Source organism: Vibrio sp., assembly GCF_047973365.1.
Lineage (GTDB): Bacteria > Pseudomonadota > Gammaproteobacteria > Enterobacterales > Vibrionaceae > Vibrio.
Genome location: NZ_JBKEBW010000004.1, coordinates 115343 through 159977 on the forward strand (window position 1 = coordinate 115343; position 44635 = coordinate 159977).

Below are 44635 nucleotides of genomic sequence, written 5' to 3' on the forward strand. Positions count from 1 at the left end.
CAACATAGATTGGATTTGAATTGCGGTAATATTTTGACCAATTTCATCGTGCAACTCACGGGCAATAGATTTACGGATACTCTCTTCTACGGAAACTAATTGCCTAGCAAGTAGTTGTTTTTCTGATAATTCTTTTTCTAAACGGGAATTGGTTTTTTGTAGCAACTGTGCCAGTTGGTGTTGGCGACTAATGGCTATACCAAGCCCTAAACCGATTAATGCTTGGCTAGACATAAATATCATCAGCTCTTGATCGGTATTAAATGAACCGTTGAACTGTCTCGCTGTTGCCAAAAGTATGCAGTTCAAACTTGTGGCTAATACCCCACCTTGCCAGCCATAGCGATAAGCGAGAAAGATAGTTGGTAGCATTATGATTAGTAGTGCAAATGGCTTCATATGCTCAAGTAATGTCAGTTCAGCTAATAAGCCAGATCCGAAGAAGAAGAGACTCCACAACAACATCTTAGGTTGGAGTTTAACATTGTGATGAATAAGCTGAGGTCGAAGTGGAAGCCATACTTGATGCTGTAAATAATCAGCAAGTAAATAGAAAAATGGCGTTAACACTATTCCACCAGTGAGCGACGATATAGTCATAGCAATTGTAGTTGTACTGCTAATTTGCAAAGGTTTGGCTATTAAAGCAAACATTAGACCAATAAAAACACTGTGAGTAATTACCATAGCAACAATTAACAACAATTTTTGCCAATACAGAGATAACGTTTGCCAACGATAGCGTCCGCATAAAGCTACAAACCAAGCAACAAAAGGCATTAACATTAATAAGTAGATAGTTTGCGTGGTCGGTAATATTTCCGTGATAGCTACTGCCAGTAACATATCACTAACAAGAAATACCCATGAGTGGACTGGTTTAATAAAGAGATATGCCGCCAGTCTAAGACCTGTTGGAAATAACAAATAAGCCTGTAAGGGAGTTTCACTCAAATACTGACTGATATTCCACAGACTAAACTGACTAACGGTATAGAGAATAAAAAGAAAAGTAAGATGAAAAGGGGTTCTTAACATCATTAGCTTTCCGCTAATAAATGGTGCTGTAAAGCAAAACGGATAAGGTCGACATTATTGGTCAAGCTGAGTTTATTAAGAATATTGGCCCGATGCACATGAACGGTTTTATGGCTCAGAAACAGTGATTGGGCAACGTCTTTTACTTCCTTACCTTGTATAAGTAGATCAAACACTTCTAGTTCACGCTTGGTTAGAGCAGCTAACACGTTATTAGTGCTGATGTTACTGAGGTTAACTAAGGCATCAGCACATAAATAGCGTTTGCCTGCAGCAACGGTGCGAATGGCGGTTGCAAGTTCAGTAGGACCACAGCGTTTAGATAGATAGCCCTGAGCGCCAGCATCTATGGCTTTTTGTACAAAAGATGCGGAATCATAAATGCTGAGGATAATTGCTTTGAATTCAGGATTATGTTGGCGTAATCGTTCGAGTAAACTCAGACCGTTTTCGTCGGGCATTGAAATATCAATCACCGCAACATCGACAGATGATTCACTCAATTGACGAAACGCTTGCTTAGCATTGTCAAACTCGCTGGTGACAGTAATGTCATCTTCCAAATTAAGAAGTTGAGCAAAACCAGATCGTACTATGGTATGGTCATCAATTAAGGCAATTTCAATCATAACGTTGTCTACCGTTGTTTAATGGGGCAGATCTATGTAACTGTAAATAGTCACGGAAGTGTAATGCTTTTGTACCATGAATGCAGAGACATACGGCACTATTACAGTTTTTAACGTAACGATAAGTTTGTTTATTGTAATCATTCGGTCTAATTAAATATTCTGCATGTCTATGTATTCGATTTGATAAAACCTAATTCAATGGTTATCAAGCATCTTTAGCTTAAAAATGATGTTTGGATACAGGTATGATGCTCGGCATTAAGTTAGGAGCAATACAATTTCCCCATGTCCTACTGAAGCAGCTATGCTATACTCCGCCTCCAAATTTTATGTAAGGACTAAACCATGAGTCTGAAGAACGACATTCAACAACTGAACAATCGCATCGATACTTGCCGTCACAAGTTGGATGCAGCCAAGACTCGCGGCGATAGTGCGATGATCACTAAATTTACCGATGACATCGATAGACTGACTAAGCAGCTAAAAAGCTTGAAACACAAAGTTGAATACGATCTCAATAAAGAGCGTAAAGAGTTATCGGATATGGCTTTCTCTCGTGAAATCACCAAAGAAGAGCAAGCAGATTTAGGTAAGCTTAAAAAACGCGTGAAAGGGTTAGTGGTTGTTCACCCAATGACGAAAATTGGCAAAGCCATGCGTATTGAAGTGATGACAGGTTTCGCACCAAAACCTTTCTAATCGTGAAAAGTGTGTGAGTAGAATAAAGTTCATACTAAGTAATAAAATCATACTGCAATGGCAGCGATCGCCTTAGTTCGCTGCCATATCTAAAACGTTTTAGTAAAATTTTCGCTTTTTCAACACGACTATTGTTTAAAAATGACTTTGGCGTTATTCCAAGGTGCTTTTTAAAAATACGGATTAATGTTTCTTTTGATCTTCCAAACTCTCTTGAAACATCCTCAAGAGATGGTGCACAAGTTATGTCTTGCAAAAGGCAAGGCGATTTCTTAGCTTGCAGACCAACTCACTTTCGTCTTCATATTCACTTTTTGGGGAGCAGTAACGGCATGCTAAATTGAATAAAAAGCTCTCAACATCTACGGCTACTTCATGAGACTCTTTATTTAACAGTAAAAGAATTAAATCTGAGAAATTGGCATTACACTGGGAAGCCAAAATGTTTTCCGTCTGGCAGTTCTACATCAATGCGAAGCTTACCACCGGTCGCTTCGATGTATTTCTTTAGAGAGCTAAGACGTAAATCTTTGCCAGATTTTTCTAAATTGGCAACTGATGGCTGACTAATGCCCATAGCTTTAGCGATTTCTACTTGAGATAGATGGGTGATCTCTCGAAGCTCAGCAAGTCGAATATCAAGAAGCATATCCGCTGCTTTTTCTTTAGCGGCAGCAAGTGCTTCTGGTGACATTTTTGCGTCAAGTACGCTTAATGGGTTACTTTTCATTTTTAAGTTCCTCTAAATGCTCATCAAGTTCTGCATCAGTAATCGGAATCATCTTTTTGTAGAATCTCTTATCGCCAGTTTTGTCACCGCCACATAAGATAATTCCTGTTCTTTCTGGGTCAAAAGCAAAGAAAGCTCGTATAGGTTTCCCATTGCTTTGCACTCGCAACTCTTTCATGTTGCTGTGTTTTGAATCTTCCACAGTGTCAGCGTATGGTCTGCTCAACTGAGGCCCTCTTTCTAGAAGAACCTGGATGCATGCACGGACATTAATTTGATCGCTTTCATCTAGTGATAGAAACCACTCGTCAAAAAGCGGTCTAGTTACTACATTCCACATGTTTATCTTTGCTTTCTTAGTATAGACTATATTCTATATAGATTTTTGTCTATATACAATCACGTCAACTTTAATAACCACTCAACCCTACAGATAACAAGCGCAAATTGTATGATTAAGCAATGCCTCGTCAGTCTGAGTTGGGTACACCTCCACGGCAAGATCGTTTTAATTTGGAACTTTTTACAATTGACCGATATGTAATATGTACGGAGTGTGGTCTTAAAACACTAGAAAATCATGGGGATGAATTTCTTTAGTTGATTGCTAATATGATTACTTTTATCAAAACCCTCACGCTTGAAGCTGCTGTTGTTGTCGCTGTCATGTATGGTGTCCGTCGCCTTTTTGAATCGACTCCTTTAACACAGTAACTATCTGCAAAGGCAGCGTTTGATACCAACAAACTTAAGAGAAACAAACCAATTGTTTTACGCATCATTATTGTTGTCCTCCTATTAGTATGAGACTTATTCCACTCCCACAAAAAGATAAAAGAAAGAATACAAAAAGAGCCAGCATTGCTGGCTCTTTGCGTTTTACTCGAATCAATAACCCATCAGTTGTAACAGATTTTCCGCGGTGTGAACCGCTTCTTTACGGTTAGCGATGTTGAGCTTCTGATACAAATTGCGGATGTGCGTTTTGATGGTGGTTCCTGCGACATCCAGTTCCTGTGCAATTTGTTCATTGCTGAAACCGGAATAGATTAAACCTAACACTTGCCATTCACGTTGGGTTAGCGGGCTAGTACGTACTAACTCCGGAATGTTCGGGTGATTGATGAGTTTTTCGACAAACTCTTCATCAAAATGCACTGAACGGCTGCGTTGTGTGGTTGAAATTTCTTTCATTAACTGTTGCGCACGGTGGCGTTCCAAATCGCCCAGTTCACCACGTTGAATCAGTTTTTCTAATACGTGACCCACTTTGGCTCCATCGATCAGGAAGTTGCCAACCATTCCGGTTTGGTTAGTGAGTGCTAACGCTTGTTTCAGCTTCTCTCGAGCCTCTTCCTCTTTGCCAAGCGTTGTCGCCAGAATCGATTCTACAATCAGGTTGCGGTTGATATCGGTGATCAACTGGTATTTCTTCGCTTCTTGTTGCATGAAGTTTAACGTCTGTTGTGCTTCATCCATCATGCTCATATTGATCTGTGCTCGGGCAATATTGCGCCATTGCAGTTGCGAAAAGTGGTTACACGCTCTTTCTGGGCGAGTTGAGGTATTTAACCAGCCTTGAATTGAATCCAAATCACCACGAGCTTGCCAGTAAAGCAACAAAGAGAGTGATGCATTGGCGGTCCAGTCGACGTGGTAGCTAGACTGTTTCATCAGATGCTGTATTTGCTCGATGAAGCGGCTTGCTTTGTCTAGTTCGCCTCGGCCAACAGCGATACGTGCCAGCATTGAATAGCTGTGCAGATGCTTACTTGGTGAGTGGTTGCCGAGAACGTGCAAACCTTTATAGGCACACTCTTCTGCTTCATCCAAACGGTTCCAGCACCAAAGAATTTGTGCGCGAATACGAAGCAAGAATTCGTGCAGAGGAAGCTGGTGAAGCTGGTGTTCTTCAATCAACTTGAATGCGTTGTCCTGAACCTCATAAGCGGCCTGAACATAGCCCTGAGCTATCAGGATCTCGCTTTGCTGCAATAATGCCCAAAGCGCTTGATGATAAACCTGATACTGGCGAGCCAGTTTTTCAGTTTGTTGCATCATTGGCAGAGCGCGGCTCAGTTGCCCTAATACGTGGTTAACTTCACCCACAACGGATGTTGCTACAATTCGGCTGCGATAGATGGTGTTATCGAGCTGGCTTAATGCTAATTCAGCGAGTTCCAATGCTTTTTCCGGTTCGTTTTGGTTGATAGCGACCTGAGCGCGTAGTGCATTGAACTCACCTTGTTCTTTGCTCGACAGTTCCACATTAAGTTTTGCCATCTCTTCATCAGCTTTGGAGAGCAGCGCACCCACATCGTTGTATCTGTGTTGACTTTGAGCAAGCCATGCTTGCAGCATGCAAAGTTTGGGGTCGCTATAAAGCTGAGTTGGCGAAAGCGTATTGATGGAAGACTCTAACATCTCCAGTTCGCCCTGGTTGAACATTCTCCAACCGTGTTTACTTAAAATGGTGGCCAGAAAATCGGTGTCCTGAGCGATTTTCGCGTGACGCATTGCTTGGTGAGGGTTAGACATCTCTAACCAAGCGTGCGCCGCCTCTCTATGGAGATCGTGTTCTTGTTGTGGAATACGCGCCAGACGCTGGTGGGCAAGGAACTCGCCAAACAAATTGTGGAAGCGATACCAGTTGTGCTCACCTTCCAGTGGGTAGATGAATAAACCAAAGCGGTTAAGGGATTCAATCATGCTCAGTGCATCATCTCGCTTAGTCAGTGCGGTGACTAATGAGTCATTAAAGTGTTCCAATACGGAACATTGCATCAGAAATTGACGAGTTTCGTTATCCAGAAGGTCAAACACCTCTTCAACCAAGTAATCCCATAGGTGTGCGTGATTGAATTGGGAAACAGACTCTGCGCTTTGCTCCAGTGTCCGTTTTTGATATTGCGCCTGAAGCGCAATCAACTGCAACGCTGAAGGCCAGCCTTCCACGTAATCACGTAAGCTGTTTGCCGTGGTATCGTCAACGCCGTCGGTGACGCGTTGATTAAAGAAACGGGTGGTTTCTTCTGTATCGAAAGCCAGCAGTTCGTTATCAATTTCTATCATCAAATCACGTACGCGCAGGTTTGCCGTACCAAGAGGTGGTGCTGAGCGACTAGTGACCACTAAAGTCATGTTGTCTGGCATATGTTTGATAAAAAAGCGCATCGCTTCATGGATTTCATCATCAGAGAGCAGATGGTAGTCATCCAGAACTACATAGCACTCTCGGTGGTAGTGCGCCATTTCGGTAAACACTTCACTAAATAGTGAATGAATTGAGGAAAACTGACGTTTTTCCGCCAGCTTTTGTGCATTTGGGCAGCTTTGATCAGTCGCTTTATTAATCGCTTGTAGGAAATAGTTCAAGAAACGGAAAGGATCGTTGTCGCTGTCATCAATGCTGTACCAACCCACATTCGGTTTGTCTGCTAACCATTGTGCAGCCATAGTGGTTTTCCCGTAGCCTGCGGGCGAACGAAAAAGCACGAGCTTATAACAAGTCGCGTTGTGCAGAATGTCCAGTACTCTTGGACGAACAATCGCATTATGCAAACGGCCGGGACGCGTCAGTTTAGAAGGTATCCACATGCTTGATTTCCCTTCGATCAAATATTGGGGGGGTGGAAACAGAGATCTCTGTCACTTTTATGCTGATGATGTTACTTGATGTTTTTCACTACGTTTATTGATCCTTTTCGCGAATTTCGCATGATTCACATTTCGATGCTGACTACGCCCTAAATGCGTGATCTTTATCAATCTATTTACTTGTTACTCCATTCAAATGAAGTGTTTGGTATACGGGATTTAATGAAAATTGCGTAAAAAAGTAAACTTTAGTGTGATGAAGTATACATTATGAGCAAAAGGATCCCCGCTTAAATCTCTTAGCGACATAAACCCCGTCTAAGGTTATTAAGATAGTTGTTGTGATCTTAATCACTCAGAGCCTCGCATATTCGACAATGAATGAGAGATTGATCACGACGAGTTAAGTGTTACACCCTCTACGCCCTTACATCTCCTCCTAAACTCATCTCAACTGGGAGGATGTTTACATTTCATTGTCAGGGCAGGATATGGCACAGATGGATTAGAACTGATAAGTGAGATTTCTCGATGAAACCTACGCAACAGAAAACGTTTGATAAAGCTGCGTTCCAGGCGAACGTTAAGCGTAACCTTACCGCGACATACGCGACTACGGTTGAACATGCTTCTAGCCGCTCTTGGTATTTGGCTATGGGTCATGCACTAGCAGAATTAACCACGTTCGACATGCTTGAAACCGAGCAAGACGAACGAATCGTCAATGCAAAAAGCTTAAACTACTTATCCCTAGAGTTCTTGATTGGCCGCTTGACAGGCAACAACCTCATCAGCATGGGGCTTTATGAACAGATTTCTGAAGCGATGGCGGAGTTAGGTCAGAATTTATCGGATCTACTTGAAGAAGAACGTGACCCATCATTGGGTAACGGCGGTTTGGGGCGTCTTGCGGCGTGTTTCATGGATTCATGTGCGGCTCAAGAATACCCAACCGTGGGTTACGGTCTGCATTATGAATACGGCTTGTTCAAACAGTCATTTGAGCAAGGTCATCAGAAAGAAGCGCCAGACGCTTGGCGTGGTATCGAAGGTTACCCTTGGGAAATTGCACGCCCTGAACTGAAACAAGAAATTGGTTTCTACGGTCACGTTGAAGTCATTTATGAAAACGGTAAAGAAGTGCGTAAATGGGTTCCGGGTATGTTGGTACAAGCCATGCCTTGGGATCTGCCCATTGTTGGTTACCAAAGTGATACGGTTTACCCGTTACGCCTTTGGGAATGTCGTGCGATTGCGCCTTTCTCATTAGAAAGCTTTAACAACGGTAACTACTTTGAAGCTCAGCACGCATTGATTGATGCGGGCAATATTACTAAAGTTCTTTACCCGAACGATAACCACGAGAAAGGTAAAACACTGCGTTTGATGCAGCAGTACTTCCACAGTGCGGCATCGGTACGTGACATTCTTCGTCGTCATGAAGGTGCTGGTTTTGCACTGGAAGATTTGCCGAAGAAAGAGACAATCCAACTTAACGATACTCACCCAACCATCGCGATTCCTGAATTGATGCGTATTTTTGTCGATGAGCGTGGTCTATCTTGGGAAGCGGCTTGGGACATCTGTTCTAAGACATTCGCATACACCAACCACACCTTGTTGCCAGAAGCATTGGAAACATGGAGCGAGTCTTTGATTCAGCGTCTGCTTCCTCGTCATATGGAAATCATTTACGAAATCAACCATCGCTTTATGCAGGAAGTTCGCGCTAAATGGCCGGGTGATGTGGCTAAACAACAAAAGCTGTCCATTATTGAAGAAGGCTTTCATCGCATGGTGCGCATGGCAAACCTTTGTGTAGTGGGTTCTTACGCTGTAAACGGTGTTGCGGCTCTACATTCAGAGCTAGTAAAACGTGACCTGTTCCCTGAGTTCAACGAGCTGTATCCAAGTCGTCTACAGAACGTGACTAACGGTATTACGCCACGTCGTTGGTTGAAATTCTGTAACCCAGCGCTGTCAGCGTTGATTTCGGAAAAAATCGGTGATGATTGGCCGGCCGATCTCGACAAACTCGAAGCGATTTCTCAATACGCGGATGATGCGAAGTTCCAGAAGCAGTTCATGACTGTGAAGAAAGAGAACAAAGCGCGTTTGGCTAACTGGGTGAAAGAGAACATGGGGATCGATCTCGATACTAATGCGATCTTTGACGTTCAAATTAAACGTCTGCATGAGTACAAACGTCAGCACCTAAACATGCTGCACATTCTTTCTCTGTACCACCGTATCATCAACGATCCATCTTTTGATGTGCATCCTCGTGTGGTGTTCTTTGCCGCGAAAGCAGCACCGGGTTACCACCTAGCGAAAGAGATCATCTACGCAATCAACAAGATTGCAGAGAAAGTGAATAATGATCCACGTATTGGTAACAAACTGAAAGTGGTCTTCATTCCTGACTACCGTGTCAGCATGGCGGAGATCATCATCCCTGCGGCTGACGTGTCTGAGCAAATCTCTACCGCAGGTAAAGAAGCATCAGGTACTGGTAACATGAAGATGGCGCTAAACGGTGCGTTAACGATCGGTACGATGGACGGTGCAAACGTTGAGATTCGTGAAGAAGTGGGTGATGACAACATCTACATATTCGGTCTGGATGTGGATGGCGTAGAGTCACTGAAAGCAAGAGGTTACAACCCTTATGACTACTACAATGCTGACTCGTTACTGAAAGCGTCGATGGAACTGCTGATGTCCGATGAATTTACTCCAGGTGAACCAGCAAGATTGCGAGCGACTTACGACAGCTTATTAAATGGTGGTGACCCATATCTTGTACTGGCTGACTTCGCATCCTATGTGAAGGCGCATGAAGAGATGGATAAGCAGTACTGTGATCAGGCGGGTTGGGCGAAGAAGGCAATATTGAACACCGCGTTGGTGGGCAAATTCAGCTCCGACCGTAGTATTCGCGATTACGTGAATAACATTTGGCAGCTTGAAGCCGTTAAACGTTAAAGATGAAACCAAACAGCCAAGGCAAAAGCCTTGGCTGAATGGCTTTCACTATGAGTGAATAAAGTTAACAGCAAACTTGAGCAGTCAGCGAAAACTAACGGTTAACTTTACTTGTTCAGAGCGATTTGTTCAGAGCTATCTGTTCAGAGTGAATGGAAGCTAAATCGGCAAAGATTAAAATTACACCCTACACATTTGAAGGATTATGTAGTCCCTTCGGAGAGAGCGATGAAACAACAAAACGCATTACAACAAGTCGCTGAAATGGCGAAAATAGCCGACAGCTATGTGAGTGCTTGGGGCGATGAAGCAAAAGTTGCAGAAGATACGATCCGTCGTCTTTTGACTTCTTTAGGCTATGACACCACCAATGATCAAACCTTGTTAAAATCGGCGGAGAAAAAACACAAAGCTAATGTGTTGGATCCTGTACTGGTGATTCGTCAGGGAGAGCCTGTTGAGGTCTCTTTAAATCTTGGTGCCAGCGCGCGTGAAAGTGAATTTGACTGGCGTCTAGAGACCGAACAGGGCGACCTTCTGGAAGGCTACCTGCAATCTCAAATCGTGCGTGATGAGCGCACACAAGGTGGCCCGTTAGTCTTTTCTCTGCCTGACGATTTGGCGCTGGGGTACCATAAGTTATTTGTTTCTCGTAAGCGTCGTAAGTCACCGTATGAGATGACAGTTATTGTCACACCTACCGCATGTTACAAGCAACCAGTGCTAGAAAAAGGCAAAAAGCTTTGGGGACCAAGTATCCAACTTTACACTTTGCGCACGCCGCACAATTGGGGTATCGGTGACTTTGGCGATCTGAAACAGTTGGTGGCAGACATCGCCTCTCGTGGAGGTGATTTTGTTGGTTTGAACCCTATTCACTCTCTGTTCCCGGCAAATCCAGAAGCTGCGAGCCCGTACAGCCCATCTTCCCGTCGTTGGTTGAACATTCTTTATATTGATGTGAGTTCAGTTCCTGAATTCGCATTAAGTGGTGAAGCACAACAACAAGTGGGCGGTGCAGAGTTCCAACAGCGTCTACAAAAAGCGCGTGAATCTCATTGGGTGAACTACAGTGAAGTTGCTCAAATGAAAATGAACGTACTGCCTTTATTGTTCAGCGAATTTAAAGTTCGCCATCTTGACAAAAACACCGACCGTGCTCGCGCATTCTTGGACTTTGTGGAAGAGGGCGGGAATAGCTTGTTGCACCAAGCGACCTTTGATGCGCTACACGCCCAGCTTCATGCTGAAGACAGCAATGTTTGGGGATGGCTAGTATTTCCTGAAAAGTATCGTCGTTTTGAAAACCAAGCGGTACAAAGCTTTATTGAAGAAAACCAAGATGCAGTGCATCTCTACATGTATTTGCAGTGGGTTGCTGACACGCAAATCAACGAAGCTCAGGCGTTGGCTGAAGAAAAAGGCATGGCCGTTGGTTTATACCGCGACTTAGCGGTTGGTGTCGCCGATTCAGGTTCTGAAACTTGGGCTGATGAAGGCAATCTAGTTATGGATGCTAGCATAGGCGCTCCACCAGATATTCTTGGTCCTCTGGGACAAAACTGGGGATTACCGCCGCTGAACCCGCAAACGCTACAAGCAACGGGCTATGATGCTTACATCAAATTGCTACGTGCCAACATGAAACATTGCGGTTCTCTGCGTATTGACCACGTACTGGGTTTGCTGCGTTTGTGGTGGATTCCAAAAGGTGAAAACGCGACCAAAGGTGCCTACATTTACTACCCGGTAAAAGACATGCTAGCGATTCTTGCACTGGAATCTCACCGTCACCAATGCAGTGTTATCGGTGAAGATTTAGGTACTGTGCCGGATGAAATCGTTGATCTATTACGTGATGCCGGTGTTCACTCATACAAGGTGTTCTTCTTCGAAACCTCCAAAGAAGATGGCGGTTTTATTTCGCCAGCACACTATGCACCTCAGTCAATGGCAGCACTGTGTACTCATGATATGCCTACACTACGCGGTTTCTGGCATTGTAGCGACCTGAAAATGGGCAGCGAAATTGGTTTGTATCCAGATAAAGAGCAGTTGGCAGGTTTATTTGATGACCGTTTGAAATGCAAACAGGGAATTTTGGACTCGGTTGCCTGGCACGGCTATCTGCCAGAGGGTGTTGGTCGTGATGCCAGTCTGGTTCCTATGGACTCATATCTTAGCGAAGCGCTGCAACTTCACGTTGCTGCGGGTGCCTCTTCGTTATTGAGTATTCAGCTTGAAGACTGGTTAGAAATGGATAATCCGGTCAACATTCCGGGAACAGTGGACGAATATCCAAACTGGCGTCGTAAATTGTCGATGAATTTGGATGAAATTTTTGCTCGTGGAGATGTGAACCGAATTTCTGCTCGTTTAACGGAAACTCGTGCTAAAACGAGCCAGTAATTAAATTCCTCCGTGAATTCAGATCTCAGAGGGGTATTTAGTGATTTCTTATAGTTACACTAAGAATTTTAAGTTGGGTCACTCTCTGGTACTTCTGAGTTCGGTAAGATGAATTCACGCTAGTATGCCCGCCGATGTAGCGGGCATTTTTATTTCTCTGCTGCGTTAGGAGAAGAGTATTGAAAAATGCAAAGAAGCCTTCGAAATTACATGTCGCCTATAACCTGCTTTCTCATGCCGGTTTTGCCGATCCATTCTCATTTTTAGGTCCATTTATTTCATCTAAGTTTGAGGCATTACGAGTTTGGATGCCGGGTGTTGATAGTGTGGAATTGCTGGTCGATGGAAAACCAAGAGTTGCGCTTGAAAGAGAGCAAGATTCTGGCTTTATTTTAAAATCAGACCAAGACCTCCGTTTTACCCACTATCAACTGGCAGTGAACTGGGCTGGCAGCGAGCAAATCGTTGATGACCCGTATCAATACCACGATATCTACGCTGAATATGATGATTTGCACACCCCAAAAGAGATGTATTGTCATATGGGTTCTCAGTTCGTCACGCTACAGCGTGGTGGCAAACAAATCTCTGGTATTCGATTCCTTGTTTATGCTCCGCACGCTTCGGCTTGCAGTCTGGTGGGGTCGTTCAACCAGTGGGATGGTCGTCGTCATCCGATGCAACGTTTGGATTATGGGATTTGGGGACTATTTATCCCTGGTCTGGAAGAGGGCGTTCAATATAAGTTTGAACTGAAGGGGCCGCACGGTGAAGGTTTACCTCACAAAGCCGATCCTTGGGGATGCTACGCTGAACAACATCCTTCTTTCGCCTCTGTCACTTATGATCACAATCGTTACCAGTGGCATGACGATGAGTGGCAAAATCGCCCTGTCACTCAAAAGCGTAAACAAGCGCTGTCGTTTTATGAGTTACATGCTGGTTCTTGGAAGCGTGGCGAGAATGGTCGTTTTCTTAACTATGGTGAATTAGCCGATCAGCTTGTGCCATATCTGGTGGATATGGACTACACCCATGTTGAGCTTATGCCGGTTTCCGAACACCCGTTTTATGGTTCTTGGGGCTATCAACCTGTGGGTTTGTTTGCCCCAACCAGCCGTTATGGCTCGCCAGATGATTTCAAATATTTTGTCGACATGTGCCACCAAGCTGGACTTGGTGTGGTGCTTGACTGGGTTCCGGCACATTTCCCGTCCGATGACCACGGTTTAGCTAATTTTGATGGTACGCCGCTGTTCCATGATCCAGATCCACGTCGTGGCTGGCATCAGGACTGGAACTCATACATCTACGATGTAGGTCGTGAGCATGTGCGCCGTTTCTTGGTATCCAATGCTCTGTATTGGTTCGACATGTTCCATATTGACGGTATTCGCGTTGATGCGGTGGCTTCTATGCTCTACTTGGATTACTCGCGTAGCCATGATCAGTGGATCCCGAACGTTGACGGCGGACGTGAAAACTACGATGCCATCGCGACCTTCAAGTGGATGAACGAAGAAGTTTATAAGTACTTCCCGAATGCGATGACGATTGCGGAAGAATCAACGGCATTCCCGGGCGTCTCTGCACCGACCTTTATGGGCGGCTTAGGATTTGGCTTCAAGTGGAACATGGGGTGGATGCACGATAGTCTTTCCTACATCAAGCAAGATCCCGTACACCGTAAATATCACCACAACACCTTAACCTTCCCGCTGATTTACGCATTCAGTGAAAACTATGTATTGTCTTTGTCGCACGATGAAGTGGTCTACGGTAAGCAGTCTTTGATCTACAAAATGCCGGGTGATGAGTGGCAACAGACGGCGAATATGCGTGCTTATTTTGGCTATATGTATGCGCAGCCGGGTAAGAAGCTCAACTTTATGGGGGCTGAATTTGGACAGACAGCGGAATGGAATCACGATGATCAACTGCAGTGGTTCTTAACCGATTTTGACCGTCACCGTGGTATTCAAAGTCTTATTCGTGACCTTAACCATTTGTATCAAGAGGAAGCGGCACTGCATGAGCGTGACTGTGAACCGTCTGGTTTTGAGTGGCGTCTGCAGGACTCGGCCGATGCCAGTGTGATTGCGCATGAGCGTATCAGTGATAAAGGTGAGCGGATCTTAGCCATCACTAACTTCACTCCAGTGCCACACCAACAGTTCCGTTTAGGTGTGCCAAATAAAGGCCGCTATGAGCTGATATTGAACACCGACAGCGGTTACTATGCGGGGAGTGATTTTAGCGTTATTTCTGTTGCTGAGGCCGAAAACGTGAGCAGTGAAGGTCTAGAACAATCTATTCAGGTGCGTTTGCCTCCGCTTTCTACTCTGTTTTATAAATTAAAGAGTTAAAATTGATAAATTGCGTGAATAGTTTTATGTGCTTAAATTGTAAATAAAATGGTTAATAACCCCAATTTTTAATATTTATTGGGGTTATTGTCTGTTTAAGGTGATCTGATAGCAGAAAAACCTAATAACGTATGCAAAATATTCTGGATTAAGATCACATATCAGTATGAAATATTTGAGTATTGGCTCGAAAGTGATTAAATAAGCATCGAATTTTTCATTTTTGTCAATCAGAGGATCCCGTTATGCCAGAAGCGTTTTGTAACTGTTGCCGTAAAACAACACAGCATAAAGTAGTTATGAGACGTTGTACTGCGGAATCGGAATCGAGTTGGCAAGCGGTTCACGCTTTTTTTGCCAAGATCTTAAATGGTGAACATTACTACCCAATGGAACAACAGATGTTTTGTCGTGAATGTAACCATAAGCTAGTGGTGTCGAGTAATGAGTTCCCGAGAGCGAATACCATTAAGGTCTAAGCTTCTCTTACGGATTAAAAATAAAATTAAGATTTTTCTCCCAAATAAAGGGCATCGGTTGATGCCCTTTATCAATTTTGATTGTGACTATGCTCACAACACATAATGATGAGATTCGTCCTGCCGCTATTAACCAGTATTGTATGGCGCAATGACTTCTGAAAAGTATTGAAATATGAATCAAGAAATGAATTTGTCATTGAAGAACACACAACCAGCTTTGGCACTAACCCAGAACTTCTTTCCACGTTATAACCTTGTCTGGTAGGAGATAATATGAATCGAGTATCCGCTGTAGAAGCTCAGTGGCAAAAATTACAAGTGACTGAGCTAGAAGTACTGCATGCGCAATACAGCCGTCTTCGCCTTCAATACGCTAATGATCCGTCACCCAGTTTGGATCAGAGACTGCAACGTCTCTCGGCTTTGAAAGAAGCGTTGCTCAATGAGAAAAAGGCATTAGTGGAAGCACTCAGTGAAGACTTCGGTTTCCGTCCGCACTTTGACAGCACCTTCTGTGATGTACTGCCTGTTATCAACCAGATTAAGTACACTCAAAAGCATCTTAAAAAGTGGATGAAGCCATCGCGCCGTCATGCGGGTTTATTGGTTTTGCCATCGAAAGTGCAAGTGCACTATCAACCCTTAGGTGTAGTCGGAATCGTGGTTCCTTGGAACTTCCCAGCAATGCTGAGCTTGTCTCCCCTTGTTACTGCTATTGCGGCAGGTAACCAAGCGATGATTAAATTCAGTGAATACACGCCTGCAACCAACAAGGTGCTGACGAGAATCATCAGTTCTTTAGGTGATATTGCGGTGTGTGTGGAAGGGGATTTAACTATAGCAACAGCATTCAGCTCTTTGCCTTTCGATCATCTGCTTTTCACTGGCTCAACTCCGGTGGGCAAAATCGTCGCCCAATCGGCGGCAAAAAATTTAACCCCTGTCACTTTGGAACTGGGTGGAAAATCGCCGACAATTATCGCGCCGGATGCAGACTTAGTGCGTAGCATAGACAATATCATGCAAGGCAAAGCGATTAACTCCGGGCAGATTTGCATTGCTCCAGACTATGTGATGCTACCGGAAGACAAGGTTGAGCCGTTTATTGAGCTGTATTTGAAGCGTTTTGCTAAACGTTTTATCAACAAACACGGTGTATTGGATTGTGCGGGTATCATCAATCAAGCGCAGTTAGAACGGCTGCAAAGCTATCTTGACGATGCCAAACAGAAAGGCGCGCAGATTTACACTGTAAAACAGTCAGTTGAACTGAAGGCCACACAGATGGCGCTAAGTCTAGTCACCAATGTCACTGATGACATGTGGCTAATGCAAAATGAAATCTTCGGTCCAATTTTGCCTGTGATTGGTTATAAAACCATTGAAGAGGCAATTGAGAGAGTGAACTCCCACGCTCGTCCGTTAGCGCTTTATCTCATGACGGATGACAACGATATCGCTGACTATGTTCTCAAGCATACGCATAGTGGCGGCGTGTGCATTAACGATACCTTGATGCATGTTGCCGCCGATTCTGCGCCATTTGGTGGTATTGGTGATTCAGGTATCGGGCATTATCACGGCATTGAAGGTTTCAAGACCTTTACCCATGCTAAAACGGTAGTGCGTTCATGGAGTAAGTTACCACGCAGTTCATGGATATTGAGCCATCGTAAATCGATTCTGTATTTGCTCAATCGTTTCTTGGTTCGCTAGTTAGAGGAACCTCACCCATTTTTAAAGGCGCTTAATGCGCCTTTTGTCTTTTTGTCGAGAAACTGACTTTAAGTAAGTGGGCGGCAGTAATTCTTGGCGCAGTGGGAATTACCATTATTACGACCTTTGGTGAGGCGGAATCGGCACAGGCGTTTATATTTGGCGGTCTTGCTTGTCTGGTTGCAACTAGTTGTTATGCGGTATCTGGTTTTCTAACTCGTCAATGGATCAACAATCAAGGCGGTTTGGATTCTAAAATCGTCGCGTTTGGTATCCAGATAGGAGCGACCACATTTCTGTTGCCATTGCTTCTTTTTACCAGCATTAATGATACCTCGATTAACTGGGCACAGGGCGAAGTATGGGCCTGCATTATCGCTCTTTGCGTGATATGTACGGCTTGTGCTTCCATAGTGTTTTTCCGCTTAATCAATGATATCGGGCTCGCTCCGAGCAATGACAGTAACGTTTTTAATTCCGCCATTCGCCATCTTATGGGGATTCGTGGTTCTTGATGAAGAAATTAGCCAAGGGTTTATTTTAGGCTCACTGATAGTGGCAATAGCAGTATGGCTGATTGTTTGTCCGGCAAAACCGGATGTTGTAAAAGCGTGAAGGGCTGAAAATAGTGAATAAAACCTGCCAGTGATTTTTATTGGGAGCTGTTAGGACACAATCTGTCACAATTGGTTACATCGGGAAAAGCGCTTATTGAAATGGGTGAACGCCGAGGTCTAATTGCCTTACCACGTCCAATTTCTTTTATCAGATGGTCGTTTTGAATGACCTCGATAATCATTCATTATTGATGCAACCTATTATAATTACACTAACTATTAAATAAATAGATTCAACTTCGAATTGCGTTTGGTTAAAGTTGCTACTACGAATCCTTGAATAGTAAATGCCATGCTCTCGACCGCTCAACGCAGAAACGAAATTCTGCAATACATTCAAATCCACCAGAAAGGTGAGGTGTCCTATTTTGCTGAGCAATATGGCGTGTCAGAAGTCACTATTCGTAGTGATCTTAATCAATTAGAACGCCAGGGATGTGTTACTCGCTGCTATGGTGGTGCATTGCTAAACTCTCAGTTTGCGTTCGAAAAACCACTCAACGATAAAAAGCAGCTTAACAGCGATATCAAAGCTAAGTTAGGTCAATATGCGGCATCTCTGATTCAAGATGGTGATAAGATTATCCTTGATTCTGGCTCGACGACAGAGCAAATTGCCTACCATCTGAAAGGAAAAGGTAACATCACCGTGATGACCAACGGAATCAACATTGCCTACCACCTTGCGAATCAGGCCAATGTGGAAGTCATGGTTACAGGCGGAATGATGAGGAAAAACTCCTATTCGTTGTACGGTGCTGGCGGCGAAGTGTTTCTTTCTGGTTTTCGTTTCAATAAACTGTTTTTAGGTGTTGATGGCTTTGATAAATTGGCTGGAGTAACTACGCCACACCAAGGTGAAGCGAATATTAACCGTAAAATGGTTGAAGCTGCGCAAAACATTATTGCGATTACCGATTCGTCCAAGTTTGACCGCCAAAGCTTTTGCTTAATCGCTCGTCCGGAGCAAATTAATATCCTGATTACCGATAGTGGAATTCCTCAACATTACGTGGAAGAACTTTCTGCACTCGGTATAGAAGTGCATATCGTTGAAATAGGTTAGAGGGATAACCTATTTGATATTTATCAACTCGAAATCCATTTTTCTAGCGACCTATGTAAACCACCAATAATCCATCCAAATGTGAAAACTGTGAAGTCACGCAGTTTGCAGTTCGAAACCCTTACTTTTTCTACTATTTGTTTACAACTTTCACTGTGAAAGCTAGTCAGCCTTTTATTCACGTCGTTTCTGGCACCGCATTTCAGCTTTATAATGAAAGGATAACCTTTCACTTTTGTTCAATTGAAAGGATATTTGACTATTAAGCGAAAGGGAAGTGAATGTGATCTCGCGTTTAATTTCGCTTTCTGACACCTGTTTTAATACCAATCAAAAGAAATCGAAACATTTCATCCTTCAATCGAAATGTAGCGAAAGAGGATTCGGTAATGACAAGTGCAGAACGAAGACAACACATAATGGTGCATATTTGTACTCATGGATTAGGCAAGGTCGATGAGTTTGCAAGCCAATACAAGGTGTCCGCCGTCACTATTCGCCATGACCTCAACTTACTTGAGAAAGAAGGTTGCGTATTCCGCTGTTATGGTGGGGCAACACTTAACCCAAATTTTGCTTTCGACCAGCCTTTGTATCGCAAAGACCAACTTAATCGAAGCGCGAAGCAGAGCATTGCTCAAGCGGCTGCTGCACTGGTGAAAGATGGTGAGGCGATCATCCTAGACTCTGGGACTACTATCGGCCTCATGCCTCAATACCTCGCCTCAAAACAGCAATTGGTGGTAATGACCAACGCGCTCAATACAGCTTATCAACTCAACAACATGGAGAACATCGACTTGCACGTCGTCGGCGGCAGTTTACGTCGTGCGTCTTGTTCTTTGATTGGTCACCACGGCGAGCAACAAATCCGCTCCTATTTGTTCGACAAGCTGTTTCTTGGTGTCGATGGTTTTGACCTGCAATCGGGCATCACCACACCAGGCAACTATGAAGCGCAGGTCAACCGTGCAATGTGTGATGTTGCGCGACAAATTATTGCGGTTACCGATTCCAGCAAGTTCGGCCGCAAAAGCTTTTGCATGATCCGCCCAGCGAGCCAAATCGACGTTTTGGTGACTGATAGCAATATTCCCCATGCCACCCATCGGGCTCTGCTTGATATGGGTGTCGAAGTCATTCTTGCTGACCAAACCATTAACTAGGAATTCTCATGAACTCGTTACTTTCGCTTATCGAACAACATAAACAAGGAGATATTAAGGGAATTTACTCCGTTTGCTCTGCTCACCCACTCGTGCTTGAAGCGGCGATCCAACAAGCAGCAAATGACAATCAGTTGGTGTTGATTGAGGCGACGTCTAATCAGGTCAACCAATTTGGCGGCTACACCGGCATGACACCGCAAGACTTTGCTAGCTATGTTTTCCAGCTCGCAAACAACCTCAACTTTCCAGTCGACAGCATCGTGTTAGGTGGTGACCACTTAGGCCCAAACTGCTGGCAACACCTTAACGTGAAGCAAGCGATGGAATATTCCGCCCAGATGATTCATGACTATGTCTCTGCTGGTTTCAAGAAAATCCACCTTGATTGCTCTATGCCTTGCGCCGATGATCAACTGCCGTTAAGTGAAACCATCATGGCGGAACGTGCCGCGCAGCTTTGCCTAGTGGCAGAGAACGCTTGGCAAAACACTGGCGGAGAAGCACCTGTTTATGTCATTGGGACCGAAGTACCAACGCCTGGCGGAGCGCTGGAATCGTTAGAAGACGAAGGTATTGAAGTCACTAAATCAGAAGAAGCGCTCGCGACGTTAAACTCCCATCACCAAGCATTCAGCGATATCGGTATCGCTAATGTCTGGTCACGCGTGATCGGCTTGGTCGTTCAACCCGGTGTCGAGTTTGACCACTATAACGTTCACCATTACGACAGTGCCAAAGCTCAGGCATTAAGCCAACTTATTGAACACCAGCCAAACATTGTGTTTGAAGCGCACTCTACCGATTACCAAAACCCACCAGCTTATCACCAACTAGTACGTGACCACTTTGCGATTCTAAAAGTCGGTCCGGCTTTAACTTTTGCCTTGCGCGAAGCCCTTTACGGTTTAGACCGAGCGGAAAAAGAGTGGCTCGGTATGCATCACGCTTCTCATCTGCGCGAAACCATCGAACAGGTAATGCATGAGCAGCCTAACTACTGGCGTTCACACTACTTGAGCAAAGGACACCAACAATTTTTAGATTGTAGTTACAGCTTGAGCGATCGTATTCGCTACTACTGGACACATCCAGAAGTGAAAGCGGCGCAACAGGCTCTGTTTGACAATCTGCTAGCAAAACCGCTGCCTGTGACGCTCCTTAGCCAATATTTGCCAAATCAAGCTAAGGCTATCTCTCAGCATAAAATTCAAAATCTGCCCGCTGAAATTGTGATGCACAAGATCATGGAAGTCACCGAGGTGTACTCCAAAGCTTGTTATTCCAATGCAGTGGCGCAAAAGGAGACAATTTAATGACTGCTTTTTTAGGCTACGAACGCTCTTGGTTAGAGCAGTACAAAGGTATTCACACCGCGCAAGAAATCAGCCATCAGCCTCGCTTATGGCGTGAACTCACGACGATCATTGAACAAAATCACGACCCGCTGAGCGCATTCATTGACCCATTACTTGCTCGTGAAGATTTGCGTATTATCCTAACTGGCGCAGGTACATCCGCTTTTGTCGGAGATGCTGCAGCACCCTTTATCCAAGCGGGATTACGTTTCCAAGTAGAGTCAATCCCTACCACCGATTTGGTGTCAAACCCAGAGCAATACTTAGACCCGAGTCGCCCGACGCTTTTAGTTTCCTACGCTCGTTCGGGTAATAGCCCAGAGAGTGTTGCCGCGGTCGCACTAGCTGATCAATTGGTCGAAGATTGCTACCACCTCTTTTTGACATGTAACGGCGACGGTGAGCTCTCCCGCTACGCAGAAAACGCCAAGAATGCGTACTGTCTGCTGATGCCGGAAGGTTCAAACGACAAAAGCTTTGCCATGACCTCAAGCTTCAGTTGCATGTTGATGTCGACGTTGATGCTGCTTGGTGGTGGAACTCCACAGCAGTGGCAACGTCAGGTCAACGCTATCGCCACATTATGTGGAACCAAAATGGAACAGTGGCAAGCGAGTATCAAATACCTTGCGGCTCTGCCTTACCAACGTTTGGTTGTTTTGGGTTGCGGCGGGTTTGCCGGACTCGCCCGTGAAGCTTCTCTGAAATCTTTGGAGTTGAGCGCAGGCAAGGTGATGACGACCTTCGACTCTTCTTTGGGTTTTCGTCATGGACCTAAGTTTTCTATTAATGAACAGGCATTAGTGATTCAACTGCTTTCCAGTAACAACTACACCCGTCAGTACGATTTAGATCTGTTTTATGAGATTCGTCGTGACAACCAAACGCTTGCACACGTGGCGATCAGTGAATTAGCCATGAGTGAAGACAATGTGTTTGAACTCGGTCAACTTGGTTTAGGCGACCAATGGCTTTGCTTCCCATTCATCCTGTTCTGCCAAATGTTGGCATTTGAAAAGTCGCTTCAATTGGGATTAGGGCCGGATAACCCTTGCCCGACAGGTGAAGTTAACCGTGTGGTGCAAGGCGTCACCATCTACCCATTCAATAACTCTTTTTAAAAGGAATAAACCATGCCAAATATTGTTTTAAGTCGCATTGATGAGCGCCTTGTTCACGGACAAGTCGGTGTGCAATGGGTAGGTTTTGCCAACGCTAACATTATCGTCGTCGTTAACGACGAGGTGGCTGAAGATTCCATTCAGCAAAACCTGATGGAAATGGTGCTTGCCGACGGTATCGCAATCCGCTTTTGGACGGTGCAGAAAACCATCGACACCATTCATAAAGCCGCTGATCGCCAACGCATTCTATTGGTATGCCGCACACCCAAAGACTTCCGTCAATTGGTGGAAGGTGGCGTACCAATTAACAATATCAACGTAGGTAACATGCACTACGTGGAAGGGAAAAAACAAATCTCCAAAACGGTTTCAGTTGATTCTGAAGACCTAGCGGAATTTGCACAGTTAAAAGCGCGAGGAGTGAGCTGCACGATTCAAGGTGTGCCCACTGAAAGCGCAACAGACCTCTTTACTCTTATTTAAATATTAAGGACACCAATCATGGAAATAGGACTATTTCAGGCGTTGATGCTCGGTATTTTAGCCTTCTTTGCCGGCCTAGATTTATTTAACGGTCTCACCCACTTCCACCGTCCAGTTGTACTCGGTCCACTTGTCGGCCTAATTTTAGGTGACTTACAAACCGGTATTTTAGTCGGCGGTACTCTGGAACTGATCTGGATGGGGCTCGCCCCTCTAGCCGGTGCGCAACCGCCAAACGTAATCATTGGTACGATCGTCGGTACAACCTTCGCTATCACAACCAAAGTCGAGCCAAATGTCGCGGTTGGTGTCGCGGTACCATTCGCTGTTGCGGTTCAAATGGGGATAACCCTACTCTTCTCAGCTATGTCAGCAGTGATGTCTAAATGTGATGAATATGCACAAGCCGCCGACACCGACGGTATCGAACGTGTCAACTACATGGCGCTTGCAGTACTAGGAACGTTCTACTTCTTATGCGCATTTTTACCTGTCTACCTTGGTGCAGAGCACGCCGGCAAAATTGTTGAAGTTCTGCCAAAAGACCTTATCGATGGCTTAGGCGTTGCTGGTGGCATCATGCCAGCGATTGGCTTTGCGGTACTTATGAAAATCATGATGAAGAACGCTTACATCCCATACTTTATCCTCGGCTTTGTTGCAGCGGCGTGGCTACAACTACCAATCCTAGCGATTGCTGCCGCAGCGACTGCGATGGCGATTATCGACTTTATGCGTAAATCAGAACCTACCCCAGCAACAACAGCATCAGCAGAGGACTTTGAAGATGGAATCTAATGTAAGTAATGAACTCGACCTACATCGTCAGAGCGCTGATGTGCAACCTGCACCTGGGGTGTCTCCTGACGAATACGAGAATAAAGAGATTGGTGCTGAGTTAACCAAAGCCGACATCAATCGTATGGCATGGCGCTCACTCCTATTACAAGCGTCTTTCAACTACGAACGTATGCAGGCATCGGGTTGGCTATATGGCCTGATCCCAGCATTGAAAAAAATCCACACCAACAAAGCGGATCTATCTAAAGCGATGCAAGGTCATATGGGTTTCTTCAATACTCATCCATTTTTGGTGACATTTGTTATGGGCATCGTACTGGCGATGGAGCGTTCAAAACAGAACATCAACAGTATTCAAAGCACCAAGATTGCCGTAGGTGCGCCAATGGGTGGTATCGGTGACGCGATGTTCTGGCTCACGCTATTGCCAATTTGTGGTGGTATCGGTGCGGACTTAGCGTTGCAAGGTTCCATCATGGGCGCGGTGTTCTTCTTCGTGCTGTTTAACGTCGTGCACTTTGGTTTGCGCTTTGGTCTTGCTCACTATGCCTACCGTATGGGTGTTGCAGCGATTCCGGTTATCAAAGCCAATACCAAGAAAGTCGGACACGCGGCTTCTATGGTCGGTATGACGGTGATTGGCGCTCTGGTTGCGACTTATGTACGTTTATCAACAACCGCTGAAATCACCGCTGGCGACGCCGTGGTGAAACTGCAGGGCGATGTTATCGACAAGTTGATGCCAGCGTTTTTGCCACTGGTGTACACCTTAGTAATGTATGCCCTTGTTAAACGCGGTTGGAGCCCTCTCAAGCTTATCGGTATCACGGTCGCTCTTGGTGTCGTTGGTCGCTTTATGGGCTTCCTATAAGCCTTATTTCCACACGCAGTATTGGGGCTGCTAAGTCAGCCCCTGTAAGGATAGAAACATGATTGCAGTTATTCTTTCTGGCCACGGTGGGTTTGCATCAGGCATTGAGAAAGCGATTCACCAGGTGATTGGTGAACAGCAACAATTTATCGCATTGGACTTTCCTGAAGAGTCCTCCACACAGCAACTTGAAGCGCAGATGCGCCAAGCGATCCAAGAGATCGACTCAGGCGAAGGGATTGTTTTTCTGACTGACTTGCTCGGCGGCACGCCTTTTCGTACCGCATCGCTACTCAGCCAAGAGCGCGACGATATTCAAGTCGTGACAGGCACCAATCTACAAATGGCGGCCGAGATGCTGCTAGAGCGCGACGAGCTCAAGCTTATCGAATTTCGTGACCAAGCGATTGAATGTGGTCATCGCGGCATTACCTCACTCGCGGCTGAAATGGCGTTGAAAGACAAAACAACCACAGCGGAAGAACATGATGGTATCTGATACTCACCGCTACCGAGCTCAAAGAGTGTTGCACGGCGAGCATTGGCTAGACGACGCCGTGGCCACCGTGGTTGATGGCATCATTGACGCCATTGAACCTTTTGACCAACAGCGACACGACAACTGTACCGATTTAGGCCAAGTTAGCCTGATGCCGGGCTTAATTGACACCCATGTACACGGCGCAAAAGGCTGTGACGTGATGGATGCAGAGCACAGCAGCTTAGACACCATGTCTCGCTTTTTTGCCAGTCAAGGCGTTACCGCTTTTGTTGCGACAACCGTGACGGCTCCGGTCAGTAAAATTCGCGCAGCGTTACAGCAAGTCGCCAAAAGCAAACAACGCGGCGTGCAAGGCGCTGAAATTCTTGGTGCGTATTTGGAAGGTCCTTATTTCACCGAGAAAAATCGCGGTGCTCATCCAACCGAATGGTTTAGAGAACTATCTGTTGAAGAGCTGGAACAGTGGATTTCTTACAGCGATAACCAACTGATCACATTCGCACTTGCACCAGAAAAACAGGGCGCTCTAGACGCGATTCGCTACTTAAAAAAACAAGGTATTAAAGTCATGTTAGGGCATACCGATGCCAGCTATGACCAAGTTCAGCAGGCGCTCGACGCGGGCGCGAGCGGCATCGTGCATTGCTATAACGGCATGCGAGGAATCCACCACCGAGATCCAGGCGTCGTGGGCGCTGGCTTGTGCCATCCCAACAGCTACGTCGAAATGATTGCCGACGGCCATCATGTGCATCCTTGCGCGATTGATATTGCCCATCGCTGCTGTGGCTCACGCTTGACCTTGATTACTGATGCGATGTGCGCCGCAGGTATGCCTGACGGTCAATATACCCTTGGTGAGTACACCGTAGAAATGAAAGGCGGCGTGGTCACTACCGATACCGGTAGCCTTGCGGGCAGCACTCTGACTTTGCTCAACGCCGTCGCCAATATTCAGAACTGGCTCAATTTACCGCTAGAGCAAGCGTGGTTGATGGCTTCTTTGACTCCCGCGCAATCACTCAATTTACAACATCAACTCGGCACTCTGGAAGTGGGCAAACATGCTTCTATGGTGGCGATTCACTCAGATTTCTCAATTGCAAAGACTTGGGTTAACGGACGTCTAGTATTCGACCACGACGCAGTATCCAGTCAGGAGGCTTTATGTATCTAATTTCTTCTCGTGAAATGCTTAAACGTGCTCAACAAGGCGGCTACGCTGTACCGGCATTTAATGTTCATAACCTTGAGACAGTGCAAGTCATCGTCGAAACCGCCTCTGAACTGGGTTCACCCGTTATCTTGGCTGGCACACCGGGAACGTACGACTACGCAGGTATCGACTACCTAGTCAGCATTTGTAAAGAAGCGGCGCACAAACACTCAATTCCATTAGTACTGCACCTTGACCACCATGAAGACTTGCAAGACATTCGCAATAAAGTCGAACACGGTATCCGCTCGGTGATGATTGATGGTTCTCACCATGCGTTTGAGCAGAACATCGAGATTGTTCGCTCTGTGGTCGAATACTGCAGCCGATACGACGCCAGCGTTGAAGCCGAGCTTGGTCGCCTTGGTGGTCAGGAAGATGATCTGATCGTCGATAGCGCAGATGCGTTGATGACAGACCCAGCCTCTGCAGCGGAGTTCGTTCGCCGCACTGGTATCGATTCGCTAGCAGTCGCAATTGGTACCGCGCACGGCCTCTACAAAGCAGAACCTAGACTGGATTTTGCTCGCCTAGAGCAGATCCGCGCAGTGGTCGATATTCCATTAGTACTGCACGGAGCGTCAGGCGTACCGGATGAGATGGTGCGTCGTTGTATTGAGCTAGGTGTATGCAAAGTGAATGTGGCGACAGAGCTGAAAATCGCGTTTTCGAATGCCGTCAAACAATATTTTGCTGAGAACCCAGATGCTAACGACCCACGTAAGTATATTACGCCGGGTAAAGCAGCAATGAAACAGGTCGTGACAGACAAGATTTACATGTGTGGAAGTGAAGGAAAGTTATGATGATTTCTAGGACATTAAAAAAGTCTTTCTTGTCGGAAAAATAAAAAAATTATTTATTTGGACAAATTTCTACATCGTATTGGTCCATTACCTAAAAGCAACAGAATCGTGAAACCAAAGGAAAGTTATAATGATTACAAAAAAAACAAAGGTAGCAATAGCAGTAGCTCTTAGTGCTACGATGAGCCTATCTGCCTACGCAAATCAGACCCAACCTAATATAGTTTTGTTTCTCGTAGATGACATGGGTTGGACTGACACATCAGTACAATTTGCGCCAGAAAGAGTACCTGCTAATGACTTTTTTAGAACACCATCAATGGAAAAGTTAGCAAAAACGGGCGTAAAATTTACACAAGCATACGCTCATGCAGTATGTAGTCCTAGTCGTATTTCTTTAATGACAGGTCAAAACCCTGTTCGTCACCACAGTTCAAATTGGATCATGCTTCCTAATGGTGATGCACAAAACGGAGCATGGGGTCCAAATAAATCTCCTCGTAATTGGAGGCAGGAAGGGTTGCAAGCAGGCGATATCACTCTTCCTAAGCAACTTAAAAAGGCTGGGTATCATACGATACATGTTGGTAAAGCGCATTTTAGTGCTGTTGGCACAGAAGGTGCAGATCCTAAAACACTAGGTTTTGATGTTAATATTGCTGGTCATTCAGCAGGAGCCCCTGCCTCTTATTTAGGTGAGAAAAATTTTGGCAATGATATTCCTGTAACAGATGGATATCCTCAAGGTGTACCAGGTTTAGAAGAGTACCATGGAAAACCTGTTCATTTGACGGATGTATTAACTGAAAAGGCCGAGAACGAGATAGATAATGCAGTAGCTGAAGGAAAACCATTTTTCTTAAATATGGCTTATTATGCTGTTCATACTCCCATTGAAGCCCACCCTCGATTCATAGATAACTACCGGGGTAAAATTTATAAAGATACACAGATAGCTGTTCCTGAGATTGAAGCTCGATATGCTTCATTAGTTGAAGGTATGGATACTAGCGTAGGTGAAATCATACAACATCTTAAAGATCGCGGAATTGCAGAGAATACACTTATTGTATTCACATCGGATAATGGTGGTTTATCTGGTCACACACGTCAAACAACTCCACGAGGAACCGAGTTAAACACTCATAATTATCCATTAAAATCTGGGAAAGGTTCAGCCTATGAAGGGGGGATTCGTGTTCCTTATATTGTAAGTTGGGGAACGCCGAATTCAGCAAACCCTTTACAGAAAAAAATACCAATTAAGTCTAATTCAGTGTCCGATGCTCAAGTATTAATTGATGATTTATTCCCATCATTCATTAATATTGCTGGCGGTGAAATTCCTACAGATTATAAAGTTGATGGTATTGATGTTTCAAGCTTATGGTCATCTCCAGATAAAATTATAGAGCGCCCTATTATCATGCACTATCCCCATATATGGGGACCATTTGGACCTGGTTATGAACCCAATAGTACAATGCGTTTAGGTGATTATAAAGTTATTTACTTTTATAACAGCAAAACTTGGGAAATGTATAATTTAAAAAGTGATATAGGAGAAAACTTTAATTTAGCTAATTCTGAACCAGAAAAGTTAGCATCTATGGCTAAAAGATTGAAAGATGAACTTGAAAAAATGGATGTTCAATGGCCTGTAAACCGTTTGACCGATAAGGATGAGCCATTACTTTTACCTAAGGAAATTTAACGATAAAACAGTCTTTATGCTAGTTGACATGAAGACTGTTGTTCTTTAATTGGAATAATGAGATGAAAGACTTTCATTTAATGGCTAAGCCAACTTCATATCAATGTAATTTAAATTGTGATTACTGTTTTTATCTTGAAAAGAAAAAATACTACAAAAGCAAAAAAAATAATGTTTATATGAATGTTAATATATTAGAAAAATATATTAAGCAATATATTGACTCTCAGGATTCAGAATGTATTGAATTTTCTTGGCAGGGAGGTGAACCGACTTTAGCAGGAATAGAATTTTTCGAATTAGCTGTAAAATTACAAGAAAAATATGGGGGAAATAAACAGGTTCGAAATACTTTTCAAACTAATGGTATATTAATTAATGAAAAATGGGCTAAGTTTTTGGCTAAATACGATTTTCTAGTCGGAATATCTATTGATGGCACCCAGATTCATCATGATCAATATCGGATAACAACATCTGGAAATGGCACTTTTAAACGGGTCGTTAATGCAATAGAACTATTTAATCAACATGGTGTTGAATACAACACTATGACAGTCGTTAATAACCAAAACTATAAGTATGGAAAAGAAATTTATTTATTCTTAAAATCATTAGGTTCCCGCTATCATCAATACATTCCAATATTAGAGTATGATGATAAAAAAAACGTCTTTCCCTACTCAGCACCACGAGATGGTTTTGGTTTGTTCATGATTGATGTATTCGATGAATGGATAAAAAAAGATGTAGGTAATGTATTTGTTCAGCTCTTTGATGCCAGTTTATTTTCATGGCATGGTTACAATTCAAGTTTATGCATATTTAATCAAGAGTGTGGTAAATCTATGGTTATTGAACGAAATGGGGATATATATTCTTGTGACCATTTTGTTTATCCAGAATACTTATTAGGTAATATTCTAAAGGACGATTTGAAAAACATTTGTTTATCTGGGAAACAGGTTGAATTTGGTCGTAATAAATCCCTGGTTTCAGATGAATGTTTATCTTGCCAGTATCATTTTGCTTGTAATGGAGGCTGCCCAAAGCATAGGGTTGATGTTCAAAATAATGTACCGCACAATTATTTGTGCGCTAGTTATCAGTGTTATTTTCATCATGTTGATAAGTATATGAGTTTTATGTCGAATCTGATTAATGAAGGATTGCCCGTAACTAATGTAATGACAACTAAATTATAAGATTCGTAAAATAGGAGAAATTGTGCGTTGTATCCGTGTAATTCTGATATAAATTAGACGCAAGGTAAGGGTATATTTTTACGAAGGTTGTGTGTCAAGGTGATCGCGTGAGCGCCTAATTTTTCACCATTTCACTAAAACCAGCGCTCAACCAGGACATAAAGAGCATCGACGACTACTTCATTCTATTGAAGGCGGTGTCTCGGTTGAGCATTATTTGCCAAATAGAATATACCATTGCGATGGTTGTACCTTGAAATATACAAGACCTGCAGTACTCACTATACGGTTCGTCTCTTACGTACAGAACAGTTTATGCCCCAATATTCGTTACTTTTCGTTATCTCTAGGTTCCACTCGTGTGACCAGCAATTGGTCCACTTTGTAATCATCGATGTCGACAACCTCAAATTTGTAGCCAGAGAAGATGATTGAGTCGGTGCGACGCGGAATTTTTTTCAGCATAAACATCATAAAGCCGGCGATGGTTTCGTAGTTTTGTGAATGTGGTAACTCGTCAATTTGTAGCGTGCGTATCACATCGGTGATAGGGGTTACACCATCGATTAGCCAAGAGTTTTCATCACGGGCTACAATTTGCTCTTCACCTTCTGCCAACACCCAACTGCCCATTACTGCGCTTTGTAAATCATTAAACGTCACTACGCCAAGCACTAATGCATATTCGTTCATCACCACAGAAAAGTCGACGCGGTTGGTTTTAAAGTACTCCAACGCTTCGGATAAGCTTAACGTATCAGGGATGATCGGGCAGCTTTGCACCACACTGCTGCTTTTTAAATCCAAAGTCTGCTCGTTAATGAGGCGAATCAGCAGTTCCGTTGAATTGACAAAGCCCTTGATTGCATCGAGCTGCCCATCGCAAACGAGAAATTTGTGATGAGGGTTGTCGGCAATTTTGCGTTTGAGCATGGTTTCATCGTCGCCAATTGAGAGAAAAGCGATGTTATCGCGTGGCGTCATAGCTGAGGTAACCGGTATGGATTGCATCTGAAATACGCTTTCCATCATTTGTTGCTCATTGGTATCGAGTACGCCCGCTTCCGCACCCGCATTCATGACCGCGTAAATATCATCACTGGTAATGTCGTCATTACGCTCTGCGGGGACGCGTAACAAGCGAAAAATCAGCGTCGCCAAGCCGTTAAACACGAATACGATGGGTTTGAGAATTAAAATGCACACCAATAGCGGCTTTACTAGGGTTAAAGCAACGGTTTCTGGCATAGCCATGGCGATACGTTTAGGCATCAGATCGGCAAGTAAAATAAACAGACTGGTGACCAAGATAAAAGAGAGCACAAAGCTGGTTTGTGCAAGCCACGCTTCTGGGAGCCAATGGCTCAGCATAGCGGCGATATGTGGGGTAAACGCGGATTCCCCGACGATCCCGCCCATGATAGCAACAGCGTTCAGGCCAATTTGTACAACCGTAAAAAAATTACCTGGGCGCGTTTGCAACCCAAGGACCAAAGTGGCTCGGTGATCTCCATCGTCTGCGAGTTGGCGCAAGCGCATTTTGCGCGCTGCGGCCAATGAGATTTCTGACATCGAAAAAAAGCAACTGATTAAGATCAGCGCCATGATAATGGAGAAGTTTTCAAGTAGGCTCATGGAGGCTATCCGAATAAAAAAGTTACGCCATTCTATCCATAACTGAGCACGAGATTGAGAAAACTTCCACGAAACCATTTTATCGTCACGATAACCAACCTACCTTATATCACCACAGGTCATGGCAAGACAGTGGAGAAAAGTGATCAAGCCTAAGTTTAATCATCAGTCATTGTTCTACTATATTTTCATTAGGGTTGTAATATTCAACTGAAACAGTAGAAACGAGCTGCATATGATGAGTCCTATCAAAATTGAATGGCATGTCAACTTAAGGCAGACATTCTTTTGCATTGCCAGAGCGCTAGATTCGATTGGTATTGATGATATCAATCACGGTCATCGCGTCGGCTACATGGCCTACGCTTGTGCTAAAGCGATGGAGTGGAGTGAACAAGAGTGCCAGTTGGTATTCTCACTTGGATTAATTCATGATTGTGGTGTTGCGCAAAAACGCGATTTCTATTATTTGCTTGAGAATATGCAGCCCGACAATGTTCGTCAGCACTGTGTGCGAGGGTACAAACTTCTTTCTCAATGCCCTCCATTGGCTTTTTTTGCCGATGTTATCTTGTACCACCATACCCCTTGGGAAGATCTGAAGCACATTGAGATCTCTGATAGAGATAAGCGCTTTGCTGCGCTGATATTTTTAGCCGACCGGGTCGATTATCTTAAAGAACTCTACCCAAGAGATGAGTTCAGCAATGTGACTCAGCAAGCTCGTAATGAAGTGTGTCTTGAAATTGGGCGGCTTAGTGGCACCTTGTTTGAAAGTGACCTCGTTCGTCAAATGCAAAGCCTGCTGAGTAATGAGTTTATCTGGTTTTCAATGGAGCCTTATCACATTGAAGCCCTGAGTCAAAGTCTTCCACCAACGCCATTTTTTGAACAAAAGCTAGAAGCAGCAGATGTGGTGGCTATCGCAATGTTGATGGCGAATATTGTCGATGCGAAGAGTCAGTTTACTTTTTATCACTCTCAGAAAGTGGCAGAGATCTGTTACAGCTTGGCTCAGCAGTTGGGGCTTAATTCTGAGATGCAAAAGGCTCTGTATTTAACAGGGTTAGTACACGATATTGGCAAGTTACATACCCCAGAGGAGATACTGCATAAACGGGGTAAACTCAATGAGAGTGAATATCTCTGTATTCAGCGCCATTCAACGGATTCACGCTATACATTACAAATGATGTTTGGTCAGTCTGCGGTGTGCGAATGGGCGGCTAACCACCATGAACGTCTGGATGGTTCAGGATATCCGAGAGGTTTGCAAGGCACAGAAATTGACTTGCCTTCACGTATCATCGCGGTAGCGGATGTTTTTCAGGCATTAACTCAAGCTCGACCATACCGGGGAAGAATGTCACTCGAAGAAGTGATGCAAATTATGTCTCACGAAGTGAGCTGCGGCAGGTTGGATAGTAAAGTGTTTGATGTGTTACTGAAAAACGAGAAAGAATATTACGAGCTCTCTATTCAAGAGAGCTCGTCAGGTTGGGTTAATGCCCCTTAACGTATTCTTTAAAACGAGCTCTGGTTTTTTCGTCCGCTTTGTTGTACCAGAAGTGCAGCATTTCTTCTGCGGTAGAATCAGCGGCAACCCCTTGTACTGCAATATTACCCACTGGTGAAGTCGCATCTGCGATTGAGGCAATTGCACCAGTACGGTTGTACTCTGAGGCTTCTTGATAGTAATTACGACCAATCTGCATGCCTTGTTTGACTAAGCGATCTTGGTCTACTTTAACTAGCGAACCATTTTTATCCATCAAAGACCATTCAAATGATTTGATGTTTTTCTGTGCCGCTTTGGCATCACGATACTCAGGTAATGAGAACGTTAGTTCTTTTTCTTGTGCGGTAAATTTGGCTATCACCACATCGCTTTCGACGATAACACGATCATTCCCTTCATTAAAAAAAGGTTCAAAACGAAACACGATTTGGTTTTGTCCATCTTCCAATTCAAGGCTTTTGGTTGAAGAAAATAAACTTCCAGATGTGCTTGGCTTCGCGCCATTTACAACTAATACATCGATAGAGCTAGGAACTTCGATAGTGACTTTGGCTGCTGCTGTAGCGCTGAATACGATAGCGAGAAAATATGAGAGTGGTTTGATTAGTTTCATTTAAGTGTCCTTGATGCACCAACTTACATTTAAGTTAGGAATTACAGAGGTTGCCGATAGTTGGCATGAATTGCAAGTTAGCATCAAAGCGTTACCTAAAAATTGCGATTGGTGTTAAATCTGCATTTATTTTACAACATTCTCATAGGGTGAGAATGTAATGCTTTAATTTGAGTTGAATTCTCGATATATAAGAATCTGTGTTTGAGGCGTTTACTGATAAAGGCTAAAACAACCCCATGAATGAATTAAAACTGTCTTCCAATCAGGTTAATGAAAAGTCACTTCAGTTATTGATGCAAGTGGCGGTCAATAGTGAACCTGTATCAGCAAAAACGCTGAGTGAACAATTACAAGTCCCTTTGAGTAGTCTCTATCGACACTTAAAGCTGTTAAAAGAGTGGAGTTTGATTGAGGAAAGTCCGTATGACAAAACCTTGATCATCGGTCCGGCAGCTTTGCTATTAATGCACAGTTATGAGACCAGTCAACACAACTTAGATGAAGTGGATGCGGTACTCACTCGGTTACAAAAACAGACAGGTGAAATGGCTGCATTCATGGTGCCGGTAGGTTATCGAGCATTGTGTGTCATCCAGAAAGAAAGTATGCAGGCGCTCCGATGCAGCTACGTCCAGGGTCAAAGTCAACCCCTGCTTCGAGGCGCCTCATCCAAAGCTATGCTGGCTTTTATGCCAACTCAGCGTTGTGAAAAAATATTGCGATACTTCGGAGAAGAAGAGCAATTAGATAAATGGCAAGTTGAGTTGGAAAAAATACGGCAACGAGGTTATGCCGTGAGTACTTCTGAGATTGACCCCGGTGTTTCAGGGATCAGTGCTCCGGTGATGAAAGGAAGCAAATTGATTGGCGCGATTTCGGTTATGGCTCCAGCTCATCGCGTAGACGCTAATAAACAGCGAATCATTTTGCATGTGTTACAGGCCGCTCGCGCGTTGCCACCAGAGAGGTAATCATCATGTTGAGTTTATTCAAACGTTATCGTTTGAACCGCAGTGCGGTACATACGATCTCTCCGTTCGCTTTCCTAACCGTGTGTGAACGCGTAAAACCTATGACACAGGTAGAGTTTGAATTTACTCAGCAGAGTTTAGAATTATCTTCAGAGTGGCTTTATAAACAGCAAGCAAACCTTAACTACAGTGATGCTGGCCATTTCGTGGTGCAAGATCATCAGGACTCAGGCTATCAAGCGTTACTCAGTCGTAATTTTGCGCTCTGTTCCGTTCCGGTCGCTTTGGCTAACTGTCATGAGCTGCTACTTAAAGCTATGCCCGTATTGGCGCTCGACAAGGAAGAGGTCGGTGTTATTCATATTGGCCACAGTTTTGAATTAAAACAATCTCTTGAGCCAACATTGGGTTCTGTATTTCATTTTATGTTGTCGCGTTTTCAAAATACCCGAGCTTTCTTTATTGGCACAGACCTCAAGCGTACTGTTTCTCAAGTATTAGAGTATGCCGAGGATCTCGGTTGTGATTGGCTAAGCTCCGACGAATGCAGTTTTCGTCATCGCACACAGTTGAAAAACCAGCTTAACCACTTTATGGATCACTGCGATCAACTGGTACTCAATATTGATTTAGCTTCACTGGTACCAAGTACTGGTTTAGCCGATGATGATGTGCTGGATAACCAAATGGTTCTGCGCATTTTAAGACATGCGATTCTGTCTAAAAAAGTGAAATTGGTACAGTTAGTAGGTGCGAAAGATAAGCTGATTTACTCAAAACAGACCAAAGAGATTGTCGACGAACTTTGTTCTCTGTCTCCAGATATCATTCACGCTGCTTAATCTATATTCGACGAGAGTCCGATGAGAAAAAACCACTCCAATGATGGAGTGGTTTTTGCTTATTAGAGCCAGTTAATGGAGGTTGTTTCCACACTAAGTATAGACACAGATTAATTTTTCAATGCTACTTTCTGTATCTTTTTATTGGTGGACTCCAATTTTTCTAGCCTGACTGCTGATACCTTAAATTCCGGTATTTTGGCATAAGGGTCTCGAGCTTCGGATGTCAGTCTGTTAGCTGGTGCTTCGGCAAAATGGAACGGAACAAAAACCACGCCCTGCTGCATTCGTTTGGTGACAAATGCTGGTGCTTCAATAACGCCACGGCGAGAGCAAAGGCGCACGGGCTCACTGTTTTTGATACTCAGTCTTTCTGCATCTTGCACGCTGATCATGATTCGTGGGCCCGCCAAGTTGTCAAGTCCTTGGGTTTTACGAGTCATGGTTCCAGTATGGAACTGCTCAAGTAGCCGGCCAGTGGTCAGAATTAATGGATATTCCTCATCTGGCATTTCAGCCGCATAAATGAAAGGTACGGCTACCATCTCGCCGCGACCACGTCTGAACGTACTTTGGTGCATAATACGTGTGCCGTTGGGTGCTTGGTCGTTACATGGCCATTGCACGCTTTGGTTAGCCACTTTTTCCCACGTCAGACCTGCATATTGGGGGGTAACTTCACACATCTCAGCATTGATTTGTTCAATGTTTTGATATTGCCATTTGCCACCCATAGCATTAGCAATTTGCGTGATGATCCACCAGTCCTGTTTCGCTTCGCCCGGTGACTTAATCGCCGGTGCCAGTGCCTGAACACGTCTTTCGGTATTGGTGAAATGTCCGTGTTTCTCTGCAAAGGAAGCTGAAGGTAACACCACATCCGCAAGTTCCGCTGTTTCCGATAAGAAGATATCCTGAACCACCAGAAAATCGAGGTCTTTGAGTGCTTCAATTACATGGGCTTGATTCGGATCACTGAGCACAGGGTTTTCACCCATAACGTACAAACCGCGAAGCTCTTTGCGATGTGCCGCATCAATCATCTCTGTCAGGGTTAAACCATTTTCAGTGGAGAGATGCTCTGCCTGCCAGGCTTTGGCGAATTTGGTTTGCACCAACGGGTTTATTACTTTCTGATAACCCGGGTAATCCGTTGGCAATGCGCCCATGTCACAAGCGCCTTGAACGTTGGATTGACCACGCAGTGGGTTGATACCACCGCCTTCAATACCGATATTGCCACACAGCATTTGCAAGTTGGCAACAGAACGTACGTTGTCATGACCGGTAGTGTGCTGGGTGATGCCCATGGCGTAATAAACCGCAGTGACTTTCGCGGTGCCGATCATCTCAGCCATTCGTTTAATGTCTTGGGCTGTGACGCCAGTGACCAATTCCACGTTCTCCGGCAGGTAAGCATCGGACATCACTTCCATTACTAAATCATCAAAACCATCTACTCGCTCACGGATATAATCTTTGTCGTACCAGGCATTTTCGATGATCTGCTGCATTATACCGTTAAGCAGCATGACGTCGGTGCCCGGACGTTGTTGCACATGCAGGGTGGCAACATCGGCCATGCCGATACGTTTAGGATCCGCCACAATTAGTTTTGCACCACGACTCACCGCTTGTTTGAGGTGAGAAGCGATGATTGGGTGTGCAGATGTGGTATCTGAGCCGATCACAAAAATCACGTCCGAGTGCTCAATGCTGGCGATATCGTTGGTCATAGCCCCGCTACCAATCGATGCTTCTAAACCTGTAACCGTTGAAGCATGACAAAGGCGCGCACAGTGATCGACGTTATTGGTGCCGAACTCGCGACGAATCAGTTTTTGGAATAGATAGTTATCTTGGTTGGTGGTTTTCGCGGATGAGAATCCACCGAGCGCATTACTGCCGTGTTTCTGTTTCAGCTCAGTAAAGCGTTTCGCGATAGTTTCAATCGCATTTTCCCAAGAAGTGGGTACTAACTTACCATTGTGGCGGATCAGCGGCTGGGTTAGTCGTTCAGGGCTATGGATGAAGTCGAAACCAAAGCGGCCTTTCACACACAGCATTCCTTGGTTGACTGGCGAGCTTTTATCGCCTTCCACATAACGGACTTTGTTGGCTTTCTCATCCACGTACAGCACGACATTACAGCCGACACCGCAATAGGTACAGACGGTTTTGACCGGCTTGAGAATTTCTACTCTTGAATAGGATTTATCGCGTTTATCTACCAATGCACCCGTTGGGCACACTTGAACACAAGCGCCACACTGCACGCAGTTAGAGCCGCCCATTGATTCGCCGTTAGCGAATTGAGGACGCAATGTGCCTTCTGTAAATTGCAGTATTCCGTGTTGTGTATCTTCTTGGCAAGTCTGTACACACAAGCCACAACTGATGCAGCGGTTCGCATCAAACACAATAAATTCACTGCTTTTATCTACCGGGAAACGGTGTTTACCTGATGAACATTCTACGTCTTCGTGAGTGACTTTATATTCACTGGCGTAATCGCGCAGATCGCACTGAGTACTCGCTTGGCAGCCACATTCCAGGCAGCGCTTGGCTTCTTGCATTGATGCTTCGATGCCCGCATCCAGTTCCACTTCGTTGAAGCTGGTGGTTGATTCTGACTCTGACAAATGCGGAAATTCGATCCGGCGTTTTACCGCTTCTAGGCGATATTCAATCTGTTTGACGCGACTGAGAGAAGGCTCTTTCCTGCTACTAAACTGATAAGGTTTCGGCGTAATGCCACCAAGCAGAAGTTTTTCTGCAATTGCTTCAGCGGCGCGTTTACCGTCTGCGATGGCTTCGATGGCCGTTGCCGGTCCTCGTCTGAAATCACCAATCGAGAAAACATTGCGAGCATGATGCATAGTCTCTTCAGTGACATCGGCTGTGCCGCGACGAGTCAATGGCAGGTCAGCACCTGCAATAAGCACAGTATCTGATCGTTGTGAAATGGCTGAGATGACGGTATCAAATTGCATCTCGACCACTTCACCGGTTGGAATTGGCTGTCTACGACCCGAAGAATCTGGCTGACCTAGCATCATTTTTTCAAGTTTGACGGCTCGTACATGCCCGTTTTTATCAGCAAGATTTTCAACTGGATTAGCGAGAAATTGGAACGTAACACCTTCGTGTTTGGCTTCTGCAATTTCGTACTCTTCCGCTGGCATTTCAGCCATGGTGCGACGATAAATCAGCGTCACTTTCGCGCCAAAACGTAACGCGGTGCGGGCACAGTCAATGGCAGTGTTACCACCGCCGATAATCGCGACTCGTTTACCCGTTGTCAGCTTGCGGTCTATCGCGGCATCTTTAAGATAATCGACCCCTAAATAGCATCCACCTAAGTTACTGCCGGGATAATCGCTACCCACTGCCAGGCTGGCGCCAATGGCAAGACAAACGGCGTCATAATCGTCTTCTAGCTGGGTGAGAGTGTAATTTTCGCCAATCTTTTGATTGCAATGAATTTGCATACCCGTCTGAGTAAGCAGCTCGATCTCTTTATCGAGCACATCTTTTGGTAAGCGGTATTCAGGAATACCGTAACGTAGCCAGCCACCTGCTTTAGGCATCTCTTCATATACTGTGGTGTCGAAACCCAATAAGCTCAGATAGTAGCCGCACGCTAATCCGCCGGGGCCTGCGCCGACAATCGCTACCTTCTTACCATTATTGGCTTGAATTTCAGCTTGATAAGGCGCTGCTTCTAAATCAATATCTGCGGCGTGACGTTTTAAATGGCGTATCGCGATAGGCTCATCAACCACACTACGGCGACATTCTGCTTCACAAAAAGCGGGGCACACGCGACCAATGGATGCAGGAAGTGGCAAGTGCTTTTTAATCACCTCAATGGCTTTTTGTGGTTCGCCTTGCGCGATGTGATGTAGATAGGTCTGAATATCAACATGGGCAGGGCAAGCGACTTGGCAGGGGGCCTCACAGTCTGCGTTATGATCAGACAAAATTCGTTTCAGTGCTTGATGGCGCTCTGTTTTCAGAGAATCTGTATCTGTTTTAATGCACATGTTTGGTGTGAGTTGTTGCTCACACGAGCGGACGGTGCCTAATCCGTCAATTTCGACGACGCATAGGCCACAAGATTGTTTGTTTTGCTGATGACTGACAGCGCAAAGGCTAGGGACATCTATCCCTTCGGATTTCAAGAATTGAAATACAGTATGTCCTGCCTGATAGGCGTAAGACACACCATTAATAACCACGTTCATATTGCCCTCATTAACTCCCATAGGAGGAAGTTGGCCTGCTAATCAAAAAAGCTCAGGCCCTTAGTTTCTGTTCTCATTGTTTTGTTGCTTCTCTGTCCGCTTGCTCTGTTGTCATTGGTGTTGAATGACAACAGAGTTCCTACTGATTTTTTCCTGTTAGCATTGCTATAAACAATCGTAGAAATAGCGGTAATAAAAATGTGGTTACTGCTATTGAGTATAAGGAATATAAGGGAAATGTGAACTGATGCGGTTCTCAAATTTATATGCTCCTGTCATGCGTTGGAAACATATCATTCACCTTTTAGTCACATTTGGACGCTAAGCTGCTGAATCTTAGAAATCTAAGTTGCAATGAAGCAATAACTATAATGAGTAAAGTCAAGGAGTCTCCAATGTGGAATCGTGATGAGCAAGATTCTCAGTTCAGTGAAATGATCGAAGCGAGATTATCTCGCCGTGGTTTCCTAACGGGAACAGCAGCAGTGAGTGCCGGTGCATTTTTGGCGCTTAACCCAGTGGCTAAAGCGGTGGCAGCAAAACCGACATCATCGCTATTAAAATTTGAACCTGTGCCAGCATCAACCGCTGATGCGGTTGTGGTACCCAAAGGCTATAAAGCAACGCCGCTCATCTCATGGGGCGACCCAATTTTCGCCAACGTGCCAGAATTTGATCCAAGTGGTAAACAGGATTCAGCGACCCAAGCGCTGCAATTTGGTGACAACACTGATGGTATGAGTTTGTTCCCAATTAGCAATGATCGTGCAGTATTAGCGATTAATAACGAATACACCAACTATGAGTATTTGTTTGAGCATCAGGGCAAGAACATGACTGCTGATGATGTGTTGAAAGCTCAGGCAGCAGTGGGTAACACCATTGTTGAAATCCTGCGTAAAGATGGTCAGTGGATGATTGACCGTAACGGTAAACGTAACCGCCGTATTACAGCAAATACACCAATGAAGATGACAGGTCCTGTTGCGGGGCATGATCTGGTAAAAACTGCTGCTGATCCTTCCGGCACTATGCCCAAAGGAACATTTAACAACTGCGCTAACGGTGAAACACCGTGGGGTACTTATTTAACGTGCGAAGAGAACTTCAACAGTTTCTTTGGCGCGAATACGGAAGGCAGTGTTAATGCTGATCAAAAACGCTACGGCATTTCTGCAAAACCCAGCGACTACCAATGGCATAAGTTCGATCAACGTTTTGACGTGACTAAGAACCCGAATGAGCCAAATCGTCACGGTTGGGTTGTTGAAATTGACCCGAACGATCCTAACTCAACGCCTCTTAAGCGTTCTGCACTTGGCCGCTTCAAACATGAAAACGCAGCGTTAACCATTAACAAAGACAACCATGTTGTCGTCTATCTAGGTGATGATGAGCGTGGCGAACATCTGTACCGTTTTGTATCAAAAAACAAATACCAAAAAGGTAATGACGCAGCAAACCGTGACCTGCTTGAAGAAGGCACCTTATCTGTGGCTCAGTTTGATATGGAAGACAAAGAGTTAAAAGGTCAGGGGCGCTGGTTGGAGCTGACGTTTGGCAAAAACGGCTTAACACCAGAAAACGGGTTTAACAGCCAAGCCGAAGTGCTGATTTTTGCTCGCCGTGCGGCGACGCAAGTGGGTGCGACCACTATGGACCGCCCAGAGTGGGTAGCGGTTCATCCAAACAATGAACACGTGTTCTGTACGCTGACCAACAATAAAAACCGTGGCAAAGAAGGGCAACCTGTCGGTGGTCCAAACCCGCGTGAGAAAAACAACTACGGACAAATTGTACGTTGGATGCCAGTGAAAGGCGATCACACGGCGGAGGTGTTTGCATGGGATTTATACCTGATTGCGGGTAACCCAACGGTGAATCAAGGCAATTTGTACGCAGGCAGTGAAAACATTAACGCCAATAACATGTTTAATAGCCCTGATGGTATTGGTTTTGATAAAGCTGGTCGTCTGTGGATTCAAACCGATGGTAACTACTCGAACAAAGGGGAGTTTGCAGGGCAGGGTAATAACCAGATGTTGTGTGGTGACCCCATCACTGGCGAAGTACACCGTTTCCTCACCGGACCTGTTGCGAGTGAAATCACTGGGTTAACCTTCACTCCAGATCAGAAAACCATGTTTATTGGTGTTCAACATCCGGGTGAAGAACTGCAAGCGTCAAATTTCCCAGCAGGTGGTAGCTCTAAACCTCGTTCAACCATCATGATGATTACGCGTGAAGATGGCGGTATCATCGGCGCTTAAATCCTCATCGTTTAAAACGTAGCGAATGAGTGAAATAAAAAATCCCAACAAGTTCAGCTTGCTTGGTTTTTTTTTATACCCTTCCTACTTGAAGCTGCAGCGGTGTTGGCTACGTTCGTTCACCCCAATCACATAGTTTATCTATGCTCATGGGGATTCACTCACTTGCCGCCTACCTGCAACTTCAAGTAGTTTGGGTATATGATGCTCGGATATTGAGGGCAAGTTAAGCGATGAAAGTAGAAATCAACCCTATTACACCACCGAAAATACCACCCCAAACGACGAGCCATCCTAAGTGTTCTTTGATCATCTTCTGCACCATCTCTTTGACCAGGTGTGGTGTTAACTCGCTCAAGCGTTGGTCAATAATACCTTCGATGTTGGTTTTGATTTCATCGAGTATTGCGGGTGATTCTAGCTGCTCTTTTAGTGCATTTTTCACCGATTCACTGTGGCTAATTTCCACCATAGATTCTTGCATCTTCTCAACAAATGGCTGTTTCATCGGTTGAAGTGCCTCTGTGCCACCAAACATTGCTAGCATGCCACCAAACTGAGAGTTCGCAATCACATCGACCAGTTTGTCAAAGCTTGGATTGAAGTCTACTTTGGCGATAATTGGCGCTAAATCGAGTGGCTGTTTGCCGCTGAGCTCTTGATTAAGGAAACGATCAATATTGGTGTCGGTAAAGAATTGCTCCATCATCAGCGTTTTAATCGCATTTTTAAATGCTTCAAATCGAGCTGGAATCACACCTGAGCCGTATAGTCCGGGCACCTTCTCAAACAGCATGTAAATGGCAAGCCAGTTGGTGATTGCCCCTGAAAAAGCGAACAGACCCGCATACAAAGCGAACTGATTTTGCGTGCTGTAGCCCACTGCCAGTAGCGCGAGGGATACAATGTTGGTGATAAGACTTTTATTCATGATCGATAAGATTCATTTTGCTAAAACAGAAATTGGCAGGATTTTAAGAGAAATTCGCCGTAGTGAAAAGAGCAGAGCTAACCTTTAAGGCTCTCGACTTGGCTCTGAACTGGTTGATGAAGCCCTGAATCCTGCATATTGGAGCCACTTGGGTATATAATGGCATATCACTTTTCTAGAACGGCATAAGGGCTTGAGATGGCTAAAACCTTTTATATGATGCGTCATGGCGAGACGCTGTTTAATGTGAGACGAAAAATCCAAGGTTGGTGTGATTCACCGTTGACAGAAAAAGGTATTCATCAGGCGCAACTGGTCGCTGAGTTTTTTGATTCTATTCAACTCGACCGCCTTTACAGCTCTTCTTCCGAACGTGCGAGTGATACTGCGGAGATTGTGACGCGCAACAAAATGCCGCTTACTCGTCTGAAAGGACTAAAAGAGATGAACTTTGGCATTTATGAAGGTGAAAGTGAAGATCTACACCCGAGTTACGATGCTCGTGAAACGCACTATTTACAGTATGGGGGTGAATCTCGTCAACAACTGAAAGAGCGTGTTTTAAACACTTGCATTGAGATCATGGAACAGGAAGGTAACAACACAGTGCTGGCGGTTTCACATTCTGGTGCCTGTAAGCATTTTTTGTCGTTGTGGCATGATTTGGATGAAGTGCTGAAAGGCGTGATCCCGAACTGCTGCGTTTTTAAATACGAGTATCAGAACAAAACCTTTAAGTTGCTTGAAATATTCGATCTAACCAAGAACTTCACCAAATAAGTGCGATTGGTCACATTTTTGTGCAAGTTGTATCAATTACATCAAATGTGAATCTATTGATATCAATAAGTTAACAGTTGGCACTGGTTATGCAGTTTCTTTCTATAGATAGGTCTGCAGGAGATCAGTGACATGGAAGTGATTGGTAATAACTTTTTTCTGGGTTTAATGGGTGACGTTTCGTCTTTAGTTTCAAAAAGTTCACATCGCAGTTTGGTAAAGCATCAAGCTTCAATTTCTAAATTGTTGGATATGATTGATTTAGTAAGGCAGCATCGCTCTTTAACCCATCAGTATCTATTTAATCATCAGCAAGATGTCGTTGGCAAAATTGCACAACTTGATAATGAGATGATCAAAGCCGCAACCAAGTTAGCCAGTGATGGTTATATCGGTAATTCGATTGAGAGAATTGCGTTGAGAAACAAGTTGTTGCAGCTAACTAGCAACTATAAACATCGCTCGATCTCCAACAACTTGGTGGTTCACGGTAAGATGATTCGCCAGCTTATATTCCAGGTGGATAGCCAAATTCTTATCTCTTTGGATAAAGCCAATAAGCTTGAGTTTGCCGGTGACTACAACGACCAGTGGCAAACGGTTATGTCTGGTATTGAAGCGTTAACTCAATATCGTCTTGGTATCATGGCGATGAACATGAATTTTAAACCGGCACTATTGGTTAAACAGGCTAATTTGCTGCACACCAAATTAGTAAAAGTGAATGCCGTGTATGCCGATTATCATCCCGATCTGAATGATTGTATGGCGCAGTTAGAGAAATACCTCACCGAACAGAAACATACAGAGCAGTATCAAGCCAAGTTGTTTGAACTTAGCTCGGAAATTTCAGCCGCTTTAGTGGATGTGTATGAAGCGATCATTGAAAGAACTTTCGCTAAGGCAATCAGTGGCGGATATGCTGCTTAACAAGATGAGCGAATGAGAAAAGGGAGAGCTGCTAGCTCTCCCTCAATTTTTATGCTTAGTTATCGTTCCCACGGTCTGAAGTGACCCCATAAAGTTGGACATTTCTGTTAAGCGGCTTGCAAGGCCTGATTTCGATATTCTATCGGAGTCAGGCCTTTAAATTTCACCTTAATCCGTTTTGTATTGTAATACTCTATATATTCTTCGATATTTGCAATCAGTTCATCAGCATCAGTGAAGCTTTGACCGTGATACATCTCTGTTTTGAGTAAAGCGAAGAAGTTTTCAGCCACTGCATTATCTAAACA

General features: G+C 44.5%; 36 protein-coding genes (1 of these 36 only partly in view). 25 read left to right on the forward strand and 11 right to left on the reverse strand.

Annotated features, from left to right (window positions below):
* Both uhpB and ACK5MF_RS00840 read right to left on the reverse strand, forming a co-directional pair.
* Positions 1–1038, reverse strand: the 5' portion of a protein-coding gene (uhpB, locus tag ACK5MF_RS00835; RefSeq protein WP_416918513.1) for a signal transduction histidine-protein kinase/phosphatase UhpB. It extends 531 nt beyond the left edge of the window; 1038 of the gene's 1569 nt are visible here — the first part of the coding sequence; its start codon is at positions 1036–1038; the stop codon falls past the left edge of the window.
* Between the two features lie 2 nt (positions 1039–1040).
* Complete coding sequence (locus ACK5MF_RS00840; RefSeq protein ID WP_416918447.1) at positions 1041–1667, reverse strand: response regulator; 627 nt, start codon at positions 1665–1667, stop codon at positions 1041–1043.
* Between the two features lie 348 nt (positions 1668–2015).
* Between ACK5MF_RS00840 and ACK5MF_RS00845 the strand changes: the two genes are divergently transcribed.
* Positions 2016–2372: a YibL family ribosome-associated protein gene (locus ACK5MF_RS00845; RefSeq protein ID WP_416918449.1), complete on the forward strand. Its 357-nt coding sequence runs from the start codon at positions 2016–2018 to the stop codon at positions 2370–2372.
* Between the two features lie 34 nt (positions 2373–2406).
* Here the strand turns inward: ACK5MF_RS00845 and ACK5MF_RS00850 are convergent, their stop codons facing one another.
* The 4 genes from ACK5MF_RS00850 to malT all read right to left on the reverse strand — a co-directional run bounded on the left by ACK5MF_RS00850 (position 2407) and on the right by malT (position 6699).
* On the reverse strand, positions 2407–2628 hold the full coding sequence (locus tag ACK5MF_RS00850) for a helix-turn-helix domain-containing protein (RefSeq protein WP_416918451.1): 222 nt from the start codon (positions 2626–2628) through the stop codon (positions 2407–2409).
* Positions 2629–2796: 168 nt separating this feature from the next.
* Complete coding sequence (locus ACK5MF_RS00855; protein WP_001963940.1) at positions 2797–3102, reverse strand: helix-turn-helix domain-containing protein; 306 nt, start codon at positions 3100–3102, stop codon at positions 2797–2799.
* Complete coding sequence (locus tag ACK5MF_RS00860) at positions 3092–3442, reverse strand: type II toxin-antitoxin system RelE/ParE family toxin (protein WP_416918453.1); 351 nt, start codon at positions 3440–3442, stop codon at positions 3092–3094. Before ACK5MF_RS00860 ends, ACK5MF_RS00855 begins: the two co-directional genes overlap by 11 nt.
* 548 nt (positions 3443–3990) lie before the next feature.
* Positions 3991–6699 (reverse strand): HTH-type transcriptional regulator MalT, encoded by a 2709-nt coding sequence (gene malT, locus ACK5MF_RS00865; RefSeq protein ID WP_416918455.1) that lies wholly within the window; start codon positions 6697–6699, stop codon positions 3991–3993.
* 531 nt (positions 6700–7230) lie between these two features.
* On the opposite strand from malT, the gene ACK5MF_RS00870 reads away from it, so the two are divergent.
* From ACK5MF_RS00870 to ACK5MF_RS00955, 18 genes are all read left to right on the forward strand, one after another.
* Positions 7231–9684 carry a glycogen/starch/alpha-glucan phosphorylase gene (locus ACK5MF_RS00870; protein ID WP_416918457.1) on the forward strand — a complete coding sequence of 818 codons (2454 nt, stop codon included), beginning with the start codon at positions 7231–7233 and terminating at the stop codon, positions 9682–9684.
* Between the two features lie 228 nt (positions 9685–9912).
* Entirely contained in the window at positions 9913–12093 is a 2181-nt protein-coding gene (malQ, locus tag ACK5MF_RS00875; RefSeq protein WP_416918459.1) for a 4-alpha-glucanotransferase, read from the forward strand.
* 179 nt (positions 12094–12272) lie between these two features.
* Positions 12273–14459 (forward strand): 1,4-alpha-glucan branching protein GlgB, encoded by a 2187-nt coding sequence (gene glgB, locus ACK5MF_RS00880; protein ID WP_416918461.1) that lies wholly within the window; start codon positions 12273–12275, stop codon positions 14457–14459.
* Between the two features lie 245 nt (positions 14460–14704).
* Positions 14705–14938 (forward strand): hypothetical protein, encoded by a 234-nt coding sequence (locus tag ACK5MF_RS00885; RefSeq protein ID WP_416918463.1) that lies wholly within the window; start codon positions 14705–14707, stop codon positions 14936–14938.
* A gap of 276 nt (positions 14939–15214) precedes the next feature.
* A complete protein-coding gene (locus ACK5MF_RS00890; RefSeq protein WP_416918465.1) occupies positions 15215–16657 on the forward strand; it encodes a coniferyl aldehyde dehydrogenase in 1443 nt (480 codons plus the stop codon).
* Positions 16658–16758: 101 nt separating this feature from the next.
* A complete protein-coding gene (locus ACK5MF_RS00895; RefSeq protein ID WP_416918467.1) occupies positions 16759–17172 on the forward strand; it encodes a hypothetical protein in 414 nt (137 codons plus the stop codon).
* Positions 17173–17566: 394 nt separating this feature from the next.
* The gene (gene agaR, locus ACK5MF_RS00900; protein WP_416918469.1) at positions 17567–18340 is read left to right on the forward strand and encodes a transcriptional repressor AgaR; all 774 of its coding nucleotides are present in this window, start codon (positions 17567–17569) and stop codon (positions 18338–18340) included.
* A 389-nt stretch (positions 18341–18729) separates the two neighbouring features.
* On the forward strand, positions 18730–19506 hold the full coding sequence (gene agaR / locus ACK5MF_RS00905) for a transcriptional repressor AgaR (protein ID WP_416918471.1): 777 nt from the start codon (positions 18730–18732) through the stop codon (positions 19504–19506).
* Between the two features lie 8 nt (positions 19507–19514).
* Positions 19515–20822, forward strand: coding sequence for a D-tagatose-bisphosphate aldolase, class II, non-catalytic subunit (locus tag ACK5MF_RS00910; protein WP_416918473.1), 1308 nt, complete (start codon positions 19515–19517; stop codon positions 20820–20822).
* Entirely contained in the window at positions 20822–21985 is a 1164-nt protein-coding gene (locus tag ACK5MF_RS00915; protein WP_416918475.1) for an SIS domain-containing protein, read from the forward strand. Before ACK5MF_RS00910 ends, ACK5MF_RS00915 begins: the two co-directional genes overlap by 1 nt.
* Positions 21986–21997: 12 nt before the next feature.
* The gene (agaV, locus tag ACK5MF_RS00920; protein WP_416918477.1) at positions 21998–22471 is read left to right on the forward strand and encodes a PTS N-acetylgalactosamine transporter subunit IIB; all 474 of its coding nucleotides are present in this window, start codon (positions 21998–22000) and stop codon (positions 22469–22471) included.
* 18 nt (positions 22472–22489) lie between these two features.
* Positions 22490–23269, forward strand: a complete 780-nt coding sequence (gene agaW, locus ACK5MF_RS00925; protein ID WP_416918479.1) for a PTS N-acetylgalactosamine transporter subunit IIC — start codon at positions 22490–22492, stop codon at positions 23267–23269.
* Complete coding sequence (agaE, locus tag ACK5MF_RS00930) at positions 23259–24143, forward strand: PTS N-acetylgalactosamine transporter subunit IID (RefSeq protein WP_416918481.1); 885 nt, start codon at positions 23259–23261, stop codon at positions 24141–24143. The genes agaW and agaE overlap by 11 nt, the downstream gene beginning before the upstream one ends.
* Before the next feature lie 58 nt (positions 24144–24201).
* Positions 24202–24642: a PTS galactosamine/N-acetylgalactosamine transporter subunit IIA gene (gene agaF / locus ACK5MF_RS00935; protein ID WP_416918483.1), complete on the forward strand. Its 441-nt coding sequence runs from the start codon at positions 24202–24204 to the stop codon at positions 24640–24642.
* Positions 24632–25822 (forward strand): N-acetylglucosamine-6-phosphate deacetylase, encoded by a 1191-nt coding sequence (gene nagA / locus ACK5MF_RS00940; protein WP_416918515.1) that lies wholly within the window; start codon positions 24632–24634, stop codon positions 25820–25822. Before agaF ends, nagA begins: the two co-directional genes overlap by 11 nt.
* Positions 25813–26667 carry a tagatose bisphosphate family class II aldolase gene (locus ACK5MF_RS00945; RefSeq protein ID WP_416918485.1) on the forward strand — a complete coding sequence of 285 codons (855 nt, stop codon included), beginning with the start codon at positions 25813–25815 and terminating at the stop codon, positions 26665–26667. Before nagA ends, ACK5MF_RS00945 begins: the two co-directional genes overlap by 10 nt.
* Before the next feature lie 130 nt (positions 26668–26797).
* Positions 26798–28381: a sulfatase gene (locus tag ACK5MF_RS00950; protein WP_416918487.1), complete on the forward strand. Its 1584-nt coding sequence runs from the start codon at positions 26798–26800 to the stop codon at positions 28379–28381.
* 62 nt (positions 28382–28443) lie between these two features.
* Entirely contained in the window at positions 28444–29586 is a 1143-nt protein-coding gene (locus tag ACK5MF_RS00955; RefSeq protein ID WP_416918489.1) for an anaerobic sulfatase maturase, read from the forward strand.
* 330 nt (positions 29587–29916) lie between these two features.
* Here the strand turns inward: ACK5MF_RS00955 and ACK5MF_RS00960 are convergent, their stop codons facing one another.
* Positions 29917–31221 (reverse strand): hemolysin family protein, encoded by a 1305-nt coding sequence (locus tag ACK5MF_RS00960; protein ID WP_416918491.1) that lies wholly within the window; start codon positions 31219–31221, stop codon positions 29917–29919.
* A gap of 238 nt (positions 31222–31459) precedes the next feature.
* Between ACK5MF_RS00960 and ACK5MF_RS00965 the strand changes: the two genes are divergently transcribed.
* Entirely contained in the window at positions 31460–32737 is a 1278-nt protein-coding gene (locus ACK5MF_RS00965; protein WP_416918517.1) for an HD-GYP domain-containing protein, read from the forward strand.
* Here ACK5MF_RS00965 and ACK5MF_RS00970 read toward each other — a convergent pair.
* The gene (locus ACK5MF_RS00970; RefSeq protein ID WP_416918493.1) at positions 32724–33353 is read right to left on the reverse strand and encodes a DUF2057 family protein; all 630 of its coding nucleotides are present in this window, start codon (positions 33351–33353) and stop codon (positions 32724–32726) included. The genes ACK5MF_RS00965 and ACK5MF_RS00970 overlap by 14 nt on opposite strands.
* 239 nt (positions 33354–33592) lie before the next feature.
* Here ACK5MF_RS00970 and ACK5MF_RS00975 point away from each other — a divergent pair, with 239 nt between their 5' ends.
* Complete coding sequence (locus tag ACK5MF_RS00975; protein ID WP_416918495.1) at positions 33593–34327, forward strand: IclR family transcriptional regulator; 735 nt, start codon at positions 33593–33595, stop codon at positions 34325–34327.
* 5 nt (positions 34328–34332) lie between these two features.
* Complete coding sequence (locus tag ACK5MF_RS00980; RefSeq protein WP_416918497.1) at positions 34333–35169, forward strand: arginase; 837 nt, start codon at positions 34333–34335, stop codon at positions 35167–35169.
* Between the two features lie 110 nt (positions 35170–35279).
* On the opposite strand, the gene fdhF is transcribed toward ACK5MF_RS00980, so the two are convergent.
* Positions 35280–39416: a formate dehydrogenase subunit alpha gene (fdhF, locus tag ACK5MF_RS00985; protein ID WP_416918499.1), complete on the reverse strand. Its 4137-nt coding sequence runs from the start codon at positions 39414–39416 to the stop codon at positions 35280–35282.
* Between the two features lie 395 nt (positions 39417–39811).
* Between fdhF and ACK5MF_RS00990 the strand changes: the two genes are divergently transcribed.
* Positions 39812–41686, forward strand: coding sequence for a PhoX family protein (locus ACK5MF_RS00990; protein ID WP_416918501.1), 1875 nt, complete (start codon positions 39812–39814; stop codon positions 41684–41686).
* Between the two features lie 226 nt (positions 41687–41912).
* Here the strand turns inward: ACK5MF_RS00990 and ACK5MF_RS00995 are convergent, their stop codons facing one another.
* Positions 41913–42617, reverse strand: coding sequence for a DUF445 domain-containing protein (locus ACK5MF_RS00995; RefSeq protein ID WP_416918503.1), 705 nt, complete (start codon positions 42615–42617; stop codon positions 41913–41915).
* 198 nt (positions 42618–42815) lie between these two features.
* Here ACK5MF_RS00995 and ACK5MF_RS01000 point away from each other — a divergent pair, with 198 nt between their 5' ends.
* Together ACK5MF_RS01000 and ACK5MF_RS01005 are read left to right on the forward strand one after the other, a co-directional pair.
* Positions 42816–43397 (forward strand): histidine phosphatase family protein, encoded by a 582-nt coding sequence (locus tag ACK5MF_RS01000; protein ID WP_416918505.1) that lies wholly within the window; start codon positions 42816–42818, stop codon positions 43395–43397.
* Between the two features lie 132 nt (positions 43398–43529).
* Complete coding sequence (locus ACK5MF_RS01005) at positions 43530–44327, forward strand: hypothetical protein (protein ID WP_416918507.1); 798 nt, start codon at positions 43530–43532, stop codon at positions 44325–44327.
* Positions 44328–44434: 107 nt separating this feature from the next.
* Here the strand turns inward: ACK5MF_RS01005 and ACK5MF_RS01010 are convergent.
* Positions 44435–44635, reverse strand: a 201-nt coding sequence (locus tag ACK5MF_RS01010; RefSeq protein ID WP_416918509.1) for an IS3 family transposase, incomplete at its 5' end; no start/stop codon positions are given.

Coding starts and splice junctions, on each gene's coding strand:
- ACK5MF_RS00840 (WP_416918447.1), bottom strand. CDS start 1,667: ATGATTGAAATTGCCTTAATTGATGACCATACCATAGTACGATCTGGT.
- ACK5MF_RS00845 (WP_416918449.1), top strand. CDS start 2,016: ATGAGTCTGAAGAACGACATTCAACAACTGAACAATCGCATCGATACT.
- ACK5MF_RS00855 (WP_001963940.1), bottom strand. CDS start 3,102: ATGAAAAGTAACCCATTAAGCGTACTTGACGCAAAAATGTCACCAGAA.
- ACK5MF_RS00860 (WP_416918453.1), bottom strand. CDS start 3,442: ATGTGGAATGTAGTAACTAGACCGCTTTTTGACGAGTGGTTTCTATCA.
- malT (WP_416918455.1), bottom strand. CDS start 6,699: ATGTGGATACCTTCTAAACTGACGCGTCCCGGCCGTTTGCATAATGCG.
- ACK5MF_RS00870 (WP_416918457.1), top strand. CDS start 7,231: ATGAAACCTACGCAACAGAAAACGTTTGATAAAGCTGCGTTCCAGGCG.
- malQ (WP_416918459.1), top strand. CDS start 9,913: ATGAAACAACAAAACGCATTACAACAAGTCGCTGAAATGGCGAAAATA.
- ACK5MF_RS00885 (WP_416918463.1), top strand. CDS start 14,705: ATGCCAGAAGCGTTTTGTAACTGTTGCCGTAAAACAACACAGCATAAA.
- ACK5MF_RS00890 (WP_416918465.1), top strand. CDS start 15,215: ATGAATCGAGTATCCGCTGTAGAAGCTCAGTGGCAAAAATTACAAGTG.
- agaR (WP_416918469.1), top strand. CDS start 17,567: ATGCTCTCGACCGCTCAACGCAGAAACGAAATTCTGCAATACATTCAA.
- agaR (WP_416918471.1), top strand. CDS start 18,730: ATGACAAGTGCAGAACGAAGACAACACATAATGGTGCATATTTGTACT.
- ACK5MF_RS00910 (WP_416918473.1), top strand. CDS start 19,515: ATGAACTCGTTACTTTCGCTTATCGAACAACATAAACAAGGAGATATT.
- ACK5MF_RS00915 (WP_416918475.1), top strand. CDS start 20,822: ATGACTGCTTTTTTAGGCTACGAACGCTCTTGGTTAGAGCAGTACAAA.
- agaV (WP_416918477.1), top strand. CDS start 21,998: ATGCCAAATATTGTTTTAAGTCGCATTGATGAGCGCCTTGTTCACGGA.
- agaW (WP_416918479.1), top strand. CDS start 22,490: ATGGAAATAGGACTATTTCAGGCGTTGATGCTCGGTATTTTAGCCTTC.
- agaE (WP_416918481.1), top strand. CDS start 23,259: ATGGAATCTAATGTAAGTAATGAACTCGACCTACATCGTCAGAGCGCT.
- agaF (WP_416918483.1), top strand. CDS start 24,202: ATGATTGCAGTTATTCTTTCTGGCCACGGTGGGTTTGCATCAGGCATT.
- nagA (WP_416918515.1), top strand. CDS start 24,632: ATGGTATCTGATACTCACCGCTACCGAGCTCAAAGAGTGTTGCACGGC.
- ACK5MF_RS00945 (WP_416918485.1), top strand. CDS start 25,813: ATGTATCTAATTTCTTCTCGTGAAATGCTTAAACGTGCTCAACAAGGC.
- ACK5MF_RS00950 (WP_416918487.1), top strand. CDS start 26,798: ATGATTACAAAAAAAACAAAGGTAGCAATAGCAGTAGCTCTTAGTGCT.
- ACK5MF_RS00955 (WP_416918489.1), top strand. CDS start 28,444: ATGAAAGACTTTCATTTAATGGCTAAGCCAACTTCATATCAATGTAAT.
- ACK5MF_RS00960 (WP_416918491.1), bottom strand. CDS start 31,221: ATGAGCCTACTTGAAAACTTCTCCATTATCATGGCGCTGATCTTAATC.
- ACK5MF_RS00965 (WP_416918517.1), top strand. CDS start 31,460: ATGAGTCCTATCAAAATTGAATGGCATGTCAACTTAAGGCAGACATTC.
- ACK5MF_RS00970 (WP_416918493.1), bottom strand. CDS start 33,353: ATGAAACTAATCAAACCACTCTCATATTTTCTCGCTATCGTATTCAGC.
- ACK5MF_RS00975 (WP_416918495.1), top strand. CDS start 33,593: ATGAATGAATTAAAACTGTCTTCCAATCAGGTTAATGAAAAGTCACTT.
- ACK5MF_RS00980 (WP_416918497.1), top strand. CDS start 34,333: ATGTTGAGTTTATTCAAACGTTATCGTTTGAACCGCAGTGCGGTACAT.
- fdhF (WP_416918499.1), bottom strand. CDS start 39,416: ATGAACGTGGTTATTAATGGTGTGTCTTACGCCTATCAGGCAGGACAT.
- ACK5MF_RS00990 (WP_416918501.1), top strand. CDS start 39,812: ATGTGGAATCGTGATGAGCAAGATTCTCAGTTCAGTGAAATGATCGAA.
- ACK5MF_RS00995 (WP_416918503.1), bottom strand. CDS start 42,617: ATGAATAAAAGTCTTATCACCAACATTGTATCCCTCGCGCTACTGGCA.
- ACK5MF_RS01000 (WP_416918505.1), top strand. CDS start 42,816: ATGGCTAAAACCTTTTATATGATGCGTCATGGCGAGACGCTGTTTAAT.
- ACK5MF_RS01005 (WP_416918507.1), top strand. CDS start 43,530: ATGGAAGTGATTGGTAATAACTTTTTTCTGGGTTTAATGGGTGACGTT.